The 57,671-nt window shown below is 48.4% G+C and carries 50 protein-coding genes and 1 tRNA gene (1 of these 51 running past the window's edge); 22 read left to right on the top strand and 29 right to left on the bottom strand.

Annotated elements, in window-relative coordinates; all coding sequences use genetic code 11:
- From ABWO75_RS04145 to ABWO75_RS04115, 7 genes are all read right to left on the bottom strand, one after another.
- Positions 1 to 603: the 5' portion of an amidohydrolase/deacetylase family metallohydrolase gene (locus ABWO75_RS04145; RefSeq protein ID WP_353182855.1), read on the bottom strand. Its footprint begins 669 nt before the window's first position; the window shows 603 of its 1,272 coding nt (coding positions 1-603); its start codon is at positions 601 to 603; the stop codon falls past the left edge of the window.
- Positions 604 to 618: 15 nt separating this feature from the next.
- A complete protein-coding gene (locus tag ABWO75_RS04140) occupies positions 619 to 1,917 on the bottom strand; it encodes an amidohydrolase/deacetylase family metallohydrolase (protein WP_353182853.1) in 1,299 nt (432 codons plus the stop codon).
- Between the two features lie 26 nt (positions 1,918 to 1,943).
- Positions 1,944 to 2,741 carry a carbohydrate-binding family 9-like protein gene (locus ABWO75_RS04135; RefSeq protein WP_353182851.1) on the bottom strand — a complete coding sequence of 266 codons (798 nt, stop codon included), beginning with the start codon at positions 2,739 to 2,741 and terminating at the stop codon, positions 1,944 to 1,946.
- An 8-nt stretch (positions 2,742 to 2,749) separates the two neighbouring features.
- On the bottom strand, positions 2,750 to 4,336 hold the full coding sequence (locus ABWO75_RS04130) for a SusD/RagB family nutrient-binding outer membrane lipoprotein (RefSeq protein ID WP_353182849.1): 1,587 nt from the start codon (positions 4,334 to 4,336) through the stop codon (positions 2,750 to 2,752).
- Positions 4,337 to 4,372: 36 nt separating this feature from the next.
- Positions 4,373 to 7,627: a SusC/RagA family TonB-linked outer membrane protein gene (locus ABWO75_RS04125; protein WP_353182847.1), complete on the bottom strand. Its 3,255-nt coding sequence runs from the start codon at positions 7,625 to 7,627 to the stop codon at positions 4,373 to 4,375.
- Between the two features lie 205 nt (positions 7,628 to 7,832).
- Positions 7,833 to 9,023 carry a FecR family protein gene (locus tag ABWO75_RS04120; protein WP_353182845.1) on the bottom strand — a complete coding sequence of 397 codons (1,191 nt, stop codon included), beginning with the start codon at positions 9,021 to 9,023 and terminating at the stop codon, positions 7,833 to 7,835.
- A 117-nt stretch (positions 9,024 to 9,140) separates the two neighbouring features.
- Positions 9,141 to 9,728, bottom strand: coding sequence for a sigma-70 family RNA polymerase sigma factor (locus tag ABWO75_RS04115; RefSeq protein WP_353182843.1), 588 nt, complete (start codon positions 9,726 to 9,728; stop codon positions 9,141 to 9,143).
- A 298-nt stretch (positions 9,729 to 10,026) separates the two neighbouring features.
- Here ABWO75_RS04115 and ABWO75_RS04110 point away from each other — a divergent pair, with 298 nt between their 5' ends.
- Together ABWO75_RS04110 and ABWO75_RS04105 are read left to right on the top strand one after the other, a co-directional pair.
- Positions 10,027 to 10,767 carry a sulfite exporter TauE/SafE family protein gene (locus ABWO75_RS04110; protein ID WP_353182841.1) on the top strand — a complete coding sequence of 247 codons (741 nt, stop codon included), beginning with the start codon at positions 10,027 to 10,029 and terminating at the stop codon, positions 10,765 to 10,767.
- A gap of 216 nt (positions 10,768 to 10,983) precedes the next feature.
- Positions 10,984 to 12,423 (top strand): sensor histidine kinase, encoded by a 1,440-nt coding sequence (locus tag ABWO75_RS04105; RefSeq protein WP_353182839.1) that lies wholly within the window; start codon positions 10,984 to 10,986, stop codon positions 12,421 to 12,423.
- A 7-nt stretch (positions 12,424 to 12,430) separates the two neighbouring features.
- Here ABWO75_RS04105 and ABWO75_RS04100 read toward each other — a convergent pair whose 3' ends face one another.
- Positions 12,431 to 13,198 carry an oxygenase MpaB family protein gene (locus ABWO75_RS04100; RefSeq protein WP_353182837.1) on the bottom strand — a complete coding sequence of 256 codons (768 nt, stop codon included), beginning with the start codon at positions 13,196 to 13,198 and terminating at the stop codon, positions 12,431 to 12,433.
- A 111-nt stretch (positions 13,199 to 13,309) separates the two neighbouring features.
- Between ABWO75_RS04100 and ABWO75_RS04095 the strand changes: the two genes are divergently transcribed.
- The 4 genes from ABWO75_RS04095 to ABWO75_RS04080 all read left to right on the top strand — a co-directional run bounded on the left by ABWO75_RS04095 (position 13,310) and on the right by ABWO75_RS04080 (position 16,947).
- Positions 13,310 to 13,936 carry a hypothetical protein gene (locus ABWO75_RS04095; protein WP_353182835.1) on the top strand — a complete coding sequence of 209 codons (627 nt, stop codon included), beginning with the start codon at positions 13,310 to 13,312 and terminating at the stop codon, positions 13,934 to 13,936.
- Positions 13,933 to 14,238 carry a winged helix-turn-helix domain-containing protein gene (locus tag ABWO75_RS04090; protein ID WP_353182833.1) on the top strand — a complete coding sequence of 102 codons (306 nt, stop codon included), beginning with the start codon at positions 13,933 to 13,935 and terminating at the stop codon, positions 14,236 to 14,238. Before ABWO75_RS04095 ends, ABWO75_RS04090 begins: the two co-directional genes overlap by 4 nt.
- A 115-nt stretch (positions 14,239 to 14,353) precedes the next feature.
- Positions 14,354 to 15,598, top strand: a complete 1,245-nt coding sequence (locus ABWO75_RS04085; RefSeq protein WP_353182831.1) for a hypothetical protein — start codon at positions 14,354 to 14,356, stop codon at positions 15,596 to 15,598.
- A gap of 407 nt (positions 15,599 to 16,005) precedes the next feature.
- Positions 16,006 to 16,947 carry an SPFH domain-containing protein gene (locus tag ABWO75_RS04080; RefSeq protein ID WP_353182829.1) on the top strand — a complete coding sequence of 314 codons (942 nt, stop codon included), beginning with the start codon at positions 16,006 to 16,008 and terminating at the stop codon, positions 16,945 to 16,947.
- A 26-nt stretch (positions 16,948 to 16,973) separates the two neighbouring features.
- Here ABWO75_RS04080 and ABWO75_RS04075 read toward each other — a convergent pair whose 3' ends face one another.
- The 5 genes from ABWO75_RS04075 to ABWO75_RS04055 all read right to left on the bottom strand — a co-directional run bounded on the left by ABWO75_RS04075 (position 16,974) and on the right by ABWO75_RS04055 (position 22,205).
- Complete coding sequence (locus ABWO75_RS04075; protein WP_353182827.1) at positions 16,974 to 17,330, bottom strand: bleomycin resistance protein; 357 nt, start codon at positions 17,328 to 17,330, stop codon at positions 16,974 to 16,976.
- A 106-nt stretch (positions 17,331 to 17,436) separates the two neighbouring features.
- Positions 17,437 to 18,627 carry a calcium:cation antiporter gene (locus tag ABWO75_RS04070; protein ID WP_353182825.1) on the bottom strand — a complete coding sequence of 397 codons (1,191 nt, stop codon included), beginning with the start codon at positions 18,625 to 18,627 and terminating at the stop codon, positions 17,437 to 17,439.
- Between the two features lie 155 nt (positions 18,628 to 18,782).
- Complete coding sequence (locus ABWO75_RS04065) at positions 18,783 to 19,004, bottom strand: heavy-metal-associated domain-containing protein (protein WP_353182823.1); 222 nt, start codon at positions 19,002 to 19,004, stop codon at positions 18,783 to 18,785.
- A gap of 137 nt (positions 19,005 to 19,141) precedes the next feature.
- Positions 19,142 to 21,556 carry a heavy metal translocating P-type ATPase gene (locus ABWO75_RS04060; protein WP_353182821.1) on the bottom strand — a complete coding sequence of 805 codons (2,415 nt, stop codon included), beginning with the start codon at positions 21,554 to 21,556 and terminating at the stop codon, positions 19,142 to 19,144.
- 85 nt (positions 21,557 to 21,641) lie between these two features.
- On the bottom strand, positions 21,642 to 22,205 hold the full coding sequence (locus tag ABWO75_RS04055) for a helix-turn-helix domain-containing protein (protein WP_353182819.1): 564 nt from the start codon (positions 22,203 to 22,205) through the stop codon (positions 21,642 to 21,644).
- Between the two features lie 477 nt (positions 22,206 to 22,682).
- Here ABWO75_RS04055 and ABWO75_RS04050 point away from each other — a divergent pair, with 477 nt between their 5' ends.
- Entirely contained in the window at positions 22,683 to 23,480 is a 798-nt protein-coding gene (locus ABWO75_RS04050; protein WP_353182817.1) for a DUF4382 domain-containing protein, read from the top strand.
- A 124-nt stretch (positions 23,481 to 23,604) separates the two neighbouring features.
- Here ABWO75_RS04050 and ABWO75_RS04045 read toward each other — a convergent pair whose 3' ends face one another.
- Positions 23,605 to 24,297, bottom strand: coding sequence for a hypothetical protein (locus ABWO75_RS04045; protein ID WP_353182815.1), 693 nt, complete (start codon positions 24,295 to 24,297; stop codon positions 23,605 to 23,607).
- Positions 24,298 to 24,486: 189 nt separating this feature from the next.
- Between ABWO75_RS04045 and ABWO75_RS04040 the strand changes: the two genes are divergently transcribed.
- The 4 genes from ABWO75_RS04040 (at position 24,487) to ABWO75_RS04025 (ending at position 28,847) form a co-directional block, all read left to right on the top strand.
- A complete protein-coding gene (locus tag ABWO75_RS04040) occupies positions 24,487 to 26,439 on the top strand; it encodes a tetratricopeptide repeat-containing sensor histidine kinase (protein WP_353182813.1) in 1,953 nt (650 codons plus the stop codon).
- On the top strand, positions 26,432 to 27,046 hold the full coding sequence (locus tag ABWO75_RS04035; protein ID WP_353182811.1) for a response regulator: 615 nt from the start codon (positions 26,432 to 26,434) through the stop codon (positions 27,044 to 27,046). The genes ABWO75_RS04040 and ABWO75_RS04035 overlap by 8 nt, the downstream gene beginning before the upstream one ends.
- A gap of 196 nt (positions 27,047 to 27,242) precedes the next feature.
- The gene (locus tag ABWO75_RS04030) at positions 27,243 to 28,211 is read left to right on the top strand and encodes a TolB family protein (protein WP_353182809.1); all 969 of its coding nucleotides are present in this window, start codon (positions 27,243 to 27,245) and stop codon (positions 28,209 to 28,211) included.
- A gap of 246 nt (positions 28,212 to 28,457) precedes the next feature.
- Entirely contained in the window at positions 28,458 to 28,847 is a 390-nt protein-coding gene (locus tag ABWO75_RS04025; protein WP_353182807.1) for a DUF5367 domain-containing protein, read from the top strand.
- A gap of 1 nt (position 28,848) precedes the next feature.
- Here ABWO75_RS04025 and arsC read toward each other — a convergent pair whose 3' ends face one another.
- Together arsC and ABWO75_RS04015 are read right to left on the bottom strand one after the other, a co-directional pair.
- A complete protein-coding gene (gene arsC / locus ABWO75_RS04020) occupies positions 28,849 to 29,190 on the bottom strand; it encodes an arsenate reductase (glutaredoxin) (RefSeq protein ID WP_353182805.1) in 342 nt (113 codons plus the stop codon).
- A gap of 115 nt (positions 29,191 to 29,305) precedes the next feature.
- A tRNA-Pro gene (locus ABWO75_RS04015) sits at positions 29,306 to 29,379 on the bottom strand.
- 213 nt (positions 29,380 to 29,592) lie between these two features.
- On the opposite strand from ABWO75_RS04015, the gene rplS reads away from it, so the two are divergent.
- A complete protein-coding gene (gene rplS, locus ABWO75_RS04010; protein ID WP_353182803.1) occupies positions 29,593 to 29,940 on the top strand; it encodes a 50S ribosomal protein L19 in 348 nt (115 codons plus the stop codon).
- Between the two features lie 93 nt (positions 29,941 to 30,033).
- Here rplS and ABWO75_RS04005 read toward each other — a convergent pair whose 3' ends face one another.
- Entirely contained in the window at positions 30,034 to 31,023 is a 990-nt protein-coding gene (locus ABWO75_RS04005; protein WP_353182801.1) for a potassium channel beta subunit family protein, read from the bottom strand.
- Between the two features lie 40 nt (positions 31,024 to 31,063).
- A complete protein-coding gene (locus tag ABWO75_RS04000) occupies positions 31,064 to 31,576 on the bottom strand; it encodes an HmuY family protein (protein ID WP_353182799.1) in 513 nt (170 codons plus the stop codon).
- Between the two features lie 53 nt (positions 31,577 to 31,629).
- Here ABWO75_RS04000 and ABWO75_RS03995 point away from each other — a divergent pair, with 53 nt between their 5' ends.
- From ABWO75_RS03995 to yidC, 3 genes are all read left to right on the top strand, one after another.
- Complete coding sequence (locus ABWO75_RS03995) at positions 31,630 to 32,820, top strand: carbohydrate-binding family 9-like protein (RefSeq protein WP_353182797.1); 1,191 nt, start codon at positions 31,630 to 31,632, stop codon at positions 32,818 to 32,820.
- A 115-nt stretch (positions 32,821 to 32,935) separates the two neighbouring features.
- Positions 32,936 to 34,555: a CTP synthase gene (gene pyrG / locus ABWO75_RS03990; RefSeq protein ID WP_353182795.1), complete on the top strand. Its 1,620-nt coding sequence runs from the start codon at positions 32,936 to 32,938 to the stop codon at positions 34,553 to 34,555.
- Positions 34,556 to 34,586: 31 nt separating this feature from the next.
- Positions 34,587 to 36,407 carry a membrane protein insertase YidC gene (gene yidC / locus ABWO75_RS03985; RefSeq protein WP_353182793.1) on the top strand — a complete coding sequence of 607 codons (1,821 nt, stop codon included), beginning with the start codon at positions 34,587 to 34,589 and terminating at the stop codon, positions 36,405 to 36,407.
- 7 nt (positions 36,408 to 36,414) lie between these two features.
- On the opposite strand, the gene ABWO75_RS03980 is transcribed toward yidC, so the two are convergent.
- Positions 36,415 to 37,764 (bottom strand): acyl-CoA dehydrogenase family protein, encoded by a 1,350-nt coding sequence (locus ABWO75_RS03980; protein WP_353182791.1) that lies wholly within the window; start codon positions 37,762 to 37,764, stop codon positions 36,415 to 36,417.
- A gap of 16 nt (positions 37,765 to 37,780) precedes the next feature.
- Positions 37,781 to 39,409: an acyl-CoA carboxylase subunit beta gene (locus ABWO75_RS03975; RefSeq protein ID WP_353182862.1), complete on the bottom strand. Its 1,629-nt coding sequence runs from the start codon at positions 39,407 to 39,409 to the stop codon at positions 37,781 to 37,783.
- Positions 39,410 to 39,569: 160 nt separating this feature from the next.
- On the opposite strand from ABWO75_RS03975, the gene ABWO75_RS03970 reads away from it, so the two are divergent.
- Together ABWO75_RS03970 and ABWO75_RS03965 are read left to right on the top strand one after the other, a co-directional pair.
- Positions 39,570 to 39,782 (top strand): hypothetical protein, encoded by a 213-nt coding sequence (locus tag ABWO75_RS03970; RefSeq protein WP_257657601.1) that lies wholly within the window; start codon positions 39,570 to 39,572, stop codon positions 39,780 to 39,782.
- A 161-nt stretch (positions 39,783 to 39,943) separates the two neighbouring features.
- The gene (locus ABWO75_RS03965) at positions 39,944 to 42,277 is read left to right on the top strand and encodes a glycosyltransferase family 4 protein (RefSeq protein ID WP_353182789.1); all 2,334 of its coding nucleotides are present in this window, start codon (positions 39,944 to 39,946) and stop codon (positions 42,275 to 42,277) included.
- 57 nt (positions 42,278 to 42,334) lie between these two features.
- Here ABWO75_RS03965 and ABWO75_RS03960 read toward each other — a convergent pair whose 3' ends face one another.
- Positions 42,335 to 42,949: a DUF4142 domain-containing protein gene (locus ABWO75_RS03960; protein WP_353182787.1), complete on the bottom strand. Its 615-nt coding sequence runs from the start codon at positions 42,947 to 42,949 to the stop codon at positions 42,335 to 42,337.
- A gap of 143 nt (positions 42,950 to 43,092) precedes the next feature.
- A complete protein-coding gene (locus ABWO75_RS03955; protein ID WP_353182785.1) occupies positions 43,093 to 43,698 on the bottom strand; it encodes a hypothetical protein in 606 nt (201 codons plus the stop codon).
- A 265-nt stretch (positions 43,699 to 43,963) separates the two neighbouring features.
- On the opposite strand from ABWO75_RS03955, the gene ABWO75_RS03950 reads away from it, so the two are divergent.
- From ABWO75_RS03950 to ABWO75_RS03930, 5 genes are all read left to right on the top strand, one after another.
- Entirely contained in the window at positions 43,964 to 44,215 is a 252-nt protein-coding gene (locus ABWO75_RS03950) for a hypothetical protein (RefSeq protein WP_353182783.1), read from the top strand.
- Between the two features lie 12 nt (positions 44,216 to 44,227).
- Positions 44,228 to 44,596, top strand: a complete 369-nt coding sequence (locus ABWO75_RS03945) for a hypothetical protein (RefSeq protein ID WP_257657596.1) — start codon at positions 44,228 to 44,230, stop codon at positions 44,594 to 44,596.
- A gap of 201 nt (positions 44,597 to 44,797) precedes the next feature.
- On the top strand, positions 44,798 to 45,445 hold the full coding sequence (locus tag ABWO75_RS03940) for a LuxR C-terminal-related transcriptional regulator (RefSeq protein WP_353182781.1): 648 nt from the start codon (positions 44,798 to 44,800) through the stop codon (positions 45,443 to 45,445).
- A gap of 7 nt (positions 45,446 to 45,452) precedes the next feature.
- Positions 45,453 to 45,722, top strand: coding sequence for a hypothetical protein (locus tag ABWO75_RS03935; protein WP_353182779.1), 270 nt, complete (start codon positions 45,453 to 45,455; stop codon positions 45,720 to 45,722).
- Positions 45,723 to 45,747: 25 nt separating this feature from the next.
- Entirely contained in the window at positions 45,748 to 46,482 is a 735-nt protein-coding gene (locus tag ABWO75_RS03930) for a DUF72 domain-containing protein (protein WP_353182777.1), read from the top strand.
- A gap of 122 nt (positions 46,483 to 46,604) precedes the next feature.
- On the opposite strand, the gene ABWO75_RS03925 is transcribed toward ABWO75_RS03930, so the two are convergent.
- The 7 genes from ABWO75_RS03925 to ABWO75_RS03895 all read right to left on the bottom strand — a co-directional run bounded on the left by ABWO75_RS03925 (position 46,605) and on the right by ABWO75_RS03895 (position 57,559).
- On the bottom strand, positions 46,605 to 47,894 hold the full coding sequence (locus ABWO75_RS03925) for an amidohydrolase/deacetylase family metallohydrolase (protein WP_353182775.1): 1,290 nt from the start codon (positions 47,892 to 47,894) through the stop codon (positions 46,605 to 46,607).
- 19 nt (positions 47,895 to 47,913) lie between these two features.
- The gene (locus tag ABWO75_RS03920) at positions 47,914 to 49,365 is read right to left on the bottom strand and encodes a RagB/SusD family nutrient uptake outer membrane protein (RefSeq protein ID WP_353182773.1); all 1,452 of its coding nucleotides are present in this window, start codon (positions 49,363 to 49,365) and stop codon (positions 47,914 to 47,916) included.
- A gap of 29 nt (positions 49,366 to 49,394) precedes the next feature.
- Complete coding sequence (locus ABWO75_RS03915) at positions 49,395 to 52,709, bottom strand: TonB-dependent receptor (RefSeq protein WP_353182771.1); 3,315 nt, start codon at positions 52,707 to 52,709, stop codon at positions 49,395 to 49,397.
- A gap of 215 nt (positions 52,710 to 52,924) precedes the next feature.
- On the bottom strand, positions 52,925 to 54,127 hold the full coding sequence (locus ABWO75_RS03910; RefSeq protein WP_353182768.1) for a FecR family protein: 1,203 nt from the start codon (positions 54,125 to 54,127) through the stop codon (positions 52,925 to 52,927).
- A 43-nt stretch (positions 54,128 to 54,170) separates the two neighbouring features.
- The gene (locus ABWO75_RS03905) at positions 54,171 to 54,710 is read right to left on the bottom strand and encodes an RNA polymerase sigma factor (protein ID WP_353182766.1); all 540 of its coding nucleotides are present in this window, start codon (positions 54,708 to 54,710) and stop codon (positions 54,171 to 54,173) included.
- Between the two features lie 385 nt (positions 54,711 to 55,095).
- Positions 55,096 to 56,286, bottom strand: coding sequence for a phospholipase D-like domain-containing protein (locus ABWO75_RS03900; RefSeq protein ID WP_353182764.1), 1,191 nt, complete (start codon positions 56,284 to 56,286; stop codon positions 55,096 to 55,098).
- Positions 56,287 to 56,398: 112 nt separating this feature from the next.
- On the bottom strand, positions 56,399 to 57,559 hold the full coding sequence (locus ABWO75_RS03895) for a baeRF7 domain-containing protein (protein WP_353182762.1): 1,161 nt from the start codon (positions 57,557 to 57,559) through the stop codon (positions 56,399 to 56,401).
- Positions 57,560 to 57,671 lie beyond the last annotated feature (112 nt).

Genomic DNA, 57,671 nt, shown 5'->3' with positions numbered 1-57,671 from the left:
GTAATGTCCAATTTTTACACCCACGATAACATCGGAATAATCCCTGATCCGCGTCGATGTGAGCCAGGCGTTCATGTCCTGCAGGTCCTGTTCGCCCGGGGAGCCCACCATCCCGGCCCCGGCGATATTCAAAAATGCCAGTACACGGGTCTGCACCTGGTCAATGACCTGCTTCTTAAACAGCGGAAAACTCCGCCAGCCGGACGTACCGGCGTCCACCACCGTAGTAATGCCCGACCGGAAGGTGAAATCATCTGGTGAAACACTGGAGATGCCATTTGCAAACTGGCCCGCTTCACTGCCCACAAACACATGGGTATGCAGGTTAATCAGCCCGGGAGTAACCAGTAAGCCATTGGCATCAATTACCTTTTTCGCGTCGCCGGCCGGAATGTCTGCGGCCACCAGCGCGATGGTATCACCCGCCACAGCCACATCCATGACGCCGTTGCGTCCGTTTTTGGGATCAATGACGTGCCCGCCTTTGATTAACAAATCATAGGACTGACCAAATAGCAGCATCGGGCAGCTTAACGTCACCAACCAGCAATTGAGTCTGATCAGGAACCGCAGCACGCGGGGTTTAACATTGGTATTATTCATGGTTATCCTGCTTACTTATTGTTCGAGAATCATCGCATCGTCCCATTTCCTGCCGGCGCGGCCATTCAGGTCCCACACGACCCTGCCCGCACGGATGGTGATTTCGGCTTCCAGCTTCTTATCCCCTTCCAGGGTGACACCACGTACGTCCAAAAACCCGAACTTACCTTCCCGCAGGTTAAGGACCGTAATGTCAGCCTCGCTTCCCACACTTAAATGGCCGAGGTCCGGCCGGCTAATCACCTGTGCCGGGCGCCATGTTGTTTTCAGGATAACCTGCTCAAGCGGCATACCAAGCGTCAGGAATTTGGACATCACGTTATCCAGTCCTTTCATTGCCGCGTTCATACTTTGAGTATGCAGGTCGGTGCTGATGACATCAGCCCAAAAGCCATCGCGCGTGGCGGGGATAGCCTGGCGCCATGAAAACGCCCCACCGCCATGGCCAACGTCAAAAATAATTCCCCGTTTCTGGGCCTCAAACACGAAGGGCTTTACATGACCTTTTTCGTCCACGATCGTTTCCCTGTTTTTCGGGCCATACGAATACGTATGCGTAAACGCGTCACCCGGACGAAGAATGTCCATAAAGAGCTTTTCAATGGAAAGCGGTGGTTGGTGTTCGCCAAAGTCTACCATTACCGGTACACCTGCGAGGTTTCCAGCCTCCACAGCACGCTCTACCTGAGTATAATCACCCCAGTAATGCGCGGCTTTAATGCCCACGATAATATCCGGAAAAAGTTCCTTGATCATATGGGCGGTCATCACCGGATTCATATCCGACACATCCTGTTCTTCAAACCGGCCCAGCATTCCGATTCCTACAATATTCAGGAATGCCAGTACCCGGGTGCTCGAGCGGTCGATGGTCTGTTCTTTAAAATCCCGGAAGTTCCGCCAGCCGGACGATCCGGCATCAACCAGGGTTGTTACGCCCGTCCGAAAGGAAAATCCATCCGGTGCCACGCTCGTGTGTCCATCGGCAATGTAAGACATTGGATTGGTCCCATTGAATACGTGGGCATGCATATCGATCAGTCCGGGGGTTACATACAATCCCGCGACATCGATGGTCTTCCTGGCCGATGATTCAGGGATGCTTTTGGCAACCTTGAAGATTTTCCCATCGGCTACGGCAACATCCATCACCTCATTGATGCCGTTTTTCGGATCGATGACATGGCCGCCCTTCAACAGCAGATCAATATCCTGGGCCTTTACCAAGGACATCGAAAATAAACAGATCAGCAGCGCGAGTACGTGCTTGGTACCGGAAGCGGCTTTACGCCATGCATTCGTTTGTTTTAGCATATCGGTTAATTTTGGTTTATTCATTACTATTCAAATTGTATACGGAGAAACTTCGCCAGCTCATGGAAAGACCGTTCGATCGTCGGTGTCCAAGACCATTTCACCTGCGCACCCGCATCGTAGTCTATTCTACAGAAATTGGCATGCCATACGGTACCACTTACGGGTACCGTATGGCCGCCATCCGCCAATAGGGTAAACGGAAAATACATTTCCGCCGACCAGGCTGCAATCTCACCTTCCACTCCGCTTGATGGTATAGCCACGTTTACAGCTTTCTTTACCCGACGGGTTCCATCATACTGTTCGGGGAAGTCCGACCGGGACTGCCCGTCCTTCCGACTGATAAAAAGCACCAGTTCGCTATTCAACGCGTTGATTTCATATTCAACATAGGAAACCGCAGCTCCTTCCTTAGTATCGGACAGATTTATCCCGGTATCCGGGTGAAAGAAAACTTCAAAAACATCGCCATTCCAAAGTTCGCCGAAGTCTTCGTCATAAACGGTTGTGATACGGCGGTCTTCTCCTTCAAACAGCACGTAAATTCCCGTGTTGGAATAGCAGATTTTAAATTTACTTGCATAGGCTTCCCCACCGTCATCCAGTTTTGTCATGGACTGCCAGGCAACCGATTCCCAAATTGGGTGACTGCCTGTTCCGGTTAATTCGAAATCTTCGACTTTCGGCACCAGCAGCGGCACTTTATCAGGCATGCACAAGGCATACCCATCCACCGGTGGGATGGCGTTCGCCGGCCCGATGGCCAATATAACGAATACCAGCTGAACAAATTGGCTTATATACAGGCTTATACCAGTCATCGTGTCGGTCAATTGACTTCGCCCACTAACGTAATCGTTCCATTTGTATCCCACCACAGCGGGGTAGCCGCGTTGTCCGGACCACTTAGCAATGCCTCTGCCGCGGTTACGGCCGGCCCGTTACGATCACGGTCATAATTAACAAACGGGATCCGGCGGATCATCGTATTTGCAGGAACATCCGGATTGTCCGAGTGAACCAGCGCATACAATTTCGGGTATCCGGAACGCCGTACCTCAGCCCAGGCTTCATACCCATCTGGAAACAGCGCGAGCCATTTCTGCGTCAGCACCTGTTCACGCTGTTTTTCGGGGTTGGTTGCGAACTGTACCGGAATATCCGTCAGCGCCGGTGTGTTGAAATAGCCACCGGGTGCTGCGGGCAGGCTTGTTCCATTGATGTAATCGTTAATCACATCCGCGTTATTAATTTCATTGGTACGCATCGACATCGCAATCCCTTGCTCATACAATTCCTTCGCCGTTCCACCCATGTTCCAACCATTCAACGCGCCTTCTGCCCGCAGGAAATAGGCTTCCGCGGAGTACATCACCGACATTGGCGTAATTGCCATAGATTCAGGCATCAATCGCCTGGCCACATTGGAACTGTGGTCATAATCGTTCTGGGGCAACATCTGCTCCGCCGGCACCATTCCATTGCGCACCCCTTTGTATTCTCCGGTCAGCACCGCCGGCTGGAAATACCGGCTAAGCCGCGGATCGTCGTATCCCGTCATCAGGCTTTCCATTGCGGCACTCATCCGGAATTCGTTCCATCCGGAGATATACGCCAGTTGATTCACATTATTGGTAGAAACAGCTAGGTACGCATCTTCTGCGAAATCTGTCAGCACACCATTTGCCACGGCAGTCTCGGCCTCCTGCCTTGCCTTTTCAGGTTCCACCTGTGAAATCCGTAACGCCAGCCGCAGCCGCAGTGTGTTGGCAAATTTCAACCATAGCGCGTTATCACCGCCATAAATCAGGTCCTGCTCCCCATAGGATGGCCGGTCGAGGTTGCTGCTCAGTGTCGCTGTCGCCTCATCCAGTTCCTTAAAAAAATCGAAGTAGATATCCCGCTGATTGTCATAAGCAATGGTTTTTTCCGTAGAACCGATCTGCGAATAAGGGATCGGGCCGAAGTAATCCGTCGTGCGGTGGAGCACAAACACCTTCCAGATCCGGGCAATGGCATTTAACGTGGGAAAATCACCGGTTGCTGTTTCATTGATGATGAAATACAGAGACGGCATCGTTGCGATGTAAGTATTAATCCAATGGTCCTGTACCCAATTCTGTACGATGGAATACCGGTGAGAGGCAAAGGCCGTCTGCGTACCGGCATAATATTGCGCATATTGATCGGCAAATAAATTCTGTCCCGTCTGAAAACGCGGTGCCCCGTCCGGTGCCGCAACGCCGTTATAGAGTGCGTTGGAAAACAATCTCCGGATGTCTTCGGGTTCAAGTGATACCAGTCTGGTCGGATCGGTATTGATATCTTCAAAATTCTTGGTACATCCGACCATGATTGCCAGCAGGCAAAGCACGAAAATACTTTTCCCTTTTGGCAGTGCAATTTTCTTTCTCATTATAATAAAAACTATAAGGTTCTCTTTAATTTGTGATTAAAACGATAATCGGAGGTTAAATCCGAAGCTTCGGGTCGACGGAAGGGAACCGTATTCCAAACCACCGCCATTACCCGTACCCAATGTCAATTCGGGATCAAACGGCGCTTCACGCTGCAGGAAGAACAGGTTTCTTCCCACCAAGGATAAGCGGGCGGCCCGGATAAACTTACTGCCGCTCAGCAATTCGCTGGGAAGGCTATAGCCCAGTACCACCTCGCGCAACCGCAGATTGGTCGCTGAGTAGGTATACAGCTCACCGGTCGGATAACGGTCGCCAATGGCGCTCCAATACGTCTGTGCAGAAATCGTTTTATCATTGCGTTCGCCATCTACTGTATACGCATCCAGTACCAATCCGTTTTCGCGGCCTTCAAGTGAGTTCTTGGAGTGGCCATCTGCATCAATCAATGCCTGCGTACCGGACAGTACTACACCACCATTCCGGTAATCGAGCAGGAAACTAAGGGAAAAATCGCGGTACCGGAAATTATTGGAAAACCCGAGCATGTAATTGGGGTTAAAGTTACCCACCAACAGGTCCTTTCCGGCCGTGAGTAACGGCGACCCGTTATTATCCACCAACCGCCGTCCCTGCTCATCCCGGCGCCACGCTTTTGAATACATATCGCCATAACGATCCCCTTCAGTCACGCGGATGGTTGCCAGGCGATCGTCGCGTATGATTACCGAGCTGATGTCGTCGGTCAGGCGAATGATCTTATTGTTGTTTTTCGCATAGTTAACGGAAACATCCCAGGAGAAATTGGTTGACCTAACCGGGGTAGCTGTAATGAGCGCTTCCACGCCATAATTCTGGATTAACCCTGCGTTGATGTAACGCTGATCGTACAGCGATGCTGATGGTGCACCGATCAACAGCAGCTGGTTTTTGGTGCGGCTATCGTAATAAGTAACGTCAAAGCCAAACCGGCTGTTGAAGAACCGCCATTCGAGTCCCACTTCTGTTGAGCTGGTGATTTCAGGCTTATACGTATTGAACGACTGGATGGTTGGCGTAAGAATCAACCCGCCTGCACCTACTGTGTAATAATTCTGGTTCAGGTACTGGTTTCCACCCGAACCGGCATTGGCATAAGACACCCGCGCCTTTCCGTACGAAATCCATGAGGGCATGGTAAACATATCCGACAGGATACCGATCAGACCGATGGAAGGATAAAAATAAGACTGGTTGCCTTTTGGCAGCGCCGACGACCAGTCGTTCCGTGCAGTCACATCCAGAAACAGGTAGTCGCGGTAGGCCAACGTAGCGGTCGCATACAGCGCCTGGATCTGCGGGCTTCTGCCGTGGTCGGTGGTGACGATCGGTGCCTTGGCGTTCGACATTTCGAAGAAATTGGCTTTATTCAGGCCATTCGCGTCCGTATAAACCTCCTCATACCGGCTTTCCTGTATCGATCCCCCCACATTTCCCGTAAACTTCAGGTCGGGGGTAAAATCATGCCGGAAGGAAGCCAATGCATCCATGTTCGTCGCATAACGATTGGTATTCCGAAGAAAATAGTTCGCGCCGACCAGGCTGTAATACGAGTCGGCATAGACCCGCCGATCCCATCTCGTAATGGTTTTGTCGATGCTGCCGCGCACGAGTATATCCACCCAGCTGGCCAGTTTATAGGTAGCCGACAGCAATCCCAGCACACGGTCTTTCCGCTGGTGATAAATATTGCGGTTCATGTAGAAAAAGGGATTGCCCAAAACAGATGAATTGGGTTTCCAGTAGCTTTGCATCATATCCCCTTCGTCATTCACATATTCAAATTTCTCCATTTCGGAGATGGGGATGGAAGTTGGCGCACGGTAAATCGAGGTTAATGAAAATCCGGTTTCCCCGAGTGCAGGCCGGTTAAATACATCATCGTAAATGTAGCTGATCTTGGAATCGAAGGAAAGTTTTGACGATAGCTGGTTGCTGATCTTGAAATCGAAATTATGTCGGGTCAGGTCGTTGTTCTGCATAATGCCACCGGCCAGCATGTTGGCATATGAAAAATAGGTTTTAATGGTTTCCGTACCGCCTGTCAGCGTCAGGGAGTTGCTGAATGTCTTCCCCGTCCGGAAAAATTCGTCAAAACGGTCGGGCTGCCCCACCAGTGGGACGGTACTGCCATTCCAGAGTGTTACCTCCTGGCCGTCAGCTTTCGGGCCCCAGCTGTGCTCGGAATTCGGCGAGTATACGCCGGCCGATCCCTGGCCATACTCATATTGGAATTCCGGCAGTGCCGTAGGTCGATCCCAGGTAAAACCCGTGGAAAAATCCACGGCCAGCGGTCCGGCCTCGGGTCGTTTCGTGGTGATGATAATAGCACCGTTCTGGCCTGCACTGCCATACAGCGCTGCCGCCGAAGCACCTTTCAGCACGGTCATGCTCGCAATATCATCGGAGTTGATCATGCTGATACCGCCATCGAGCGGTACCCCATCGATGACATATAACGGCTGGTTATTTCCCGTGATCGAACGGTTTCCGCGCAACACCACGCGTGATTCACCACCGGGTCCTTCTGGATTTTTGGTAATGTTAACACCGGCTACTTTCCCCTGCAACGAGTTGATCATGTTGCTCTCTTTTGCTTGGCTGAGCTGGTCGCCGCCGATGTTCTGGGCCGAGTAGGAAAGCGATTTCTTTTCGCGGGTTATGCCCAATGCGGTAACTACTACTTCTTCCAGGTCCGAATAAACCGGTGTCAGCACAACAGACAGCCGCTGCTGCCCGGTTACCGTCACTTCCTGATCCTGGTAGCCGATATTACTGAATACCAGCACATCGTTCGGATTCGCCTCGATCTGGAATACCCCCTCCGCATTCGTTGCCGTCCCCCGCTGACTTCCCTTTATCAATACCGATACCCCTACCAGCGGACGTCCAAGGGAGTCCACAACCGAACCTGAAATGGGTTGTTGCTGGATGGGTTTTACCAACGGTGCGGGGCGCCGCTTCCGGATAACCACCGTTTTATTTTCGTTAAAAACAAATTCGAACGGCTGAGTCCCGAAACAGCGCTTCAGTACCGATTCCAGCGGTTCATTATATGCGATAAGTGTGATAGGCGCCATGTTTTCCATCAGCTTCGCGTCATAAATAAAATCATAGCCGCTCTGCTGGGAAAGGGTGAACAGCACCTTGGTGATCGGCGCACCCTTTACCTGGATACTCACGTCCTGGCCGCGGCTGGCGACCGCCGCCTGCATAAACACGAAGGTTAACAACACCGTGGCCTTCATCATCAACAGAAATTTACGTGAATAGAATGTTGGTTTGCTGCAGCGTTTTGCAGTAAAAATTTTATACATTTGGAAATTGGGTTTAATTAAGAACTTGATTTCTTTTCAGTTGGTTAGTTACCCATTTAGATTCACCTGGTGAACCTACAGCCGGTTGGCGCGGCAACGCCTCCGGCTTTTTGCAACTATATGCCGCTTGTATAACGTATTATTTCCCGATTACGACCACCCTCCTTTCTATAATCTTAAAGTCTATAATTCCAGTTTCTTTAAAGCTATCCAGCAACTGGGCAATGCTTTTGGACCGCTGGAAAATACCACCAAAGTGCTTCTGCATCAGATTGCCCTGGTACTCCACGTCAATATCATACCAGCGTGAGATCCGCTGCATGATGCTTTTTATATTCTCGTTGTTAAACACAAAATAACCCTTCTGCCAGGCCAATTCCCGGTCCATGTCAGCGTGTATTACCGCCGGCTCGGATTGCCCGTCCTGATAAAGTGCAGCCTGTCCCGGTTTAAGAACAACCGGGTGTCCCTGTTTTCCGCTGACTTCGACGCGGCCTTCCACGAGCGTGGTTTTCGTTGTTGTTTCATCCGCGTAGGCACTGATATTGAATACCGTACCCAATACCCTGGTAACCTGCCTTGGTGTTTTTACATAAAACGGTTTGCTTTTATCGTGGGCAACTTCAAAATAAGCCTCGCCGACCAGCTCCACCTCCCGCCGGTCGCCAACGAACCGGGTTGGAAACCGGATATAGGAATCCGCATTCAAATGTACCCGGGATCCGTCAGGGAGCACAAGCCGGTATTGGCCGCCCTTGGGTATGCGGATGGAGTTATACGTAACCGTGGCAGATGCGTCATCGCTCCGGTCATACCGCAGCTGTCCGCCCGCGGATTTCAGGATATTGGCTCCCGCATCTTCCGCCACCAGGCCGTTGCCGGTATCATCCAATACGATTACACGACCATCCCCCAGTGTCAGTATGGCCTTATTGCCACCGGGTTTGATGTTATATTGTTCCGCAGCCTGCGCCAGCGTCAGTTCAGCGGATGAAGCAGTTAGCCGGTACTGGGTATAAAAATACATCGATACCATCGCAATCAGCAAAACCGAAGCCGCTGCGTATAACCAGCTGCTGATGAGCTGCTGACGGGGCCGGCGATGTCCGGTCGTTTCAAAAATCCGGCGCAGCATTTCTGACCCCTTATCCGATGTCAGTACTGTATTGTCGGTTGCCTCAAACTGCTCCCATGAATCATCCAATAGCCGTTCCGCATCGCGTTTATTTTCGTCGTCGGCCATTAATGCCAGCAACTCCTCGCGTTCGGATGGCGTAATGGTGCTCTCCATGGCACGTTTTAACAATATGGCCAGTCGCTGATTTTGCATGTAACAGGTTATTACGGATATAATTCGTACAATAAAGACACGACGGTAGCCAAAAGGTGGATATGATTTTAAGAAAAAGTGAAAATCTCCAGCAAATAATCAGCAATTAACTGGTTATCAATCACAAATAAAAAGAAAAGATAGCTGGATGAGCAGCAGGAATGCATGGCCTTTGATAAACTCGATTACGAACTTCATCGCCAGGTGCTGATATTTTTTAACGGATTCAATCGAAAGTTGCAACTCCCGGGCGATCTCCGGATTCTTAAAACCATTGCGCCGGAGGGAAAAAACCTTTTGCTGCTGGGGGGGTAATAATTGTACGGCGCGGTCAACCAGCTGTGAATAGGCTTCCTGTTCGGTTTCCCTGGTAGCGGCGTCGGTTTCCAGCTGGCGGGCGAATTCTTCCTGCCTGCGTCGCTCGGCCGCCATGCGCCGGATGTAATTCAGGGTATGGTTCCGGCAGAGGACAAATAAATAGGCGTCAAACCGGTTAATCTGCGGAAGCATCTCCCGGTCTACCCAGATTTTGGTGAACACATCCTGCAGAATTTCTTCGGTAGCGGCCCTGGAATTAGTCAGCAACTGAACAAATTCTCCAACCTGGTTATAGTATGCATAAAACAACGCGGAGAACGCCTGCTCATTACCGTCGGCAATTTTTTCCAACAGTTCCGTTTCATTCGGTGTCCTTCGTAATGCCATAATTTACGCAATCCTTGGTTACAGCGGCCACTATTTCGATATACTATCGAGCTAGCCGGTAATAAATGCCCCTGCTTTCAATTATTATCTAAGTCTAATTGGATTTTGAAAACCAAATATACTAACGAAGCACCAATCCAGCAACTTTTTCAAGAAACATTCCCGATTTACCACCCGTCCTTCCGTACCCCAATTAGCCGCATTCCGGCAGTTGATCCGTCACTTAAATTTTAGATATTGCATCGGAAACCCGATATTCGCCAGCGCACCATCATCACCAAAACAAGCGTCGAAATACATGGATTTTACTTTCTTTTATGTAGCCGCCGTCAGCTTTATTGCCACGTTGGTCCGGTCGACATTAGGTTTCGGCGAATCGCTGATTGCCGTACCGCTCCTGATCGTTATTTTGCCCGTAACTGTGGCCGTGCCCCTATCCGTGCTGTTATCCATCGTGATCGCACTCGTGGTGGTGATCCAGGATCACCGGAAAATCCATCTTTACAGCGCGAAGTGGCTGATCTTCTTCGCGTTGCTGGGTATTCCGCTGGGATTGCTGTTACTGGTTTACGGCAGTGAAAACCAGGTGAAATTCGGACTGGGTGCTGCCATCACCGGTTATGCACTGTACGCACTATGGAAAAAAAATGGTCTCCAACTAAAAACAGACCACAAAGGCTGGCTGTTTGCCTGCGGTTTTCTCTCCGGTATCCTCGGGGGTGCATACGGGCTAAACGGTCCGCCGCTCATTGTATACGGTAATATGCGGCAATGGGATGCCAAGCAATTCCGGGCTACGCTGCAGGCCTATTTTTTGCCGGTGAGTTTTGCAGGGGTTATTGGCTACTGGATTAAGGATCTCCTCAATGCCGATGTTTTCCGTTATTTTATGGTTGCACTCCCAGCCGCCATTCCGGCGATATTCCTGGGGCGGTACCTGAATCACCGCCTGAACAACGAATCCTTTTTCCGCTACGTTTACGTTGGGTTGCTGTGCATCGGCATTTCCATTCTCTTTGGTGCGTTTAACGGGCATTAAACAGGTGCCCAACATTTTTACATCCGCTTTCGTGCCCGTTGCAATAATGGCCCCGCCTATCTAAAATATTCCTGTTTCACGAACAATTTTTATGGCAGAACGTTAAGTCATTTATTAATGATTTAGCTGACTACCCAAAAAAGGACATGTTCTTTTCATCGCCTTTAGCGGCTACGACAGGCAGGAACACCGGATACTATGACAGGCAAAACGCGGATGAAGAAAATCCTCCGCCGTACAAGGGCACAACTAGCGGCTTCGCTTGAAACCGGGCTTGCGGGCACCTTTTACTGGGATATTCCACGGGACCTGATTATAGCTGATGAAAACATTACGCATTATTTTTCGCTGCCCCGGGCCGCCATCACGGAAGGTGTCCCGATTAAGCATATCTTACCCGCTATTTACGGAGGTGACCGGACACGTGTCCGACGGTCGTTAACCGCGGCAATCAAAAATGCCATCGGCTACCGGGAAGAATTCCGTATCCGCCTTCCCGACGGCGATATCCGGTGGATTTCCGCACGCTGCACCATCAGGCGCGATGCCGATGGGCTAGCCATCGGGCTTTCGGGCCTGGTGATGGACATCACTGAACGGAAAACGGCCGAAGAAGCCCTGCGGCAGTCAGAGGAAAATTACCGGGTCATCGTTAACCAGAGTATCGCCGGGATTCTGAAAGTGGACTTTTCCGGCAGCATTATTTTTTCAAACGAACGGTTCGGCAAAATGCTCGGCTACCGTGTTCCACAGCTGCTGGAACTGACCGTCACGGATATTATTTATGAAGCCGATATCGACCGCAATGCGGTGTTATTCGAGCGCCTGGTAAACGAGGGAGCAGCGTACGAAATTGAAAAGCGCCTACTGTGCAACGACGGGTCGGTCATCTGGGTCAATAATCAGATTTCGCCGATTTTTGACCCACAGGGAAAGCCGCATTCCGCAGTCATCATCTCCGTTGATATCACCCGGCAGAAAGCGGTGGAACAGCAAAAGGATGAATTCATCAGCATGGCCAGCCACGAACTCAAAACCCCATTAACGGGGATCAAGGCCTACGGACAGCTGCTCAACCGCGAATTCCGCCACATTGATGAACGGCAAAGTGCAACCCTCATCATGAAACTGAACGGGCAGATCGACCGGATGGTAAAGCTCGTATATGCATTGCTGGATACGACGATGATCTCCGGTGGGGAACTCGGACTGCAAAAAGAAACATTCGACCTGAATCTACTGGTGGAAGAGCAGCTGAAGGAAGCCCGTATTACCGGTCCGACGCATCATTTTTCCCATCGGCCCTGCAGCCGTCCGGCCATCAGCGCCGACCGGGAGCGCATCGGCCAGGTGCTGACCAACCTGATCGGTAATGCCATCAAATATTCGGCGGAGGGTTCCGAGGTTTCCATTCACTGTGAAAATGGGGAACACCGGATAAAAGTCAGCATCACGGACGACGGCATTGGGCTCTCCGCAGACATGCAGGAAAAGGTCTTTGATCGTTTTTTCCGCGTTGGCGCCCCCGCGCCGGCGCAGGGGTTCGGCCTGGGACTATACATCGCGTCGGAGATCATTAAGAAGCATGACGGTGAAATCGGCGTAAACAGCACCCCGGGAAACGGATCGGTTTTCTATTTTACACTCCCGGTGTAAAACCGGGTCAGTTACCCGGATCGCGGTCCAGGGCCTTAACCTGGGCTTTATACTCCGATGGCAATATCGCATTTTTCAATAACGGATCCAGTCGCAGGATCCGGCTTAGTTTGTAGGCGCCCAGCAACAGGGCTGCAATGGGACTGTGGCCAAGGCCCAGCAACCGGTTTACCCGTTCGGGCACCAGGGCCCGCTGCACCTGCTTTAAAATCAGGAACCTGAACCGGCCGAGGTGGCGCCGGTACTGCTTATACAGGTCTTTGGTAAATGCCCCATTCGATAGGTGCTCACGCAAGCCTGCCTTCCGCATGATCACCCACTGTCCATGGGTGGCGGGCAGGCCATTAATCTGCATACGCAATCCCACCCGACGGAAAACCTGAAATACCTCCTCCCGTTCGGCGGTGTCCAGTTTTCCTTCCAGTAATTCATAAGCGCGTACGGAGTAATCGATCAGCATAAACAGCACATCGCGGTACGCCCAGTCGGGAATCCGCCGACCCCGCTGGTGTTCGACCCCGCGGTGGATGGCGGAAATTCCGTCGATGGCACGCAACGCGCCGTCGTGCGGGGCAAATACGATCTGACGGGCATAGGCAACGGTAGCGAACAGCCGTTTCAATGGATCAGCCGGAAGGCGCCCGGTGAAATAAAGCCAATCGACCGCTTTGTTCAATGCAAACTCCGCGGAAGCCCCGGCAAAAATCAGCAGCACCGTATCGCTCTTCCCCCAGATGCGCCGGACTATTGAATCGCTCCGCACAAAATTTTCCATAAATATCCGTCAATGAACCGCGTTATCCCCTACCGGGAATTTTCAAATAAATCACCTCCCCGCTTGCAAAATTAAAATTTCTATTTAACTTTGAAAAAAAAAGTACTTTTAATGACACAAGAAAAGGACTATACCAGGGACCTCACAGCGATCCGTTCCATGATGGAACGCACGTCCAAGTTCCTGTCGTTATCGGGGTGGGCAGGCGTTATGGCTGGAATTTACGCATTGGCAGGAGTCTATATCGCCTATCAGTACCTCGGTGTCCGTCCGGATCAGCTGACCTATGCGGCAACGGCACCCGAAACCTGGTCCATTACCGGAACCCGGCTCATCGCGCTGGCACTGACTGTGCTGGTACTGGCCATCGGTACGGCGGTTTACCTTTCTTATAAAAAGGCCGGCAAACGGAGTGAAAAATTATGGAACGGCACATCCAGGCGGCTCGTGCTGAATATGGCCGTTCCGCTCGTAACCGGCGGCGTGTTGATCCTCATCCTGATCGCAAAGGGATTGACCGGACTCATCGTTCCGTTTACCCTGATATTTTACGGACTGGCTTTGTATAGTGCTGGCCAATTCACCTACGGCGCCGTGCGCGTACTGGGACTGATCGAAATAGGGCTCGGACTGATCAGCGCCTATTTTGTTGGACTGGGACTGTACTGCTGGGCCGTAGGCTTCGGGCTGTTCCACATCATTTATGGCATTTATATCCATTACAGGTACGAGCAGTGAAGATATCCATCGGTAATTTACATAAAGCCTTCGAAAGCAGGATCCGGCTCGGTATGATGTCTGCTTTGGCCGTCAGCGATACGCTGGACTTCAATTCGTTGAAGGAAATGCTGGATGTTACCGACGGTAACCTGGCAAGCCATATCAAGGCGCTGGAAAAGGAAGCGTTCATTGAAGTGAAAAAGTCCTTCGTTGGTAAAAAACCCAACACCCGGTATTCCATAACGAAAGCCGGTAAAAAAGCGTTTGAGGACCACCTGAATACGTTAGAACAATTAATTAAATCGCAAAAAAACGGATAGAAAGTCTTATTTTTTTATTTATAAACTTTGAATTACAAAGTTCTTTTTAGACATCAATGATTCCGCCGCACACGGCTAACCCACTACACAAATCACACACGCAATGAACAATCCCATGAGACAACGGATCCTGTCCCACCTGGACAACCCCCGGCAGCTTGAACACTTGTACCAATCAGACAAACAGGTATTTACGCGCGCGTTTAACACCCTGTATCCCGAAATCAAGGACAATACGCTTGCCACTTACTGGAATGAGCGGCTGAATTTCACCACCGAAAAAAGCACAGCGGGTACGCGCAACGATTTGATTTTTATTTGTGTTGCTTCACTGCTGGCCGGCCTCATCGCCAAACTGCCGGTACTGTTTGGGATAGACGAAACGTTTTTCTATTCCCGCAATGCCGGCTTTGTGGTCTTTCCCTTGCTGACCGCCTACTTTGCCTGGCAGCATAAACTGCAGTCCGGCAAAATTGCCGTCCTTGCAGGCGCAACGTTACTGGGATTGGCTTTCATTAACTTTCTTCCCAACAACGAAAAGAGCGACACCCTGATATTATCCTGTATTCACCTGCCGTTATGGCTGTGGGCAATCCTGGGTACCGCGTTTACCGGCAACGACCATGGCAGCAACAGCAAACGGATCGGCTTTCTGACCTACAATGGCGATCTGCTGGTGATGACCGGACTGCTTCTCATCGCCGGTATTGCCCTCTCCGGCATCACCCTCGGCCTCTTCTCGTTGATCGGCCTGGCTATCGAAACCTTATATTTCCGGAATATTGGTGTAGTCGGGCTTGCTGCCGCTCCGATGGTGGGCACATACCTGGTCCGGTCGAATCCCCAATTGGTAGGTAAAATAGCGCCGGTGATTGCCCGGATCTTCTGCCCGCTGGTGCTGGTCATGCTCGTGACTTACCTCGCAGCAACCCTATATGCAGGAAAAGATCCCTACCGTGACCGGGAATTTCTATTGGTATTCAATGTCCTGCTGATCGGTGTTATGGCCCTGATATTCTTTGCCATCGCCGGAACGTCCGCTGCTGCAAAAAGCCGCACCGAGCTATGGCTGCTCCTGCTGCTGTCAATGGTAACCATTGCCGTCAATGGCATTGCACTATCCGCGGTCCTGTTCCGGATTACAACCTGGGGTATTACGCCAAACCGGCTCGCCGTGTTCGGCGGGAACGTATTGATCCTGATTAACCTGCTGTTGGTGACCGTTCAGTTATTCCGGGTACTCAAAGGGAAATCCACGATCAGCGGAGTCGAAAGAATCATTGCCGTTTACCTACCTGTTTATGCCCTGTGGGCGGCGGTCGTGACTTTCCTATTCCCATTGCTTTTCGGATTTCAATAGCGCTCCGGACGGCCCGGGCAATTGGCACGGCTATCGTCCGGGAAACCTTCGGGGTCCGTTCGAGTGTGCTTCGGGGTCGCTTCGACACCGCTTCGGGACTTGTTCGGGTCGGCTTCGAGGCTTGTTCGACTCCGCTTCGAGCCGGCTTCGACTCCGCTTCGGGGCTGCTCGGCGTGCAATGCATTGCACTTCGAAACCCAGTCGAACAAGTGTCGAAGAAATGCCGAAGAAATGCCGGACAATGCCCGAAGCGGAGCCGAAATACAATCAGCTATTACAGTAAATCAGTACCAAACAACCGGTCGGCAATCGGTTATATCTGGGCCGGCCGGCAGGTATCCGGAGGACATTAGCACACATTTTTCTTGGATAAAATCGTTTTTTTCGATATTTTGCGGAAAAAGCCTATGGATATTCTCAAATTATTAGACACGTTTTCCGTTATATTTTATGTGATCGCCGGGGCACTTATCCTCCGCTATATTGGTCTGATTTTTACTGTGAAGCAACAGACCGCTGTGATCGTAGAGCGCTTTGGAAAGTTCCAGGGGATACGTGATGCGGGGTTCCAGCTGAAGATTCCGATTGCCGACCGGATTGCCGCCAGGCTTTCACTTAAAATCCAGCAGCTGGATGTGGTGGTGGAGACCAAAACACAGGACGATGTATTTGTCAAACTGAAAATTTCGGTGCAGTATGTGGTCATCAAAGATAAGGTGTATGATGCCTTTTATAAGCTGGACAACCCCTACTATCAAATCACCTCCTACGTATTCGACGTGGTACGGGCGGAAGTCCCGAAACTGAAATTAGACGATGTGTTTGAAAAAAAGGACGACATCGCCATTGCCGTAAAGGAAGAATTGCAGGAAGCAATGAATGATTACGGCTATGATATCGTGAAAACCCTGGTTACCGACATTGACCCCGACGAACAGGTCAAACAGGCCATGAACCGGATCAACGCGGCCGAACGGGCTAAAGTGGCTGCCCAGTACGAAGGCGATGCCCAGCGGATACTTATTGTGGAAAAAGCAAAGGCAGAAGCCGAGAGCAAGCGATTACAGGGCCAGGGGATTGCCCACCAGCGGCGGGAAATCGCACAGGGCCTGGAAGAGTCGGTCAATGTGCTGAATAAAGTCGGGATCAATTCGCAGGAAGCTTCCGCATTGATTGTAGTCACACAGCACTACGACACGTTGCAGGCAATGGGTACGCTCGGCAAATCGAATCTGATTCTCATGCCCAACTCACCGCAGGCTGCGGGAGAAATGCTGAATAACATGGTGGCTTCCTTTGTGGCGGCCAACCGTATCGGCAATGAGATGGACGGCAACCATAAGGATTGAGCGGCAAAAAGGAACCAACGGCTCTCCTATACGGCCTGCCCGAAAGTGAGCAGGTTATGGTCCGGATCAAGCAGATGGAACTCCCGCTGCCCCCATGGCCTCGTTTGCAGGGAGCCATTGGGATGGATCGGGACGCCACGATCCAGCATCCACTGGTAAAGCGTGTCGATATCATCCGTCCGGATATATACCTGTCCGTAATTCTCCTTTGGGTCCAGTTCCCTAAAAAGGAAGAAATGGAGTTCGATGTGGTCTTTTTCAACCAATAAGTAATCCGCATACTCGGCATCGCCCACGGGGCGGAATCCCAGTTGGTCTACATAATATTCCTGCGTCGCGACCTTGTTGCGCATGGGCAGTTTCGGATGTACGGATGTCAGCATATGATTGCGTTCTGGTTTGCTACCTGGATGACACAAATATACGGCGCTATGGGATCCGGTCAGCCATTGAACTGCTTCTTTTTTCCCCTGTACCCTTTCGCTTGGTTTACGGATTAAAAATTAAAAGGATAAATACGGCGAACAGCACCAGGTGCATGATGCCTACAATCGGTGTTGTACGTTTTCCCAGGAAAGTCATGACGCTTAACAGCAACGTAATGACAAAAAGGATGGTCTCGGTGGCCGTCAGCCCAAACAATACCGTTTTGCCCGTAATTAACCCGATGATCAGCACCGACGGAACTGTCAGCCCCACGGTAGAAACGAAGGCCCCGTGGCAGAGATTTACCGCGCGTTGAAATTCATTGTTCAATGCCGCCTTAACCGCAGTCATTGACTCGGGCGTAAAAACGATAACCGCAATTAATACACCGCCTAACAACGGCGGCAGATGGGCTGCCCGGATGCCGTAATCCACCACAACCGCCATATGGTGAGAAAGCAACACAATCGGCAAAATCGTGGCAATTAACACAACGGACCGGATCCACAGTTCGCGCGTGCTGCTTTGGGCGATTGGATCGTCCATATGTTTCGCGTGATCCTGCACCGGTCTTTCCCGATACGGGATTTCCAGAAAACCGGCGTTGGGCTGTACGTACAGGTGCCGGTATCCTTTCATTTGCAAAACCAGAAAAAATGCGTACAGCACGATGATTAATGAGGAAAGTATAAGGGCCTGTGTGTCCGTAAACGAGCCACCACCGGCACCCGTAATGTAATTAGGCAATAGCAAACCGATTCCGCCCAGCATGATAATCATCCCGAGGTAAGACATCGTACCCTGGGCATTGTATTCCTGCTCGCCGAATTTGAATCCGCCCAGCACGATACACAGGCCGATAATGAGGTTCATGATGATCATCATGACAGAAAAAATGGAATCTTTGCCGATTGTTGGGTTCTCGCCCGGACCCAGCATCACGGCGGAGATCAGGATCACCTCAATCGAAACGATAGACAACGTCAGAATAAGCGTACCATAAGGTTCCCCTAACTGATGAGCCAGTTCATCTGCTTCCTTAACCACTCCAAAAGCGGCCCCGACAATCGTTAACAATAAGATCAGAAACACACCGGCCGCGACCAGGACCGGCATTTCGTCGCCCAAAAAAGTACCTCCCCATGCCATAAACGCGATTACGATTAACCATACCGCAAGCAGGCGGGTCCGGGTCTTCGCAGGGACGATTTCGTTAACAGTCAGCTTATTGCTCATCTTATGCTCGTTTGACATCGTGAATAATTAAAACAGCACAAAATTAGGGAGAATAGCGAAGACTAAATTTAGCCTATGTTAAATAATGAATTAAACGTTATGGGCGGGTTCCTTTCAATAAAAAAGGTTGCAACGTAACGTGCAACCTCCCATTCTATTTAACGGATAATGTGCTATGCATTCAACGGCTCCGCTTTAAATCCTTTGCTTCTGATGATGGCAATTACCTCATCTTCAGAAATGCCTTCGGACTTAACCGTGAGGATTTTGTCACTGTTGTTGATGTCTACATTCCACTCGCAAACACCCGATGCATTATCCAGATCAGCTTGTACTTTCGATACGCATCCGCCGCAGTTCAGGTTCGTCTTGAATTGAAGATTCTTATTTTCCATTTTATTACGTTTTTTAGTTGTTATCTGATACTGCAAATTTCCGTTAATTGGCAGCTTCTTCTCTTATGCTATTTTGGGTTTCTTTTATAATATTTACAGATTGCCTGCCAGGGGCTAACCGCGTCCCGGCCCCGGGGTTACTTTTTCCATTTCAGGCGCAGGCTGTTGCTGACCACGCTCACGCTGCTCAATGCCATGGCAGCTCCGGCAATCATCGGGTTCAACAGGAATCCGTTGATCGGATACAGGATACCTGCCGCGATCGGGATACCGATCAGATTGTAGATAAACGCCCAGAACAGGTTTTGTTTGATGGTGGCCACGGTTTGCTTTGACAGCCGGATCGCCTGCGGAATTTTGGTCAGGTCCGATGAGATGATGGTCATTTTGGCCACATCCATGGCAATGTCGCTCCCCTTGCCCATCGCAATACTGACGTCGGCTGTAGCCAGCGCCGTACTGTCATTGATGCCATCGCCTACCATGGCCACCACTTTTCCCTGCTGCTGCAGTTCTTTTACGAAATCGGCTTTGTGCTGTGGCAGCACCTCTGCTTTGTAATGCCCGATGCCGGTCTGCTGTGCAATGGCTTTGGCCGTTGCTTCATTGTCTCCGGTCAGCATATACAGTTCTATGCCCATATCCTGCATTTCCTTAATCGCCTGAACCGACGTTTCCTTTATCTGGTCCGAAATCGCGATCACCGCAAGTGCCTGGCTGCGGTTGGCAAACCAGATGACCGTTTTTGATTCCCCGCCCCATTCATTTGCCTGCTGTTGCAATGCGTTGTCAATGGAAATACCGTGTTCCGACAGCAATTTCCGATTGCCGACAACGTAGGTTTCATCGTCGTGACTGGCTTTGGCCCCTTTACCGGTGATGCTGTCAAACATGGACAGAGCGATCGCCGGCACGCCCTCCAGGTGTTTTAGCACGGCTTCCGCCAACGGGTGTTCAGACTGCTTTTCAAGGCTCAGTAAGATGGACTTGGCTGTGTCGTCGTCGTTCAGCCACTGGATACCCGTAACCTGCGGTCTCCCCTCGGTAATGGTACCTGTTTTGTCCAAAACAATGGCATTTACTTTTTTTGCCAGTTCCAGGCTTTCGGCATCCTTGATTAAGATGCCCCGTTCGGCACCTTTGCCTACACCGACCATAATTGCCGTAGGCGTAGCCAGTCCCAGCGCACAGGGGCAGGCAATGACCAATACCGTAACCGCTGCCAATAATCCCTGCACCAAACCACTGTCACCACCCAGTATCAGCCATAGCACAAACGTAAGGATCGCAATCACAATAACCACAGGAACGAAAATTCCCGCGATCCTATCGACCAGCTTCTGTACCGGGGCCTTGCTCCCCTGCGCATCCTGCACCATGCTGATGATCTGGGCGAGCATGGTTTCCCGGCCGACTTTCACGGCTTCAAACTGGAAGCTTCCCTTCTGGTTGATGGTGCCGGCAAATACTTTTTCATTCGCTTTTTTGAGAACAGGAACGGGTTCGCCGCTCAGCATGCTTTCGTCGACGTAGGAATTACCCGAAACCACCATGCCGTCCACCGCAATCTTTTCGCCCGGTTTCACTAGGATGACGTCGCCCGCGTTCACCTCGTCAATCGCAACTTGCTTTTCGGTACCGTCCGCCTGGATGACAACCACCGTTTTAGGTTGAAGCCCCATCAATTTTTTTATGGCGGACGAGGTATTGCCCTTGGCCTTTTCTTCCAGCAGCTTACCCAGCAGAATGAACGCGATAATGACAGCCGCCGCCTCGAAATATACGTGGGCGTGCAAGCCCCTTTGGTGCCAAAAGTCGGCAAAAAGCATATTGAACACGCTGAATAGGTAGGCGATACCGGTACTCAGGGCTACCAGCGTATCCATGTTGGCCGACCGGTGCTTTGCCTGTTTCCACGCGTTGATAAAGAAGTCCTTGCCCAGCCACAGGACCACCGGAGTCGAGAAAAGCCACATGATCGGGTCTGCATAGGGCATATCCATAAAGAACATGCCGATAATCACCACAGGAAGTGACAGCAGGATCGCCCAGGTAGTTTTGCGCTTTAGCTGTTTGAATTTTTCTGCATGGATGGTCTCCAGGGTTTCCTGTTGTGTGGATTCATCTTCCACCAGCAGGTCGTAACCCACGGACTGTACGGCTTTCTGCAGCGTTGGCGCATCCGTCATATTCGGCAGGTATTCCACGGTGAGGTTTCCCGTAGCAAAGTTTACGGAAGCATTCACTACACCCGGTTGATGCTTAACAATGCTTTCCGCGCTTCCCGCACAGGAAGCACACGTCATCCCCAAAACGGGGAAGGAACCTTTAACGGTGGTGACACCGTAACCCAGGTCTTTGACCGCCCTGACCGCATCGGAGACCACTTCGTTGTCATCGACCGTAATGGCTGCCCTGCGGTTGTTAAGCTCTACCTTGTGGCTTTCGATGCCTTTTACCTGTGCCAGTCCCTTTTCGACGATCAATGCACAGTGTTCACTCTCGACGTTTTCCAGCGGAAGATAAATCGGTTCGCTATTGCTTGTTGCCATTTTTGTTTGCTTTGATTTTACAATACAAAGGTGGCAACAAAACCACTCCCGGCCGTTATGTAATTATGGGATGGATTTGTAAGATTTACACCTTGTCAAGCGGCTTACGCTTTTCTTCCCGGATCTGTTTGAAATGGCTTGGGGTCAATCCCGTTACTTTTTTGAATTGGTTACTCAAATAGGCTACACTGGAATAGTTCAGGCGGAAGGCAATTTCGCTCAGGGACAGTTCGTCGTATACTAAAAGCTCTTTAACCTTTTCTATTTTCTGGGCGATGAAGTATTTCTCAATGGTGGTGCCCTCTACTTCCGAGAACAGGTTGGATAGGTAATTGTAATCGTGGTTGAGTTTGTCGGCCAGCACATCGGAAAGATTGGATTTTAACCCGTTATCCTGATGGTGTACCAGCTCGATGATGACATTTTTTATCTTTTCAATGGTCCGGCCTTTTCGATCATCAATCACCTGAAACCCCAACGGCACCAGCGTCTTTTCGAGGTTGTCCCTTTCGCCTGTGGTCAGCTCCCTGGCCAATGTCACCTCCCCAAGCTTTATATTTTTAACGGCAATATCCAGCTTATCCAGCTCGTTCTGCACCACTAAAATGCACCGGTCGCAGACCATGTTTTTTATGAATAGTGTATCCATGTTTTCGTTGCGGCAAAATTCACTACTTAACTTAGTCAAGCAAATTTACGATTAAAAGTTCAATCCGGCCGGAACCCGTTACCCTGACGTGAAACAGCGGCAAATCGACTTCATCGCCGTTACCGGAAAAGGTGATGGCAAATGCCTAGTAAAAACGCGTCAACCGCTTTAGCGCGTTTCGCTGTCGTCAAAACCATACACTTACCCATGGCACAAAAACAAAAAGATCATTGATTACCAGCAGTTTATTTTTAGGTAAGTTTTTTGCACGTGCCTATGTGGTGACCGGCAACAGTCTGTCGGGATGCGTTAATAATCCTGCGCGCATTTCGACCCGATTCATGAATGAGTGTGTCCTCAGTGACGAAGGAATGTTCTTCGGGCAAAAAAATCGCAGGAATAGATCTACCGATGGTTACGCTGCCGGATCACAATATAGCGCTATTGAACACTGATTTTAAACAACTAATTTTTAAGATGATGAAAAAACAACTCATGCTGCCTTTATTGGCGGGACTGTGTGCCATCTTATTTTTTGGCTCATGCAGCAAAAACGACTCGTCAGGCGGCGGAACAGCCCAGCTGGATCTCCGCCTGACGGACGCTCCGGGGGCGTTCGATGCCTTATACCTGGATATCCGGGGTGTCGCGTTTCATACCGATGCGGATGGATGGACAACCTTTGACGCGATTGTGCCCGGGGTTTACGACCTGCTTGAATTCCGCAATGGTGTGGACACCCTGATTGCCCGTACCACGCTTCCTGCAGGAAAGCTTTCACAAGTACGGTTCATCCTTGGGGAAAACAATTCTATTGTAGTCGATGGGACGGAGCATCCGTTAAAAGTTCCATCGGGAGAGGAAAGCGGACTGAAATTCAACGTCCATCAGGAACTCATCCCTGATGGGTCGTATACGGTATGGACGGATTTTGATGCGGCCCGCTCCATTGTGCAGACGGGTAATGGTTCATACACCCTGAAACCGGTTATCCGGGTGTTTACGGAGCTGACCAACGGGCGTATTAAGGGCGTCGTTGAACCGATGTCGGCTAACCCCGTGGTGTATGCTATGGGCGAAACGGACACAGCAACCGCCTTTCCGGACGCAGAAGGTTTCTTCCTGATATCGGGTTTGCCCGAAGGCGACTATCGGGTTGTCATCGAACCGGACCCGGCTTCCGGTTTAGCACCTGATACAACAGAAGCCGTACCGGTCAGGTTTGGAATCATTGCTGATCTCGGCACGAAAACGTTGACGGCAACAGCAGAATAATTGCTGCATCCATCAAAAATAGTAGATTTAAAAAGGGGCTTTTAGCCCCTTTTTCATTGGTGAATATCGTCCGTAATGCCGAACTTGTTTCGTGTTCGGATTTCAGTGTTAACGGTCCGTGTTTTTACTGCTGATATAACGCGTTGACGAGATTAAATTCCCCGCGGGATATCGATTCGGTGTTGCCGTTGAATCCGTTGGGAACATCCAACCCATAGATTGTAGATGCGGAGAATGTGCCTTTGATACGATATAACCGTTTCTGGTTGCCGCCGTCGTTGTCGTTTCCTAATTCGAAATCCGTGATGGTGACCGTACCGGCGTCGGGCAATAAAGGCGTATCATCATCCATGGATTCCGGAAAAACGGAAACATATTCGTCCTGTGTACCGTTAACGGCGTATACCCACACGGAAGATACGCCTGCTGTATGGAGTTTTCTCGCATCTGCGATGACCGGATAGGTCCCTTTAGGATTCGAAAACTTATCTGCCGGCAGGTGTAGCTGGATAGTAATACCATTGGGGTCCGACCCGGTAAGCCCTACCAACTCAACGTAGTAAAATGGCACGCCCGTATGCTCGTCAACTCCCTGATTAGGCGACTCAATAAAGAACAAATGACCAGGGGCATTTGTTGCTTTCCACTCAGCTCCGGCTATTTCCATCTTGAAGTACTGGCTAGTCGTAACACCGGGGTAGCACGGGCTTTCCTTATCCTCGGGATCACAGCTATTTTCATCTTTAGCACAGGAAACCAGGGCTACTGCCAGAAAGCATAGCCCGATTGTTTTGAATGTCTTTGTGATTGTGTTCATCATCTGTCATTTAATGAATGTGTTTATTTCTATTTGAAAGCAACCGGCATGGCTACCCGCTGTTAGCCGTTCTATGAAGCAAAGTTACCGCGACCGTGTTCCCTACGATACCCCCAAAAGGGGGTTTTTATCCCGCATGGATATCGCTACCTTTGCTATACGATAAACCAAACCAGTTATTTAGATCACATGATAAAAGGACTTCTACAGCAAAGCATACGGCAGGCGTTCCGTTTCGCACTAAACCTGGTTTTGGCAGGGTCACCGTTCATCGCTCTCGGTCAGTCACTGGATTCCCTTGAACGGGTATTAGCCACGAAAAGGCTTACGGATAGTGAAAAGATCCGATTATATCAGGAGTTATCAAAAGGCTATGTAAGGGAAAACATATCCAAGTCACTGCACTTTGCTAAAACAGGATTGGACTTAGCGAGTCAAACCGGAGACGAGCAAATGGAGGGCGCATTTTACCAAAACCTGAGTGCGGCTTACCTGATGAAGTCCGCTGATGATTCAGCCGAATTTTATTTAGAAAAAGCGTTGCCCATTGCGCAGCGGCACGGAGCAGCACAAGAAGCAGGCGTGTATCGACTATACGGCAGCCTTTACGTTTCCCAAAACAGGTATGACGCGGCGATGGATCACTTTAAAAAATCAGCCGCTATACTTGAAAAGACGGATAACGGTTATGAACGCTGCGAAATATATGCTCGCATAGGTGGTATTTATCGACTGTTGAAGAATCACGACCAAGCGTTGGCCTATTACAGGCAGGCCGAGCGACTGGCTATAGAAAGTGGAAATAAGGAGGAACTGGCTTCCATATACACCGACCTGGGTGCCGTATACCGCGGGCAGGAAAAGCCCAAAGAAGAATCGATTCGACCGATTGAACAGGCGCTCAACATCTATCGGGAACTTGGCAATAAATCCGGTGAAAGTAGAACATTGGCCGTTTTGGCGAGTGCCTATAACTATTATGGAGATTATGATGCGGCCATGCCCATTGCACAACAGGCACTGCAGCGGGCTGAAGCAGCTGGGCTTCGGGATCTGGCGACCAGCAGTGCCACCATATTAGCGGCCATCTATTATTATTCAGGCAACTACCGCGAATGCATCGCGACCGGATTGAAGGTACTGCAAATGGATTCGACCGATGTAAACATGACTAAACATGCATATATCCACCTTTCTCTTGCATATGGACGATTGGGGCGTATCGATTCCATGGAACATTACGTAAACGAATTTGTTACGGCGCTTGAAACGCAGCATAACGAGACCTTTCACCGTGCATTTTCCGAAATGGAAGTCAAATATGAGACGGAAAAGAAATCCTTGCAGATCGGTGCACTCGAAAAGCAACGGCGATTGTATTTGTGGCTTGGTGTCGCCGGGGGCATCGTTCTCCTGATCGCGCTCGCGTTCGCTGTCATGCGTTATCGGCTGGCCGTCAGTAGGAGAAAGTTAGCCGAAGAAGCCGCGCAGCGGCTGGAGCAGGAAAAACAGCTGGTGGCGGTACATGCTACACTTGACGGCGAAGCGGCTGAGCGTACGCGCCTGGCAAAGGACCTGCACGATGGGCTGGGCAGCATGTTGTCACTGGTGAAATTCAACCTGCCGCAGGTGAATGGCGACGCAGTGCTGGAAGCAGTGGACGTTTCCCGCTTCCAGAAAGCTCTGGGCATGCTTGATGATTCCATACGGGAACTTCGCCGCGTCGCGCACCATATGATGCCCGAATCATTGCTGCGCTATGGGCTGAAGGTTTCCCTGTCGGATTTCTGCGCCGCCATCCCGCCTGCCAGCTTCCATTATTTCGGGGATGAGGCCCGGCTGCCGGGAAAACTGGAAATCATGGTCTATCGCTGTGTTCATGAGCTGGTCAATAATGCACTGAAACATGCCGGGGCAACGCAGATTAACGTACAATTGGTACAGGAAAACGACCGGCTATCCTTCACGGTCCAGGATAACGGCAGCGGGTTTGACCAAAAGACGGTAACCGAAGGAATGGGATTGCGGAATATCCGCCAACGGGTGGCCGCCTTTCAGGGTAAAATGGACTGCTATTCCTCCGCACAGGGAACAGAAATACACGTAGAACTGGAATTGACAAAAAATGGACAGCATGATTAAGGTAGTCATCGTAGACGATCATAAGATCCTGACCGAAGGGTTAAAGGGACTGATCGACGGATCCGGATCGGCTATCGTGGTCGGTGTGGCGCATAGTGCTGCCGAATGCCGGCTTTCCTTGGGCTTCTGGAAGCCGGATGTGCTGCTGCTTGATGTGGGGTTGCCGGATATCAGTGGCCTGGATTTCTGTAAAGAAGTGAAAACGCAATTTCCAGCAATCAATGTGTTAGCGCTGACTACACACGATGAATATAGTATCGTTCGCCAGATGCTGGATAATGGCGCTTCAGGCTACCTCATCAAGAACGCCATGGCCGAAGAAGTACTGGCGGGGATACAGGCTGTTGCCGCTGGCGGCACATTCCTTTGCCATGAAGTGGATTTGCTATTGAAACGGCCACGGGAAAAGCACATCTGGCTTACGGAGCGTGAACGCGAACTGCTGAAATTGATTGCCGAGGGACTAACCAATGGTGAAATTGCCGATCGGATCTTTTTAAGTCCGGAAACCATTAAAAGCTACCGAAAAAACCTGCTGCTGAAACTCGATGCAAAAAATACAGCCGTACTCGTCAGGATCGCCATCGAGCAAAAACTGATCGGCTAAACAGCAACGGACAACACTTTAAGGTAACGCCACATAACGAAACGGCTTTTCGGAACGACGGGTAACGGTATGTGTCCAGCCGTATGTTGTACCCTTATACCGGGATGCTGATGTGATTGATTTTCATTTTTCCTTGTTTTCGTGGATTGCGTGGAACAAAAGCACGTGATAACTTTGTTCATACATCGGTTGGGGTATGAAACAGAAAATACAAACTATTACGCTCGTTCTGGTAGCATTGCTAGGCATTTCGTCGTGCAGTAAAAACGATGGTGCTAATCCCGGCAATGAAGATGGCAGAAATGGGAATCTGACTGGTAAACTCATATACACCTTTACCGGAAACGTATATCAACTGGATCTGCAGACAAACCGGCAGCGCACTTACTTCACATTCAATACATATGGCTTCAATTATTGGGACATGAGCCGGGACGAACAGTTCAGGCTGACCAGCGAACGGGAAGCCGGTGTATTTGACGTCGCCAAAATCACGTTAATACACAATTTGGATGGAACGATCGCAGATGAATTCGACTATGTTTCACCGAAGGGTACGGATACAAACGTAAAGGCACTGCTCTCACCCGATAATAAAAATGTACTATACAGCCCGACGTTGGATAATGGTATCGTCATAACCGATTTAGACGGGAATGTCCTGACCCACCTGGAAGCGGTGGATACCGAAGCGGGACCCGTGATGTTTGGAATTAACGACGAGGTGCTATGGCTTCCCGGCAATCGTATTGTATTTACGTTAGGCGACCGGTATATATTCCAATCCGACCCGCCTTATACAAGCCTCACGTTGGTAAAAGAGATGCCCTACACGCTATGGGGCAACCTGCGGGTAAACAAGCAGGGCACACAGCTTGCCATGATGGTGAGCAACCATATATACGTGATGGATGTGGACGGAAATGATTTACGGCAGGTCACGGAAAGCAGTGACGGGGAAATCCACGCTGACTTCTCCCCCGATGGGAAACACCTGCTGGTAGCAAAAAAAATCGGACCTACGTTCTTTTACTGGAACCTCGCCATTATCCCCAACGATGGACAGGTGTACAATATGGACAATGACGAAGCGGTTATCGTCATACAACCCGACGGGGAAGAGATCCTTCCAGCGGTTAATGGCGCTACATTCTGGATTGAATGACCGTATACTTCCTTTCATTTACATACCCAAGGCAGGCACGTTGACAGCGCAGGTATTCAAGAACCTGGACTCTGTTCTGTAAGGGCAATGGATTTTCAAAGTAAACGCCTCAAGGAATAGGAAAAGTTTTGGCTACCTTTGAAAGCCGGCTTCGCATTTTGGTTTTTGTAATGAAACCCGGGCCAGCCAGCAAACCACCAACGTTACGGGCAATCTAATTGTCGACTCAGCAAATCAAATGGAACGATGAACTATAAAGGATTTAGTTTATTAATTGGATTCACCATATGGCTTTTAGCAACAATAGCATTTCGAGTTGCGGGGCAATATTTCTTCCTGACAGAAAATCCCGTTGTGTTGACTGGCTTATACCTCATTCTTATTCCTCTTTTAGGATTTGTAGCTCATTGGGTTTTCAACAAATATGAAATGACAAGAGCGGAAGCTATTCAAGCTGCCGTGCTGATGGTTTTACCAGGTATGATATTTGATACTTTCTGTATTAAATTTTTCGGCTGGGTGTTTCCGAATCTAGCTGAAAACCAAGGAGCAGCATTTGGCTCTTGGCTAATGTGGGCGTATGCTATTGTACTGATCTTCGGATTAATAAGGAAAGAATTGCCCGCTCGCAGTTAAATTATTTTAATAAGTCAAGCACTTTCTCCGCAGGCCGTGCAATGATGGCTTTGCCATTATGGACAACAATCGGTCTTTCAATAAGTATGGGGTGCGCTAACAATATAGCGATCCATTGCTCATCCGTAAAATGCCGCCCTTCATATTTTTCTTTGAATATTAATTCGTTTTTCCGTACAATTTCAAAGGGAGTCACCTTTAGCATATCGAGTATGTTAATCAGCTCTTCCTTTTTCGGGGTGTCCTGCAGGTAATTTATTACCTGAGGTTCGATTCCGTTTTCGGCGAGTAACGCCAACGCGCAGCTGCTTTTGCTACATTGTGGATTGTGGTATATTTTCATGATCCCCTAAATTTAGTCAGTCAAACCGCTGGATGTAACAAGTCAGATCGCAAGCGAACTTGGCTTATGCCGGACCAAAACAAGAAAAGCCCGACCTAAGTCGAGCTTTTTTCCGTCGGGGTGGCAGGATTCGAACCTACGACCTCCTGCTCCCAAAGCAGGCGCGATACCGGGCTACGCTACACCCCGAACAGGCTCCTTTATGTTTCGGCGACACCCTTTCTCCTCTTAGCAACCTGGCCGCCTTTCCCGTAAAGGTTTGCAAAGGTAAAAATTAAATTCAAATTGCAAAAACAAGTTCACTATTCTTTTTTGAAAAACGCTTTCGGTATTCAAAAAATATTCACTAATATTGCAACTCGATTTTTACGGGATAATAATCGTCATTAATTACTCAAAATCATGGATTTAGTAAAATTTGTAGAAGAACAGGCGGTAACAAAAAATGAGGTTCCCGCATTCAAGGCTGGGGACACTGTTAGCGTACACTATAAAATTCGCGAAGGAAATAAAGAGCGCGTTCAGGTTTATCAAGGTGTTGTGATCCAAATAAATAGCGTGGGCACCAACCAGACATTTACCGTACGTAAGATTTCCAATGGCGTAGGTGTTGAGCGTATTTTTCCGATCAACTCCCCTAACATTGAGAAGATTGAGGTAAACAGTTATGGCAAGGTACGTCGTGCAAAACTCTTTTATCTGCGTGGACTTACCGGTAAAGCTGCCCGTATCAAATCCAAGCGGTTTTAATACCTCGTTTGAAAGACATAAAAAAACCGGAATTCAACATTCCGGTTTTTTTTATGTCCTGAAAACTGGCGGAAACTACACCATCAAACCCGATCAATGTTCCGGAACCGCCGGTTTGGTCTGCATCAGCTGATCTACCTGCTCCATTATGTCATCGGAGAGCAGCGGCAAAACTGCCAAAGCGTTTAGATTTTCCTCCAACTGGACCGTTTTCGTCGCGCCTAGAATAGCACTGGTTACGTTGGGATTCCGGATGCACCATGCGATGGCGAATGTGGCCAGCGATACACCCAGGTTACCTGCAATAACCTGGAGTTGACGTACGGCTTCGAGCTTTTGCTCGGTATAGGACCGGTCTTTCAGCCACTCATAGCCTTCCAGCGCCAGTCGCGAACCTTCGGGAATACCATCGTTATATTTACCGGTAAGCAGGCCGGAGGCCAGCGGACTCCATATGGTGGTGCCCATGCCGATATGATTGAAAATGGTCAGGTAATCGGCTTCCATCTTCTGCCTGTTAAACAGGTTGTACTCGGGTTGCTCCACTACCGGGCCTTCCAATCCCAGCCGCTGTGCGGCCGCGTGTGCTTCAACAATTTCGGCCGCACTCCACTCGCTGGTGCCCCAGTATAGAATCTTCCCCTGTTGAATCAGCGTATTCATCGTACGGACAACTTCCTCAATCGTGGTCTGTTTATCGGGGCGATGGCAATAGTAGAGATCCAGGTATTCCACCTGCAGCCGCTGCAGCGCACCGTGACAGGCTTCGACCACGTGCTTCCGTCCGAGGCCGCGTTGGTTGGGCTTATTTGCTTTTCCGTGCAGCCCGAAAAAGACCTTACTTGACACGACGTATGTCGACCGGTCCCAGTTTTTGCCCCGCAATACCCTGCCCATCATGTACTCCGATTCGCCACCGGCATACGTTTCGGCATTATCAAAAAAATTTATCCCGGCGTCGTAAGCGATCCCCATCAGCCGGTCGCTGAGGCTATCGTCCAACTGGGTGGAAAAGGTAACCCATGAACCATAAGACAACACGCTTAATTGCAGGCCGGAACGGCCCATTCTACGGTATTCCATATTACTCGTTTTGATCCTTCAAACTTAGAAAAAAAATTTCCTATAAAAAGGAGTATCTAAAAGCGTAATTGGCCGAATCGTGGGTTGACTTATTGTAATAACCGAGTATTTCCAGTTTCACATACTTGCCACCGGATGTCTTGATAAGGATTACCCGTCCAGGAATCGGGTGAATGCCGTGATCGGCCATATTATATTCGTACCAACCGTTTCCACTGCCGGTAGGAATTGCCTTTTCCTGCTGGGTATCGGTCCGGAAACCGGAAGATGGGTAAGCGTCCACCGACTCAAAGGTGACATCTGTCAGTAACTGGGCGGTTGTTTTGCCTTGTCCGCTGCTGCCGCCGTTTACCAGAATGGTCGTGCGCTCAAATGCAATATCCCAATCCTGCGAAGTTGCCGGGGTTTCCTTACCCGTTTCAAAATCAAAATAAGCGGTCTTGGCAGCCGCGTCAACGCCGCTGATTGTTTTAACTTCCTGTGCCTGGATCGCCGGGGCAAAAAACAGGAAAAGACCCGTAGTAACGGTGAATATGCGCATGGTGTTTTTCATGTGGCAAATATAACAGAAACCTTTTATTTATATTCAGTCCAAACAAGCGTTTTATGAAAATGAGGCACAAAGCGGAAAGCCAGGGAGATTTTAGTTATTTTGCCGCCATGACATCGATACCCAACCTTAAACACACAATACACCTTGCCTTGATTTGTTTCCTGTATGGAATAGGGCTACTACAGGCACAACCAGCCGACGACCGCATTGACCGGCTGCTCCAACCGCCCAACACCTATGTGATCTATCAAACGGCAACGCCCATGGTCATTGATGGCAAACCGGATGAACCGGTATGGGAGAACGTGGCCTGGACAGCCGATTTTGTCGATATTGAAGGGGATATAAAACCCCGGCCATTACACAACACCCGGGTAAAAATGCTTTGGGATGAGCAGTTTTTATACATTTATGCCCAACTGGAAGAGCCCGACGTATGGGCTACACTGAACCAGCATGATGCCATTATTTTCCACGATAACGATTTCGAAGTGTTCATTAAAAATGCGGCATACAAAAACCCGTATTATGAAATAGAAATAAATGCCCTGGGAACGGTATTCGATCTGTTTATGCCAACTACTTACCGGGTAGGCGGCAGTGCGCTCACGACATGGGATCTGAAGGGATTGCAGAAGGCGGTATACGTTTCGGGTACGCGGAATGATCCGGGGGACACCGATCAATTCTGGGCGGTGGAAATGGCTATCCCTTTCAGCGGTGTTTCCCATTTTGGCCAACAACAGGTTCCGTCGGGTGAAGATGTATGGCGCATCAACTTCTCGCGCGTGCAATGGCAGCATGAACTGGTGAACGGCGAATACCAACGCAAACAGGGACCGAATGGCCGGCCGCTACCCGAAAACAACTGGGTATGGTCGCCCCAGGGAGTCGTTGATATGCATTATCCCGAGCGCTGGGGATACATTCGGTTTGACGACCGCACACCGGATCTGTCCCGTCCGGTTACATTTGAAATCCCCGACCAAGAAACGGTAAAACAGCGGGCCTGGCTGGTTTTTTACCTGCAGCGGGCATACCGGCAACAGCATGGCAGTTATACCGCTGACCCAGAGGCGCTACGCCGGTTATATCCCCGGTGGAGTGAAGTGTTCGGGGCGTCTACCCTCCAACTTACCGCCGGTGGTGACTGGTTTGTAGCCAAGGTACACGCCGCGGAGGATAATTTATGTTTTTCGATTAATCAGCAGGGTGATATTCAGCCGTCAACGCCGGACAAATAACGACAAGCAAAATCTTTAGCCGAACTTCCAGAAAAAACGTTACCTTTGTATCCCGTACATTAACGTCATGTTTTTAGGCTTTTTAAGCTTAAAAAGCGTATAATAACCCAGATTTATGACTAAATATATTTTTGTTACGGGCGGCGTTACCTCGTCGTTGGGAAAAGGTATTATTTCTGCTTCCTTAGCAAAATTGCTACAGGCACGGGGTTACCGGGTAACCATACAAAAATTTGACCCTTATATTAACATTGACCCGGGTACGCTCAATCCATACGAGCATGGCGAATGTTATGTAACCGAAGACGGTGCGGAGACCGACCTAGACCTGGGCCATTACGAACGGTTCCTCAATACACCGACCTCGCAGGCCAATAACGTAACTACCGGACGTATTTACCAGCACGTAATCGAAAAGGAACGCCAGGGTGCGTTTCTGGGTAAAACCGTACAGGTGGTTCCGCATATTACCGACGAAATAAAACGCCGGATGTGTTTGCTGGCCAACGATGGGCAATACGATATTATTATTACGGAACTCGGCGGTACGGTGGGCGACATCGAATCGCTGCCTTTTGTTGAGGCCGTACGTCAGCTGCGCTGGGAACTGGGGACCAATAATTCGCTGGTTATCCACCTGACCCTGGTGCCTTTCCTGGCCGCCGCGGGTGAGCTTAAAACAAAACCCACACAGCACTCGGTTAAAACGCTGCTGGAGTATGGTGTTCAGCCCGACGTACTGGTATGCCGCACGGAGCATCACCTCTCTTCTGAAATACGAAAGAAACTGGCGCTTTTCTGCAACGTAAATATCAATGCGGTGGTGGAATCCATTGATGCACCGTCAATTTATGATGTACCCCTGCTGATGCTGAAAGAGCAGCTGGATAAAACCGTGCTTACGAAACTGAAGCTATCGACAAAGAACGATCCGGATCTGGCAAGCTGGAAGGCCTTCCTGGGCAAGCTAAAAAATCCGACGGAGGAGATCACCATCGGTCTGGTTGGGAAATATGTTGAACTGCCGGATGCCTATAAATCCATTAACGAAGCCTTTATCCACGCGGGTGCGGTTAATGAATGTAAGGTCCGGGTCAAATCGATTGCCGCGGAAAGCATTAATCCGGACAACGTCGCGGAGAAGCTGAAAAAACTATCAGGCGTGTTAGTAGCACCCGGTTTCGGTGAGCGGGGCCTGGACGGGAAACTGGTAGCCATCCGCTACATCCGGGAAAATCACATCCCCTTCTTCGGGATCTGCCTCGGCATGCAATGCGCTGTTATCGAATTTGGACGAAACGTGATGGGTCTCAAAAATGCGAATAGCTATGAGATGGACCAGCAAACCAAACATCCGGTAATTGCGCTGATGGAAGCGCAGAAAAAGGTGACAGACATGGGGGGCACCATGCGCTTGGGTGCGTATGACTGTGAAATCAAAAAAGGCACCAAGGCTGCTGCCATTTATGGAAAGGCCAAAATTTCGGAAAGGCACCGGCACCGGTACGAATTCAACAACAAATACCTGGACCAGTATGAAAAAGCCGGGATGATCGCATCAGGCATCAACCCGGAAAACAACCTGGTTGAGATTGTCGAACTCAAGGATCACCCTTTTTTCGTTGCCGGACAGTTTCACCCGGAATTAAAATCAACAGTTGCGAATCCTCACCCACTTTTTGTTAGCTTTGTAGCCGCTTCTTTGGCTTATCATAAGGAAAAGAAACAGAAATAAATAAAAAGTGCGTTAACCCACTGACATAAAAATGGACAGAAATACACTGACAGGCCTTGTTTTGATATTTGTGATCATCGGAGCATCCGTGTTTTTGATGAAGCCTTCAGACGAAGAAATAAAACGGGAACAGCAATTACAGGATTCGCTCGCGCTCGTACGGAAGGGGCAGCAGCCCGCAAGCTCTACAGATACCGCAACAGTTAAGTTAACCACGGTAGTCGACTCAGCCGCCTTAGCCGGACCATTCGGCGGTGCCACCGTCGGTGAAGAACGGATCGTCACCGTAGAAAATGAATTCATCAAGGCCCACATTAGTACGAAGGGCGGACGCGTGAAAGCTGTGGAAGTGAAGGGCGAGCAGGCCTATGATGGCCAGCCCCTGACCCTGCTTGGGGGTGAACACACCAAATTTGGACTGTCTTTTTCATCCGCCGGCAAAAACATCGCCACCAACGACCTCTATTTTACACCCAGCGGTGACAACATCCAGGTAGCGGGCCAGGATTCGGCGTCCGTTACATTTCGCCTGACCTACGCCGAAAATCAGTATATCGATTATATATACTCCATTAGGGGTGACGATCATAACCTGGGACTGACGATCGTCACACGGGGACTGCAGGACGTGGTTGCACCGACAGAGAGCCGCCTCGTATTGAACATGGAAAGCCCGCTGTTGCAACAGGAAAAAGACATTAAGAATGAGCGCCAACGGTCCACTTCCTATTATCGGCTGGCCAGCGGGGATGTAGATCACCTCAGCTTAACAAATGACGACGAGGAAGAGATTGCCGAAAAGCTCGAGTGGGTATCATTTAAGCAACATTTCTTTTCCAGTGTACTGGTTTCGGAGAATGGTTTCAGCGGTGGGAAAATCAATGTGTATACCACACCGGAGGACCGGATGGTAAAACTGATTTCCGGCAATCTTTACCTGGATTTCGCCCGCTCAGACGTGAATACCTATCCCTTGCATTTCTATTTCGGTCCCAACCAGTACAGTGTGCTGAAACGTCATGGATATAGTCTGGAGGATCAGGTTGACATGGGCTGGGGACCAATGAAATGGATCAATCGCTTTATTACCATTCCGGTCTTTTCTTTCCTCGACGGGTTTCACCTGAGTTATGGTATTGTGATCCTGATCCTGACCATTATGCTCAAATTGGTACTTTCTCCCCTCACCTACCGCTCGTACGTATCCATGGCCAAAATGCGGGTGCTGAAGCCGGAGATGGATGAGATCAAGGAAAAAGTAGGACAGGATAACCCGGCTCTACTACAACAGGAATATCTTAAATTGTATAAACAGGCGGGGGTAAATCCCCTCGGTGGCTGTATTCCACTGCTCCTGCAGATGCCTTTTACCATCGCGTTTTTCTTCTTTTTTCCTAACCTCTTTGAGCTCCGGGGTGAAAGTTTTCTTTGGGTGAAAGACCTTTCGACATACGATGCACCCATTACTTTTCCGTCGATTTTCGGAGTTGACCACATCAGCTTGATGTGTATCCTGATGACCATTACCACGCTTATTTCAACCTGGTATAACAACTCTGTATCGGGTGCTACCGGTCAGATGAAATACATCGGTTATTTCATGCCCCTGATTTTCCTCTTTGTATTGAACAGCTATCCGGCGGGGTTAAATTACTATTACTTCCTATCGACGGTATTTACTTTCGGCCAGCAGGTTGTCATCCGCCAGATGATCAATGACGATAAAATACACGGCATTATCCAGGCAAACAAGCAAAAACCCCAGGCGCAGAAAAAATCCAAATTCCAACAGCGGATGGAAGACTATATGCGCCAGCAACAGGGCCAGGCTAAAGGAAAAGGCAAAAAATAACCACGCTTCAGACAAATGCGCTGAAGCCGGTGATGGAACGCCCTACAATCAGGGAATTTATTTCCTTTGTTCCTTCATACGAATAAATGGCCTCGGCATCTGCCAGAAAACGGGCGACATCGTATTCCAGCAGGATGCCGTTGCCTCCCATAACCTCACGGGCCTGGCTTACAATATCACGGGTACGAAGGGTGCAGAATACCTTGGCCAACGAAGCATGTTCATCCCGCAGCATGCCGCCGTCCTGCAGTTCAGAAAGGCGGTATACCAATGTTTGCATAGCCGTCAGGTTCGACAACATTTCTACCAAATGGTTCTGAATTAATTGGAAAGAAGCGATTGGCCGTCCGAATTGCTGACGTTTTCGGGTATAATCCAATGCGCTTTCATAGGCTCCCCGGGCACAGCCAACCGCCATCCAGGCCACGCCCGCGCGGGTTAACTGCAACACTTTGGCTGTATCTTTAAACGAATTGGCATGTGGCAGCCGGTCATCCTCGGCTACCACGCAGTCCGTTAACGTAATTAATCCGTTTTGCACGATGCGCAGTGCCATCTTGCCCTTTATTTTTTCTACCTCGAACCCGGGCGATCCTTTACGCACCAAAAAACCTTTCACTTCCCCGTCACCCAGATCTTTCGCCCAAATGACAACCACGTCAGCAAATGTGGCGTTGCCAATCCATTTTTTCTGTCCATTAAGCACCCAGCCGCTTTCGGTCTTCCGGGCGGTAACCGTCAATCCCCCCGCCGCGCCCGAGCCGACCTCCGGTTCGGTAAGCCCGAATGCGCCGATCAGCTCCATACGTTGCATGGCAGGCAGCCATTCCTGCTTTTGGGCTTCCGATCCGCACATATAAATTGATCCCATAGCAAGGCCGCTCTGCACACCAAAAAAGGTGGCTATGGAAGCATCTACCCGCGCCATTTCCATGGCAATAATACCCTCCATCAGGGAGGATCTTCCGGCGCAGCCATATCCTTCGAAGGTGAGCCCGCAGACGTTGAGTTCGGCCAGTTTGGGGATGATCTCGAACGGGAATTCGTCGCGTAGCCAGTAATGATTGACCAGCGGGCGGATTTCCCTTTCCATAAAATCACGCACTTTAAGCTGCAGCGCACGGTCTTCTTCATTCAATCGCAGGTCCAGCTCATAGAAATCGCCGTTGATTGGCGGCAGCTCCTTTTTCTTTTTACCACCGTCAAGCATCTTCATCAGCCCGCTCAGCTGTTTGTCGTCCAGTTTGGAAAAAGCATCCATTACTTTCGGCAAGTCTACCTTACGTGCCAGTTTATCTAACTGCCCCAGATCAATGTTTTTGAACAGTTGATAGGCATTTTTGATTTTCGAGAACATGATATATTAGTTTACGTTATGTCTGTATTACACCTACATTGAACGGCCGTTTGATGGGCGACTGATTTGCCGCTGCAATACCCATTGAAATTACTTGTCTTGTATCAAGGGGGTCGATGATGCCGTCTATCCAAAGCCGCGCTGCCGCGTAATAAGGTGTTGTCTGTTTTTCGTACTGCGCGGTAATCTCTTGAAGCAGGCTTTCCTCTTCCTTAGGTTCGATGTTGCGACCAGCTGCACGTAATGACGCCGTCTGAATCTGCAGCAATGTCCGGGCAGCCTGAGCTCCGCCCATCACCGCTATCCTGGCCGATGGCCAGGCATAAATCAGCCGGGGATCATACGCCTTTCCACACATGGCATAATTACCCGCCCCGTAGGAGTTACCGATAATAATGGTGATTTTGGGCACGACGGAATTGGCCACGGCATTTACCATTTTTGCACCGTCTTTGATGATCCCGCCCTGCTCCGCCCGGCTGCCCACCATAAATCCGGTGACATCCTGCAAAAAAACCAATGGGATCTTTTTTTGATTACAATTGAGGATAAACCGGGTGGCTTTGTCCGCCGCGTCTGAATAAATGACGCCGCCCAGTTGCAGTTCTCCTTTTCCATTTTTGACGGCTTTGCGCTGATTTGCCACAATGCCCACCGCCCAACCGTCTATGCGGCCGAGGCCACAGATGATGCTCTGTCCGTACTGCGCTTTGTACTCTTCAAATTGCGAACCATCGGTTAACCGCAGGATAATCTCTTTCATATCATACGGCTTTTCGCGCGAATCGGGTAATATCCCATAAATTTCTCGCATATCCCGTTCCGGAAGCGCAGGCTTTATCCGGTCAAACCCGGCATCCTCAGGTCTTCCGATCATGTTCATGACGTTACGGATGGCATTCAGGCAAGCTTGATCGTCCGGGTGTTTATAGTCTGTAACACCCGAAATTTCGCAATGCATGGTGGCACCGCCAAGTGTCTCGTTATCCACGGATTCGCCAATCGCTGATTTCACCAGATACGAGCCGGCCAGAAATACCGAGCCGGTCCCTTCCACGATCATCGCTTCATCGCTCATGATGGGCAAATAGGCCCCGCCAGCTACACAAGCTCCCATAATTGCCGCGATCTGCACAATTCCTTCGCTGCTCATCCGGGCATTATTGCGGAATATGCGACCAAAATGTTCCTTGTCTGGAAAGATTTCATCCTGCATGGGCAGGTATACCCCAGCCGAATCCACCAGATAAATAATCGGTAGCCTGTTTTCCATGGCGATTTCCTGGGCCCGCAGGTTTTTTTTGGCGGTCATGGGAAACCAGGCGCCGGCTTTGACGGTAGCATCGTTGGCCACCACGACGCACTGGCGTCCGGAAATATAACCGATTCCGGTTATCACGCCTGCGGAAGGGCAGCCACCCGCCTCCTCATACATCTCCAGTGCCGCCAGCGCACCGATCTCCAGCCAGGGGCGATCATCATCCAGCAGGTGCTGAATGCGTTCGCGGGCCAGCATTTTCCCTTTAGCCTGCTGTTTTTCCGCCGCCTTTTTTCCGCCTCCGGCATACACTTTTCTCAATCGGCTTTTCAGTCGGGAAACAGCCAGCTTATTCCGATCCTCATTCTGATTGAATTCAAGGCTCATCATGATCACAAGATACGGGATTCTTTTCTATCCAGCAAAGGTGGAGATAGCGCTATATCGTATTTTTAATTGTCTTTTCATTTTTTTGGGTTACCTTTCTTTTATCAGCGTATTAAAGGTTAATTAAACAAATTTGTTTTAAACAAAAAGGAAATTAACGATGAAAAACACATTCAAATTCGGTTTTTTAGGTTTGGCTTTAGCTTTAGCTGTTGCAGCTTGTAACAACACAGCTTCTGAGAATGCAGAAACTGCTGATTCATTGACTAACGAAATCGAGTCACAAGTTGGCGCTGCTACAGATTCTATCGATTCTATCGGCGGAGCTGCTATTGATTCACTGGACTCATTGTCTGCTGACTCATTGAACTAATCCGACCGGATTAACAGTATGAAAAAGCCCGTGCATGTGCACGGGCTTTTTTTATTGGCTTGCATCCAACCATCTTTCCAGCCGGGCAAAACAATAATCAATTCCCGGCTGTTAGGGAAGTATCGGAGCGGTGAGGTACCGCCGCAAGTCAAATTACATTCATGAAAATAGCGTATTTATCTTCTTATCAACCCCGCAAGTGTGGCCTGGCAACATTTAATGACAATCTAATCAAAGCGGTTAACTTCCACATACCGTTTGAACATTACGGAAGTTTTGTGGTAGCACTAAACGATTCCGACAATCGCTCTCAGTATCATTATTCCGACGATGTTCGTTATGTAATCCGGCAGGAAAACAATGCCGATTATGAAGACGCCGCGGAATTCATCAACCAAAGCGGGGCTGATTTGTGTTGTATACAGCATGAATTTGGCATTTATGGCGGGGAAAGCGGCATGTATTTGCTTGCCTTTACCCGATCATTAAAAATACCTTTTGTAGTCATTTTTCATACGGTACTCGAATCGCCGGACGCCGCCAAGCACATGATTGTCAAGATGCTCGCACAACAGGCCGCACGCGTCATCGTGATGAGTAAAAAGGCGGTGCAGTTGCTTAAAGAGGTATATGCGATTGCGCCATCCAAGCTGCAGGTAATTCCCCACGGGGTGCCCGATTTTCCCCGACCTAACCGGACACAGCTAAGAAAAAAATTTCAGTTGCAGGGAAAACGCATGCTGCTAACGTTTGGTTTGATCAGTCCAAACAAGGGATTGGAAACCGTAATCCGTGCACTACCGGACTTATGCCGGCTTCACCCCAACCTGGTTTACTTGATTCTCGGCAAGACTCACCCGCATATTGAACGGCAGCATGGGTTAGCATATTTAACGGGCTTAAGACAGCTGGCCCAGCAACTGGGGGTAGATCAGCACGTCCGGTTTATTTCCGATTTTGTATCGGAAAAGGAGCTGCACGAATACCTTACTGCATGCGATCTGTATATTACCCCATATCTTCATAAAGAACAGATTACCAGTGGCACATTATCCTATGCCGTTGGCGCGGGGGCGGCGGTGGTCTCCACGCCTTATTGGCATGCGCAAGAACTTCTGGAGGGCGGACGCGGTCGATTTTTCGAATTCAACAATGACAAACAGCTTCATCAAATTATTGACGAATTGCTTACCCGGCCCCAAGCCAGGCACGCACTCCAGGCCAATGCCCATCACTATGGCCTATCGTTGCGCTGGCCGGTAGTCGGCGGCGCATATGCCGAACTGTTTCGGGCCTGCCGTGTAAAACCGGCACTTCAGCCCGAAGAACAAGACGTCATTGTCCATACCCTGGGCTTTCCGAAGTTCAACACGGCGCACCTGATTCGCTTAACGGACGATACCGGTATTTTTCAGCATTGCCGGTATGGGATTCCCAATCGGAAGGAAGGGTATTGCCTGGATGATAATGCCCGTGCCCTAATGACCGTGCTCACAGCTATAAAAGGGATCGAAAAACGGGAGGCAGACCGTCTGATGGCTATCTATCTTGCTTACATGCAATACATGCAACTTCCGGATGGTAATTTCCATAATTTTCTCAGTTACAGCCGACAATACCTGGATGCAGCCGGATCCGAAGACGCATTTGGCAGAACCATATGGGCATTAGGTCAGTTGTTGTCCTGCACGGGGGCAAATCCAGCATTCAAAGCGTTGGCCTATGAACTGTTTTCCAATGCTACACCACATTTCCAGCAGCTCACGCATTTAAGGGGCATAGCCAACACGTTGATTGGTATTTCCTATTATGCATTTGTTCATCCGGACGATCTCCGCATGGTTGATGAAATCCGCAGGCTGGCTGATCTGTTAAAATCCGCATATTATAGCGCATCAAGTGAAGACTGGCGCTGGTTTGAGGACAAACTCACGTATGATAATGGGATCATTCCCTTAGCCCTGTTGTATGCGTATGAAATAGTCTCCGACGATGAACTCGAATACATTGCACTCGATGCAACGGGTTTTCTCCGTGACACAACGATGGCTAACGGCTACCTAACTCCTGTTGGCAATCAGGGATGGTATAACAAAGGCGGCCATTTGCCGGCATATGACCAACAGGCAATAGATACAGCTGCGACCGTGCTGCTATTTGCGAAAGCGTATCAGACTACGCGGCAAATCAGCTATCGCAATGATATGATTACGGCATTTAACTGGTTTTTGGGAACCAATTCAGTCGGCGCGCCTTTATATGATCCCGAAACAGGAGGTTGCTATGATGGGTTGTCAACAGCTGGGCCTAACCTCAATCAGGGTGCCGAGAGCACGCTCGCTTACCTCATGGCTCACGCGACCGTGGCAAATGTCCTTCAGGTTCAGGAAGCAGAAGGGTCGGTATTCGCCGATGCCGTGGTTAAATTAGACAACAGGGAGTTTAGTTCACATTTACGTTCAACCGTGCGAAAGGGAGTCCGGTTTACGGGTTAACAAAAAACAGTTTAATGCGTTTGTTAACCCGTAAACCGGCTTAGGGCACCATCTTTTTCAGGGTACAATCTTTGTATCGGGGGTTAAACCGGGTGCATTTTCACCGGTATCCATGGAATCCCGCAATTCTTTTGCTTTCTCGTGGTGCAACTGAAGCGTGGGAAGGGTTTTTGTAGCAAAATTTTTGAGGTCTGGATCTGCGGCTCCTTTTGAGGCGCCCTCAAACAGGGATACGGCATTATTATGGTCCCGGACCATCCGGTCGAGGTAAGCCCGGTCAAAATCAGCTCCTGATTTTTGTTGTAAATCACGCATATTTGCCGCATGGTCTTCGCTGGGAACAGGTGGCAATGTGATGTTTTTGTTCGCCGCAATGGTCATTAATTCATCATTGGCCTTATTGTGGTCGTCAATCATCAGCTGCGCATAATCCTTTATTCGCTGATCCGTTGCCCGTTCCAGCGCTAATTTGCCCAGCTGGACCTCTGCGAGGCTGGCATCGGCCGCCTTCACAGCAAACTCCGAATCTTCCATTTTTACGGTCGCAGTGGTATCATTCACGTCCTGAGCTTGCTCTACGCTGTCATCCGCCGTTCGTCCGTTATTGCTATTGCAGGCTAACACGCTGCATGCCAAAAAAAATCCCAGGGAAAGTTGTGTTAATGTTTTCATCGAACTGATATTTGATAATTAAAACTAGTTATTGAAACTCAACAAGTAGACAACCAATCGTTTATTTTGTTTTCGATTGAACCCCGCCAAGCTTTTTCTTTTGCTCGTCTGTTTTTATGTTACGGTGAAGGAATCAATTTTTCTTACTCCCGTTTTGTATGGTCTTTTGTAAACAGGTCTTCCTCTCTTTCAGGTGCATCAAACGGATCTTCATCCAGTTCATCCGGAGGGGGAATATCTTCGGCTTCGTTATCGTCTCTCCTTGGATCTTCAAAGGGAGGAACTTCGGGATCGGGATCCCGTTTCCCCGGCGGGCCTGTTGGTCCGGTAATGGGGTTATCGGAACCGCCCGCATCGTCACGTACGGGGTATCCCTCTTCATCCAGGTCACCTCGCTGGTCTTCGGGTGTCCGAGCCAGTAGTTCATCTGTTTCGTCCAACCGAAGTGCCTGGTCATCGACGATGTCCAGTCCATCTAATTGGCCATCCACATCCGATGGTTTGTCCCGGTAATCCTCGTTGGCTTCGGGATTAGCTTCATCCCAAGAGGAATTATCATCTTCGCCATGGGGAGCCGCTGTTTGATAAGGGTCATCGTGCTGGTAATCGTCGCCTTCCTGGGGTTCGACGTCCAGCTCAAAGCTATCGCTTGCCTCGTTGTACTTTAAGTCTTCGCCCGTAGGCTCGCGTGTTTCATCGATATTCCGCTGTTCTGGCGGAACAATCGGATCTCTTTTACGAATCTTCATAACTTTATTATTTTAATAAAGCATCTCATATATTGCGCCTTTTTTACAAATGCCCCTAGCGGGCGATCTGGACCGGGTCAGTTTGCAATATTGTACTAAATACTGCATTCGCTGTAGCCATTTCAAAAAACATTGTTTGTTACCGGGAGCAGCGATGGAATCTATTTTAACTTGATTCCCGTTTTTAGACCAATTCAGAACGTGGCATTGTGTGTGTACTTTTTTGTGTATTAATTCATGTATTATTAAAATAAGGAGACTAATCATGGTACTCAACGAAAATGCACCACGTACAGAAGGTGAAGCAACAAAAGCAATCGAAGAACAGACTTCGAAACTCCCTTCCAAATTATTTTTATGCGCAGCCTTGAGCGCAATGGCCGTCTCGCTTTTATTGAAATGCACCGGTCATTACCACAAGGCGCTGTTTGTCGGCCAATGGGCGGCTCCATTTTTGATTCTCGGAACATACAATAAGATTGTTAAAACAACAGGGCACGATCAGTTGCATAAATAATTTCATAAAAAGTTGGGCAAGAACTTTATATATAGTGTTTTTATCGTCCAAGGATGCTATTTCGTCGTCGCCGGTGTCTGGCCTGTGGTTAATATGGCCAGCTTTATATCGGCTACTGGGCCAAAGCAGGACATCTGGCTTGTTCAAATGGTCGGCTTACTGTCTATTGCGATAGGACTTACTTTCTTGCAAGCGGCATTACGGCGTAAAAACCTGCCTGTGTTTTTAGCCTATGCAGTGTCATTGAGTTTCTTTGTTATGGATGTTGTATGCGTAGCCAACGGAACGATCCGGAATATTTACTTAATTGACGCGGTCATTCAAGGCATTTTTATGCTGCTATTGACTATTTTCCTCATCCGCAATCGGGCGTCAACCTAACTTCATCTTCTTTCTGACAGAAAAGTATGATTACACTGATCACGTGTGATTAATACCCTGTATATTCCTAACCGGGTATAGGTGTCCTAAAAGGTATACTTCCTGTAGTCAAACGGGAATATTTTCAAAAAAACAAAACTTTTACCTACGTCGAAATGTATACATAACGCAAGAAGTGAAGTAAAGATTTAACCGAATATTATGGAAAACTCAGGAAAAATTATTTGGGCGGCACCACAAACGATTGCACGGGATGGCATCATTGCACTGTTGAGCCAGGAACAGGGATTTGCCTTTGAGATGACCTTATCCAGCAAGGAGGAAATTGAGCCCACACTGAGTGATTTGGCTGGCATTGATTTACTGATTATTGATAATCTTTTTCTCGACCGGAATAACACGGATATTCGCAAGTGGAAGACGGCGTACCCCCAACTGAAAGTATTGGTATTATCCGAAATCGGTGAGGATAGGGATATTTTATTGCTAATGAAATCCGGCGCCGACGGATATATCCTCAATGAAGTCAATAAGGATGAACTGGTTTTTGCAATCAAACATGTGCTGGCAGGAAATACATATATCTGCACTCGATTATATTTAAAAGTGCTGGAACGCATTGCGGAAACTGATTTTGGGAGGCAGGATCAGGCCGTGGAATTTTCCCCTCGTGAAGAACAGATTCTTAAACTGATCATTGAGGGGTATTCCAATCAGGAAATTGCTTACCAACTTTTTACGAATAAGCGAACCATTGTAAAATACCGTGAAAACCTACTCGAAAAAACGGGAGCCTCGGACATATCTGCTGTGATCCGTATTGCCTTGCAGCAAGGCGTGCTTAATTGATCGGATAATGATTATACAAACCCATTGCGTTATCATGGAAAAGTCCGCTGATTATTTTACAGTAACCCTTCAAAAAGGCACACTATCAGGAGAGCAGTTATTGATTGAACCTGTTCAGACCACTGATGGCGTTTCCATCTACAATTGCCTATTGGATGGAAAACCGGTAACACAGCTCCGTCAGTCCAGTGATGGCGACTGGATTCAGGTTTGGGGCACATTAGATAAGCATTCTGTGCTGGCAATCGGCGAAGCACTTGAACATCATCTACAATGAGCATCCGCTATGCTATCCACATGTCATGGCAGGTAACATCTACATTGGCACTTCCGGGTGGCATTACAAACACTGGAAGCGTATCTTTTATCCCGAAGGGCTCTCTGACACTCAGCAGTTACCTTTTTACACAGAATCATTTGGCACCGTAGAACTTAACAATTCGTTTTATCGCGTACCCGCTATTACGGCTTTCAAGAAATGGAAAGAAACGGTTCCACTGGATTTTCTCTTTTCGGTAAAAGCCAACCGTTATATTACACACCGAAAGAAACTTCATGAAGTAAAAGAAGCTACCATCGATTTTATTCGTCGGTCATCTCAGTTGGAAGACAAGCTGGGGCCGATTCTCTTTCAGCTGCCTCCCAATTGGGCGATAAATACGACCCGGCTTGCTGCTTTTTTAGCTGAACTGCCCGAAAATTACCGGTATACGTTTGAGTTCCGGAATCCCACTTGGTATAACGACGAAATCTATCAGCTGCTTAATCAATACCGTTGCGCCTTTTGCATTTACGAGCTTGCCGGCCATTTGTCTCCGGTTAAGACAACTGCCGACTTCGTTTACGTTAGGCTCCATGGGCCTGGCGAAAAATACCAGGGATCCTACGCCGACGACTCACTGACTTCCTGGGCTAGCCGGTGTCACAACTGGAAAAAAGAAGGCAAAGATGTATTCGTTTATTTCGATAATGATCAAAAAGCGTATGCTACTTTCAATGCGCAGACATTGCTGAAAATGGTTGATAGCGAAAGCTAAGCTGGCATTTACCAAGTAATAGCAGCCCCCCGATTATGGAGCGTCCTGTTGGAAGCGACTTCAAGCCGATCAAAGCAAAATAGGTGGGTTGGGAGTAGCTTACGCATACTCCCAACCCGTTATCAATCAGCTTTATTCCATTGTTCACCACTTATCCCATTCAGATCCCATACGACATTGCCGGCACGGACGGTCAATTCGGCTTCGAATTTTTCAGTACCATTCAGCACTGCACCCCGCGCATCCACAAAACCAAAATTCCCTTTCCTGACATTGAAAACCGCGATATCCGCACCAGCTCCTTCGCTTAAATGGCCCAGCTCCGGATGCTGGATCACATTGGCTGGATTCCAGGTTGAACGCTGGATAACCTCCTGGACAGTCAGGCCCATGGCCAGGAATTTGGACATGACGTTTGCCATATCTTTCATTCCCGCATTCCGACTCGCCGCGTAAAGATCCGTGCTAATTGTATTGGGTAAAAATCCCTGCTGTACTGAATTGATGGCGACATGCCATCGAAAGGCACCGGCACCATGGCCCACGTCAAAGATCCGCCCGCTCTTTTGTGCTTCAAACACAAAAGGTTTTACCTGATCGTTTTCATCGACCACAGACTCTCTACCCGGTAACGAATAAGCATAAGTGTGGGTAAAGATATCACCGGGACGGAGATGTTCCATGAAAAGCGATTTAATCGACAAGGCAGGCTTTGTCCCACCAAAATCGACCATAACAGGTTTATTGGTGAGTTTCCCTGCCTCCACGGCCCGATCTACCGGTATAAAGTCATGCCCTTGGTAATGATGTGCTTTAATACCAACGATAATATCGGGATATTCATTCATCACGAAAGCTGTAGCCACTGGATTCATATCGGTTACGTCTTGCGCGTGTACAGTACCCAACATACCGTGTCCTGCAATGCTTATAAATGCCAATACACGGGTTCGGGAATTGTCAACCGTTTGCTTTTTGAATAAGTGGAAATCACGCCAGCCCGACGAGCCCGCATCAACAACCGTGGTAACACCGGACCGAAAAGTAAAATCATCGGGGATAACACTACCAAAGCCGTTTGTGATCTGAAACCCCGTAAACTGGGCTTCACGAGTTCCATGAAACACATGGGTATGCATATCGATAATACCCGGGGTCACGTAAAGCCCCTTCACGTTCACCACCTTCTTTGCTTGAGCAGCCGGAATGTCCGGTGCCACACGGGTAATCTTATCTCCGGTGATGGCAATGTCCATCGGCCCGTCAATCTGATTCTTCGGATCGATAACATGCCCGCCTTTTAATAGGATATCAAACTCCTGGGCAATGCTCACCGATATACATAAAACAAACAGCGCACTGAGCAGGCTGATCGCTTTTATGATCGTTGCTATTTTTCGTCTACATCTCATTATTATTCGGATTAACTGATTATTCGGATATCCAATCAGGGTTTTGCTTTAACTGCCGGTTGATATCAACCTCAAGTTGCGGCAGTGGGAAAAACCGGTGTTTGGGTAAATAACCCAACGACCCCAATTCCTGCTCGGCAAGACCCCACCTTCTCAAATCGCTGAACCGGTGGTTCTCAAAAGCCAGTTCCACCTGTCTTTCATGCACGATCGCGTTAAACATGGCAGTCTGATCTCCTGTTTGCGCTACCGTAAGCGGCGGCATATTTACAGAAGGGCGCTGACGGACACGGTTAACGGCTTCGCGTGCTTCATCCCGCATATTGAGTGCATTTGCAACCTCCGCATACATTAACAATACATCGGCAAAACGGATAACCGGATAATTGGCGCCTCCACCCTGAAGATAAAGAATGGGAACCATCCCTTTTCGGATATTATACCCCGTAGCCGACCAAGCTGCTTTATATTTATCGAGGTTAATATTTGAATTGGTCAATTCCGGCGCAAAAATATCGCCTTCCCTAAATATGGAATAACCCAGGCGGGGATCATCTGGCTCAAATGCATCTACGATCAATTGGGTAGCCACATGGCTGCCCGTACCGCCATTGACACCTGGCAAATGTGACTGGTTCCGGGTGCTGGTTCCGGGTCCACCGATATCGGCAAATTGGACTTCAAAAATGGACTCTTTATTGTTTTCGAAATTCCTGTTCCATACCTGATCAAATTCGTCCATCAAGTCGTAATCCTTTGACTCGATTACGTCTTCAAACTGTGTAAGGGCGCTTTCATAATCTTCCATATAGAGATAGACTTTGCCCAGCAATGACTGGGCGGCTCCTTTACTTGCCCGCCCAATGTCATTGGTACCATACTCGGTTACCCTGGGAAGGTCTTCGATTGCCGCCTTTAAGTCCGCTACAATAAATGCATAAATATCATTCTGGGGTGATTTGGCAATCAAAACATCGTCAGGATGGGCTACCGGCGTCGTAATCAAAATAACATCTCCCCACATATTGGTGAGATTCCAATAATAAAACCCCCGCAGGAATTTGGCCTCAGCAACATACCTCGCTTTTAGTGTTTCATCCATTTCGACTGCCGGCGCTTCGGTTATTACGGTATTAGCCCTTTTTATGCCTTGATAAAATGCAGCATAAATATTTAACATATAGGTATCGGAGGCATCAAATGAAAAATTGTTGATCGCCAGCGGCTGTGTGTTTGAGAGCAGTACTTCTCCCGAGGGTACACCAAGAAATTTAGGCAAATAGTCGCCATATAAATCGGATACCTGAAGCTGCTGATAGATTCCATTAACGGCTAATTCCAACCGATCAGCGGAATTGATAAACCCTTCCTCAGGCAAACGGTCCGGTGGTGATTTTTCAAGAAAGTCTTTGTCACAACCTGCTAGAAATAACAAGGATAACGCAACAGTGGCTATTTTAATATATTTCATGTGAATGAGTTTTGAAGTTGGAGATCTGGTTAAAAACTGGCTTGCAATCCGAATTGGAAAACCCGCGGGATAGGATAATTTCCGGTGTCAACACCAATGGAGAGCGGGTTTAAATCGTTATTGCCGTAGCCCGATCCGCCAAGGCCATCGGGGCTGTAGTTCGAATACTTCGTAATCGTAAATAAATTTTGTGTATTGAGGTAAGTCCGCAACCGCTTGACACCCACGGAACTCAGGGTCTTTTCAGGCAATACATATCCGATCTGCAGATTTTGAAGTCTTAGATAGCTGGCATCTTCCACATAACGCGTGGAGGGACGCGAGTTTAAGTTAGCTCCCCCCCGTATTGCCCTGGGCATCGTATTCGAAGTACCCGGACCTGTCCACCGCTCCACTACAGTCGCCATTTGCCCGTGTTCGCCCTGCATACTTTCCAGATAAGCACGTTGCGCATTATACAGCTGCTTTCCCTGTACCCCCTGGAAACTGAAGCTCAAATCAAAACTTTTATAGGATATATTGGAAGATAGGCCGTAATTAAAATTGGGAAACGGATCTCCAATTACCGTGCGGTCGTTGGCGTCAATGATACCATTTCCATCAATGTCCTTAAAAATGACATCTCCAGGCGCTGCACCGGTTTGTGTTGCATGGGCGGCTATTTCTTCAGGGGTCTGGAAAATTCCTTCCATAACGTAGCCATAGAAGCTCGACATCGGCTCGCCGATAGCGGTCCGCGTAAATGTACCAAATTGATATACGTTCTCTACCAGGTTAATGATCTCGGATCCTTTCCCCAAAGAGGTCACTTCGTTTTTAACCGTTGAGAGGTTTGCGGATACGCTGAAGTTGACATTTCCGGCCTGCCCATGATAGCCAGCTAAAAATTCGAAGCCTGAGTTTCGCAAGCCCGCAGCGTTCTCGTAAGCACCGTTGTCACGATATACACCCGACACCACAGAAACCGGTGTCCTTAACAGGATACCATCTGTGTTCTTAACCCAATAGTCTGTAGAGAAGGTAAATGACTGATTAAAAAATGATAAATCAATGCCGACGTTGGTCTGCTCCGTCGATTCCCAGCGTAATGCCGGATTGCCAAGTTCGGTGACCGCTGCGGCCGGTGCAATTTGATCTGCCCCGAAAAAGTATCTCGGCGCCGTGGTTACCGTGGTAATATTACTATAATTACCGATCTCCTGATTACCTAACCGTCCCCAGCTTGCTCTTAATTTTAAGCCGGTAATTGCTGGAACTGCTTCCATGAAAGGTTCTTTGTCGACGTTCCAGCCGACTGCAAATGACGGAAAATTACCATACCGGTTTTCCTTGCCAAACCGGGACGAACCATCCCGCCTTATCGTTGCGGTAAACAGGTATTTATCAAATAGGGTAATATTGGCGCGCCCCAGGAAAGAGCGCAACGCCCATTCTGCCTCATTGCCTCCCAATGTAAATGTGCCAGTCATGGCATCAAACACCTGAAGGTCGTTGCTCGGTGCATCACGGCGGCTACCGCTCATATTACTGTAAACTGCATTTTGCTGGGTATACCCGGCGAGCAAGGAAACGGAATAATGCTCAGCAAACACTTTATCGAAATTCAGGGTATGTTCGAGCAGGTATTCGTTTGATTCATTTTTATATTGATTTAATGTTTGCGTATTGTTAGAACGGTTATCCATTTCAAATATGCCGACGTATAATTTATTCGTATTGAGTCCGGTATTTAATCCTGCATTTAGTCGGTATTTTAAGGAAGGGATGATGTTGTACTCAACGAAAATATTTCCGAGGAGATTATTCCGGTAAGTATAATTGCGCCGAAGGTCACGCCTTCCAACAATATTCTCACGGTTATTTACACCGGTTTCAGCCGGATTTGGTCCACCATAACCGCCGATATTCTCCGGTTTATATAATTTCATCGTTGGAGAAGATCCGAGCAGGTAGGCAAAATCCAGGTTATTGGCCTGTCCCAGGTTTAACCCGTTCGAGCGGCTTAACGTCAGCGATTCCCCAATTTTCAATTTTTTCTTTTTACCTATCGTAAACTCACTGTTTACCCGACCGGAAAAACGCTCCAATGAACTGAATACCATAACGCCGTCCTGATTAAAATATCCACCTGAGACATAAAACCGGGCATTTTCACCACCACCAGACACCGTCAGCGAATGGTCCTGCATAGGTGCCGTTTGAAAAGCGGCCCGTTGCCAGTCGGTATTTGTTTTTAAAACTTCCGGATCATTAAAGGCAGCCTGTAACGGATATCCGCCGTTGATATGTGCTTCGTTGACAACATCGGCAAGCTGTTGGGAATTGGCCATCGGTATATAGTCCGTAAACGACTGGACGCCATAATAACCGTTATAATTCAGTTGGGTCTCGCCTGCTTGCCCTTTCTTTGTCGTAATCAGAATAACCCCATTGGCCGCACGCGACCCATATATTGCAGACGCTGATGCATCTTTAAGTATATTGACGGACGCGATATCATTTGGGTTAATTGCATTAATATTATCACCGGGCATGGGTACGCCATCAATAACATACAGGGGGCCGGAATTATTGAAGGTACCCTGTCCACGGATCCGCACCTGTATCGGTCCGCCTGGTTCGCCGGATGTCGATGTAATATCGGCTCCTGCTACTTTGCCCTGTAACGCTTGGTTCACATTTGAAAATGCCTGCCCTTCGATTTCCTCTGAAGACACAGAAGTAATAGCTCCCGTCAAATCACTCTTCCGCTGCGTACCATAGCCAATAACCACAATTTCGCTGAGTGATTCGGAGCTTGATTCCAGTTGTACGTCTATTGAACTTCGGCCTCCAACGGCAATTTCCTGCGCAACAAATCCGACGTATGTAAACACAAGTGTGCCTGCCTGGCTGCTTACGTTAATGGTATACCTACCCTCGTCATCTGTAACCGTTCCTGTTGTTGTTCCCTGCAATTGGACGCTTACTCCCGTGAGCGGAACACCCTGCGTATCGGTAACCCGTCCGCGAATTACGGATTGGACAGCAGAGGTTTGATGCTCCTCAATGGCTTTACGCTTCAGGACGATCGTATTTTTAAAAATCCGATACGTGAGCGGTTGTTCACGGAAACAGGCCTCCAATGCCGCCTCAAGCGATACATTTGTAAGGTCTACACTAATTGGCCCGACTTCTGCAAGATCTTTTTGATCGTACAGAAAATGGAAGTCGGTCTGGTTCTCAATTACCCGGAGCACTTCTTTAACAGATGCCTGTTTCATCTTCAGCATGATGCTCTGGCTGTAACTCTTGGCACTTACGTTGCTAAGTGCGACCATAATAACAATTGCGGTGAGTTTCATGGTCAATAAAAAATGGGTTAGTCCGAGCCTGGTCAAAGGATTGACTTTAGCATTAAAATTCATAAATTTGATGCATTAAGGGTTAGTATTTATTTCGATGGTTTTTTGGAATGTTGCAACCCGAATTATAACCGGGGGTGGACCAACACTCCCGGTTTTCAGGTTTAAGATTTTGCTGCTTGTGTTAAATCATATGCATTTAGTATTTGTTTATGTTACAATACGATAACGCGCTTCCCTTCCACTTTAAAGCGAACACCCAGATAACTGAGCATTTCCAGGAACTCGTCAATCCTTACCTCCCTTGATATCTTACCCGTAAAAGAGCGTGCAGGTATTTTTCCGTTGTATATCACATCCACATTGTACCAACGTGATGCCTCACGCATAACGGATTCAACCGGTGTATCATTGAACTGGAACATATTACTTTTCCAGGCCGTTGCCTCGTTTACGTCCACCCGGACAATGCGTGTTTTTTGTCCATTCGAGATCGCCTGCTCGCCGGGTTTCAATACCATCGTTTCTCTTCCCTTTACTTTTACAGAACCTTCAATCAGTGTTGTTTTCATTTGAGGTTCCTCTTCATACGCCATCACATTGAAACCCGTTCCAAGCACTTCTATTTCACCCCGTTTCGATTTCACGATAAAAGGCATTTCAGCATTTTTCTTTACTTGGAAATATGCTTCGCCAATCAGTTCTACTTCACGTCGTTCTCCCCGGAATATGTTTGGGAATTTTAGCGAAGAAGCGGTATTAAGCCACACTTTACTTCCGTCTGGCAGCATAAGCTGATACTGGCCCCCAATTGGTGTTGTAATGGTATTTAATCCGGCTGGATTTTCATTTATCCCTCCCCGACTTACCGCATAAATCAGTTGTCCATCAGCCGTTTTGCTGACCTCAATATTTCCGGTTTTTACCAGTACACCTGTCTCCACACTATCCAGTATAATCGATTCGCCGTTTGACAAGGTTAATACTGCTTGATCGCCCCTATGTGGGTTTTCTGTTGGATAAGATGGACGGACTCCGGAGATCGCAGGTAACCGCTGCGCATTCGAATTTAACCAAAGGTATCCGCTGATGCCAATGACGAGCAGCAACGCCGCGGCAGCAGCTATTTTTTTCAGGTTGAATCCGGTAATTAATGCCTTTCTTTTATCTGTTCTTGATACCTGTGTGTCTTCACCTATTTTTTTTACGATGTGCAGCCAGGCATGGTGTTCATTTAAGTTATTTAAAAAATGTTCCCCTTCGGCCGCCTCAAATTGATCAGACATTGCTTTCCATAACAATTGCGTCGGATAGTCCCTTTCCAGTGCACTATCCAAGTGTAAATTATCCTGGTCGCTGATGGTGCCCGCCAATTTTTCAATTAACAGCTCCTGTATATGATCCATGTGGTATTTCATACAGTTTAATGTTGAGACATTTTAATTTTGTAAAATGGGTGAACTACCGATAGTTGATAAACTTTCGCCTCAAATCCTTCATGGCTAATTTTAAATGTGTTTTAATGGAATTGATTGTGATACCCATTACATCTGCAGCATCTTTGTAACGCTTTTTATCGATATACACCAGATAAAACGCCTGTAGCCGCTGGGGTGGTAGTGTCTCCAAAAACGCGTCGAATTCCTGTTCCGTCTCATGCTGCTCCACCGAATCTGCTTCGATCCAATCGTGGTTTGCTGCGAAGGCGTTACCAAGCTTCCGCTCTTCCATTTTCCATTTTTCAATGACATTCAGGCATCGGTTCCGAATGGATGTTCGCAAATAACCTTTTACGGATGATCTGATATTGAGGTACAGCTTTTTATTCCATAGTTCGATAAAAAGCAACTGTACCTGATCTTCCGCTTCCATGTGATCTTCCAGTAAAAGTAGGGCCTCAATATTCAACAGTTTATAATATTTCTTAAACAGGCTTTCGTAAGCCGTGATATCTCCACTTTTAAGTTGTTGCAGTAAAAGGTTATCGGCGTCGTTTTTCATACATATTACGTTTTGATCGACTTATCGGCTATACTTATACACTACAGGCCAAAACTGTCTCTGTTTTTGCATGCAGCATATCAGACCAATGCTTTTGACATAGACCCCACATGATCCATTTCGTACCATAACATCATAAAATTTGCTGGGCCCAATCGCGATCAGGAATCAATTGATTCTGCGCTTATTGGTATTCCACAACTTAGGCAACAGTCATTGTTAATTGGTAACACCAGTGCCTTGAACGGCATTGCGTGCAAATCCATATTGTATACTTATGCTGAAAATAACAGCACAGCATATTCTTATTCAGAGACAGCTTAACGATAAAAGTGGGTGAACGGGAGAATTAATTTTTATGAAAATGGCAATGCGCCTAAGCCAATTAGTTTCCCCTCGGATCCTCCTGTTTTATGTAAAATGTACCAAGGAAAAAGATAAGGCGCAAAAATTTAAAAGCAAACCATTGAATCAGACGATGCCACCATCCATTATGCTGCGTAAAGTTATCCGCGTTTACGCGCATCGCTTTCCTGGACATAATGTATTCCATCTTATCAGTAACCTCCCTTACGAAGGGTTTGCTTTTTATGTCTACATTCAATTCAATGCTCGCACGTGCACTTAAATCATTTACGTTGAATGATCCAATAGTCATCCACTCATCGTCGCAGGTAGCCAGCTTGCCATGAAGAATATTGCCTGAATATTCGTAAATTTTTACACCCTGGCGGAGCAACCAGCTGTACATGAACCGTTCGGCGTCCTTTACTAAAGGTACATCCATCCGGCTACAGACAATTACTTCCACTTGCACACCACGACGCCGGGCACCTTTGATATCCTCCCTCACCGCATATCCGGGAAGAAAATAGCTTGAGAGTATGATTACCCGTGTTTGTGCTTTGCCCAAGATAGCCTTATAGGTGTCTGAAATTTCGTATTTCCGCCTAACCCAGTCATTTCTTCTTACACGTACGGTGCCGATATGATCATAACCGAAATCGACAGCAGTTAATGGGGGGCCGCACGGAGCGTTTTTGATTCGCTTAAAATTTCTCCAAGTCGTCCAACCCCATTTACATAACCAGACAGCAACTTCACCTGCTATATAAACGCCAAAATCCAACCAAGCTGGTTGACCTGGTTTGTCATTATACCGGTTGCCAATATTAATCCCGGTAACAATTGCATATTGCGCATCGACCACCAACATTTTTTGGTGCATGCGTCTACCAACATAAAAGTCCCTGCTTTTGAAAAGGGGTTTAAAAAATCGAAAATGAATCCCGTTCTCTCGGAATTGTCTAAAAAAACTCCGCTTTAACCCTTGACTTCCATAACCGTCTACCAGAATATAGACTTTTACTTTTCTTTTCGCTGCCCGTATCAATGCATCGGCTACCTGCTGACCGGTTTCGTCCGGTTCGTATATGTATACCTGTAATTGGATATTTTCCCGGGCGTGTTCGATCAATCGAATGAGTAATTCAAAATAGGCGCGGCCACTTGAAAGTAGTTTAATCTTTTGATCCGACGTAAAGTCGGGATCGGATGCGCTATGCTTCCCTATCATGAAACGAGCCAATTATCGCTATAAACCGCTGATTAAATCCCGTACGATTCAGAGTGAGGTATCGTGACATTCTCATATCGAGTGGATTTTCAGGTATGCCCCCTACATCGATCTAATATCGCATGATAGCCGCTATTACTGCCTTTTTTGGCATCCGTTCCGTGTCAAGGACATAGACATCGCCTCCATTCGACAATGTGTTTACAACTGCAAGGTTTATTAAACACTCGTCGTGCCGTTGCCGTTCAGGATGAACAACCAACTTATTGGACTGAGCATCAAATGAACCCCAGATGTGTGCATCTTTTTCCACAAACAGATCTGAAATCTGCTTATAAAAGCTGGCTGGGATAATTTTATCCGGCATCGACGATGTTCGTGGTGTAGCCAGCTGATTATAATAATTATCCAGTGCCCGCTTACTTCGCTTTTTAAAATAGGGAGCGATAATTTTCCGTACGCGCTGAAACAATGACCGGGCGTTTTCATGATCGTAGTTCCCGATGATCGCCTGCTCGGCAATGTAGCCATAACTAGATACCTGGCGGTAAGCACCGACCATGTATTCGACTGCAGCCAATACCAAAGGCGCCCGTTCATTAGCAAGTATCTCCGTATGCAACGTTTGATCAATCTCGGTCAAATATTGTATGATATATTCTCGGTCATCTGCCAAGCCACTACCATGCCCATGAAAGCTGGCCCCGGAGCCCGGTGTTGCCGTACCGCCTCCCCGGAAAAGTTTCCGGGCGCTTTTCTCCTCAAAATGAATCACGTCATTCATGCCCTGCGGCAAGCCACTAATATGCATCGGCCATAATCCAAACGCATCTCCTTTATAAAAAGCGGCGGCATTTTTACTGAAAACAAGCAAGTAAAAATACTCCGTGCTTCCAACGGTTGACACCAGCGGACTTAAATGAAATGCTGCATTGACATGAATTTCCTGTTTGACCGGTTGGGGCAACGTGAATGTTTTAAAAAATCCGTCCGCTACGAATACGACAAGACCTTCTGACAAATTTGACCAAAAAGACTCGTCATCGAGCAATGCAACTGCCGGCTTCAGCAGCGCTTCCACTTTGTGTGAAGGCATTCCCCTGCCGATTAATTCCCGGTTTGCTTCCTGCAGCAAATTTTTAAATACAATAAGGTCATGTCTTTCATTTACTTCTACGCCTGAAGAATGCGTAGGCAAATAAATCGATATACAGGGTGCTGGTAATTTCTCCGTTGCCAGCGCTGCAAAATCTTCTTTGGTTACTATTCCCATGGGTATCAAATTAAATATACTTATATTATCATAGGGGATTGATAGTGCGTCAGATTCGTCTTTTCATGCCTTCTTCATTATCTCACCATTTAACCTAGTCTTTCTCACACTT

It is taken from the genome of Parapedobacter lycopersici (genome assembly GCF_040395035.1).
Taxonomy (GTDB): Bacteria; Bacteroidota; Bacteroidia; order Sphingobacteriales; family Sphingobacteriaceae; genus Parapedobacter; species Parapedobacter lycopersici_A.
This window is presented reverse-complemented; position numbering and strand designations above follow the sequence as displayed.

What these genes read in the sequence shown, in the direction of transcription:
- ABWO75_RS04140 (WP_353182853.1), bottom strand. Translation starts at nt 1,917, where the DNA reads ATGCTAAAACAAACGAATGCATGGCGTAAAGCCGCTTCCGGTACCAAG.
- ABWO75_RS04135 (WP_353182851.1), bottom strand. Translation starts at nt 2,741, where the DNA reads ATGACTGGTATAAGCCTGTATATAAGCCAATTTGTTCAGCTGGTATTC.
- ABWO75_RS04130 (WP_353182849.1), bottom strand. Translation starts at nt 4,336, where the DNA reads ATGAGAAAGAAAATTGCACTGCCAAAAGGGAAAAGTATTTTCGTGCTT.
- ABWO75_RS04125 (WP_353182847.1), bottom strand. Translation starts at nt 7,627, where the DNA reads ATGATGAAGGCCACGGTGTTGTTAACCTTCGTGTTTATGCAGGCGGCG.
- ABWO75_RS04120 (WP_353182845.1), bottom strand. Translation starts at nt 9,023, where the DNA reads ATGCAAAATCAGCGACTGGCCATATTGTTAAAACGTGCCATGGAGAGC.
- ABWO75_RS04115 (WP_353182843.1), bottom strand. Translation starts at nt 9,728, where the DNA reads ATGGCATTACGAAGGACACCGAATGAAACGGAACTGTTGGAAAAAATT.
- ABWO75_RS04110 (WP_353182841.1), top strand. Translation starts at nt 10,027, where the DNA reads ATGGATTTTACTTTCTTTTATGTAGCCGCCGTCAGCTTTATTGCCACG.
- ABWO75_RS04105 (WP_353182839.1), top strand. Translation starts at nt 10,984, where the DNA reads ATGAAGAAAATCCTCCGCCGTACAAGGGCACAACTAGCGGCTTCGCTT.
- ABWO75_RS04100 (WP_353182837.1), bottom strand. Translation starts at nt 13,198, where the DNA reads ATGGAAAATTTTGTGCGGAGCGATTCAATAGTCCGGCGCATCTGGGGG.
- ABWO75_RS04095 (WP_353182835.1), top strand. Translation starts at nt 13,310, where the DNA reads ATGACACAAGAAAAGGACTATACCAGGGACCTCACAGCGATCCGTTCC.
- ABWO75_RS04085 (WP_353182831.1), top strand. Translation starts at nt 14,354, where the DNA reads ATGAGACAACGGATCCTGTCCCACCTGGACAACCCCCGGCAGCTTGAA.
- ABWO75_RS04080 (WP_353182829.1), top strand. Translation starts at nt 16,006, where the DNA reads ATGGATATTCTCAAATTATTAGACACGTTTTCCGTTATATTTTATGTG.
- ABWO75_RS04075 (WP_353182827.1), bottom strand. Translation starts at nt 17,330, where the DNA reads ATGCTGACATCCGTACATCCGAAACTGCCCATGCGCAACAAGGTCGCG.
- ABWO75_RS04070 (WP_353182825.1), bottom strand. Translation starts at nt 18,627, where the DNA reads ATGTCAAACGAGCATAAGATGAGCAATAAGCTGACTGTTAACGAAATC.
- ABWO75_RS04065 (WP_353182823.1), bottom strand. Translation starts at nt 19,004, where the DNA reads ATGGAAAATAAGAATCTTCAATTCAAGACGAACCTGAACTGCGGCGGA.
- ABWO75_RS04060 (WP_353182821.1), bottom strand. Translation starts at nt 21,556, where the DNA reads ATGGCAACAAGCAATAGCGAACCGATTTATCTTCCGCTGGAAAACGTC.
- ABWO75_RS04055 (WP_353182819.1), bottom strand. Translation starts at nt 22,205, where the DNA reads ATGGATACACTATTCATAAAAAACATGGTCTGCGACCGGTGCATTTTA.
- ABWO75_RS04050 (WP_353182817.1), top strand. Translation starts at nt 22,683, where the DNA reads ATGATGAAAAAACAACTCATGCTGCCTTTATTGGCGGGACTGTGTGCC.
- ABWO75_RS04045 (WP_353182815.1), bottom strand. Translation starts at nt 24,297, where the DNA reads ATGAACACAATCACAAAGACATTCAAAACAATCGGGCTATGCTTTCTG.
- ABWO75_RS04040 (WP_353182813.1), top strand. Translation starts at nt 24,487, where the DNA reads ATGATAAAAGGACTTCTACAGCAAAGCATACGGCAGGCGTTCCGTTTC.
- ABWO75_RS04035 (WP_353182811.1), top strand. Translation starts at nt 26,432, where the DNA reads ATGATTAAGGTAGTCATCGTAGACGATCATAAGATCCTGACCGAAGGG.
- ABWO75_RS04030 (WP_353182809.1), top strand. Translation starts at nt 27,243, where the DNA reads ATGAAACAGAAAATACAAACTATTACGCTCGTTCTGGTAGCATTGCTA.
- ABWO75_RS04025 (WP_353182807.1), top strand. Translation starts at nt 28,458, where the DNA reads ATGAACTATAAAGGATTTAGTTTATTAATTGGATTCACCATATGGCTT.
- arsC (WP_353182805.1), bottom strand. Translation starts at nt 29,190, where the DNA reads ATGAAAATATACCACAATCCACAATGTAGCAAAAGCAGCTGCGCGTTG.
- rplS (WP_353182803.1), top strand. Translation starts at nt 29,593, where the DNA reads ATGGATTTAGTAAAATTTGTAGAAGAACAGGCGGTAACAAAAAATGAG.
- ABWO75_RS04005 (WP_353182801.1), bottom strand. Translation starts at nt 31,023, where the DNA reads ATGGAATACCGTAGAATGGGCCGTTCCGGCCTGCAATTAAGCGTGTTG.
- ABWO75_RS04000 (WP_353182799.1), bottom strand. Translation starts at nt 31,576, where the DNA reads ATGAAAAACACCATGCGCATATTCACCGTTACTACGGGTCTTTTCCTG.
- ABWO75_RS03995 (WP_353182797.1), top strand. Translation starts at nt 31,630, where the DNA reads ATGAAAATGAGGCACAAAGCGGAAAGCCAGGGAGATTTTAGTTATTTT.
- pyrG (WP_353182795.1), top strand. Translation starts at nt 32,936, where the DNA reads ATGACTAAATATATTTTTGTTACGGGCGGCGTTACCTCGTCGTTGGGA.
- yidC (WP_353182793.1), top strand. Translation starts at nt 34,587, where the DNA reads ATGGACAGAAATACACTGACAGGCCTTGTTTTGATATTTGTGATCATC.
- ABWO75_RS03980 (WP_353182791.1), bottom strand. Translation starts at nt 37,764, where the DNA reads ATGTTCTCGAAAATCAAAAATGCCTATCAACTGTTCAAAAACATTGAT.
- ABWO75_RS03975 (WP_353182862.1), bottom strand. Translation starts at nt 39,409, where the DNA reads ATGAGCCTTGAATTCAATCAGAATGAGGATCGGAATAAGCTGGCTGTT.
- ABWO75_RS03970 (WP_257657601.1), top strand. Translation starts at nt 39,570, where the DNA reads ATGAAAAACACATTCAAATTCGGTTTTTTAGGTTTGGCTTTAGCTTTA.
- ABWO75_RS03965 (WP_353182789.1), top strand. Translation starts at nt 39,944, where the DNA reads ATGAAAATAGCGTATTTATCTTCTTATCAACCCCGCAAGTGTGGCCTG.
- ABWO75_RS03960 (WP_353182787.1), bottom strand. Translation starts at nt 42,949, where the DNA reads ATGAAAACATTAACACAACTTTCCCTGGGATTTTTTTTGGCATGCAGC.
- ABWO75_RS03955 (WP_353182785.1), bottom strand. Translation starts at nt 43,698, where the DNA reads ATGAAGATTCGTAAAAGAGATCCGATTGTTCCGCCAGAACAGCGGAAT.
- ABWO75_RS03950 (WP_353182783.1), top strand. Translation starts at nt 43,964, where the DNA reads ATGGTACTCAACGAAAATGCACCACGTACAGAAGGTGAAGCAACAAAA.
- ABWO75_RS03940 (WP_353182781.1), top strand. Translation starts at nt 44,798, where the DNA reads ATGGAAAACTCAGGAAAAATTATTTGGGCGGCACCACAAACGATTGCA.
- ABWO75_RS03935 (WP_353182779.1), top strand. Translation starts at nt 45,453, where the DNA reads ATGATTATACAAACCCATTGCGTTATCATGGAAAAGTCCGCTGATTAT.
- ABWO75_RS03930 (WP_353182777.1), top strand. Translation starts at nt 45,748, where the DNA reads ATGGCAGGTAACATCTACATTGGCACTTCCGGGTGGCATTACAAACAC.
- ABWO75_RS03925 (WP_353182775.1), bottom strand. Translation starts at nt 47,894, where the DNA reads ATGAGATGTAGACGAAAAATAGCAACGATCATAAAAGCGATCAGCCTG.
- ABWO75_RS03920 (WP_353182773.1), bottom strand. Translation starts at nt 49,365, where the DNA reads ATGAAATATATTAAAATAGCCACTGTTGCGTTATCCTTGTTATTTCTA.
- ABWO75_RS03915 (WP_353182771.1), bottom strand. Translation starts at nt 52,709, where the DNA reads ATGAAACTCACCGCAATTGTTATTATGGTCGCACTTAGCAACGTAAGT.
- ABWO75_RS03910 (WP_353182768.1), bottom strand. Translation starts at nt 54,127, where the DNA reads ATGAAATACCACATGGATCATATACAGGAGCTGTTAATTGAAAAATTG.
- ABWO75_RS03905 (WP_353182766.1), bottom strand. Translation starts at nt 54,710, where the DNA reads ATGAAAAACGACGCCGATAACCTTTTACTGCAACAACTTAAAAGTGGA.
- ABWO75_RS03900 (WP_353182764.1), bottom strand. Translation starts at nt 56,286, where the DNA reads ATGATAGGGAAGCATAGCGCATCCGATCCCGACTTTACGTCGGATCAA.
- ABWO75_RS03895 (WP_353182762.1), bottom strand. Translation starts at nt 57,559, where the DNA reads ATGGGAATAGTAACCAAAGAAGATTTTGCAGCGCTGGCAACGGAGAAA.